The following is a 55,931-nucleotide window of genomic DNA, read 5'->3' as shown; positions in this document are numbered from 1 at the left end:
AACAGGCGTCTGACAATGTGGTGGGTAAACGTGTTGCCACCGGGAAAAACCGCCGGGTGCCCGGCGATGTCCGCCAGGCTGACCGAGCCGTTGTGGGTCAGGCTGTGCTCGGGCGCCACCACGAAATCCAGCGGGTCGTCCCACACCGGGGTGGCGCGCACCAGGTTGTGCGGCTCGGGCGCCAGGGTGATCACTGCCACTTCGGCGCGGCCATGCAGGATCTCTTCGTAGGCCACTTCCGAGTCGAGAAACTGAATATCCAGCGCAACGTTGGGGTATTGCCGGGTGAAGGTGCGCAGGATCGGCGGCAGGCGATGCAGGCCGATATGGTGGCTGGTGGCCAATGTGAGACGCCCGCTGACTTCGCCGGTGAGGTTGGTGAGGGCGCGCCGGGTGTCGTCCAATACGTTGAGAATCTGATAGGCGCGCGGCAACAAGGCACGCCCGGCTTCGGTCAAGCCGACTTCACGGCCCAGGCGATCGAACAAACGCACCTTTAATTGCTGCTCCAGGCCGGCAATGCGTTTGCTGATGGCCGGTTGGGTCAGGTGCAGGCGCTCGCCGGCGCCGGAGAAACTGCCGGTCTCGGCGATGGCGATAAAGGCATTGAGGTTGGCCAGGTCCATTGTGGTATTCCAGTTGGTAATCCAAAGCATAAAAAATATGAATTTGAGTTATTTAATGTAGCGCCATACCATCAGCCTCACAAGCCAAAGGGTTATTGAATGTCTCAAGACCCGGGGCATAGAAAGACCGCTGATGAGGACCGACTGATGGCCGGCAAAACGCTTTACGACAAGCTTTGGGATTCCCATGAAGTGAAACGGCGCGACGATGGCTCGTCGCTGATCTATATCGACCGTCACATCATCCATGAAGTGACCTCGCCCCAAGCGTTCGAAGGCCTGCGACTGGCCGGGCGCAAGCCCTGGCGCGTCGACTCGATCATCGCCACCCCGGACCACAACGTGCCGACCACCCCGGAGCGCAAGGGCGGGATCGACGCCATTGTCGATACCGTGTCGCGTTTGCAGGTGCAGACCCTCGACGACTACTGCGACGAATATGGCATCACCGAATTCAAGATGAATGACGTGCGTCAGGGCATCGTTCACGTGATCGGCCCGGAGCAGGGCGCCACCTTGCCCGGCATGACCGTGGTCTGCGGCGACTCCCACACCTCCACCCACGGTGCGTTCGGCGCCCTGGCCCATGGCATCGGCACCTCGGAGGTGGAACATGTGTTCGCCACCCAGTGCCTGGTCGCCAAGAAAATGAAGAACATGCTGGTACGCGTTGAAGGCCAATTGCCGTTTGGCGTGACCGCCAAGGACATCGTGCTCGCCGTGATCGGCAAGATCGGCACCGCCGGCGGTAACGGTCATGCCATCGAATTCGCCGGCAGCGCCATTCGCGACCTGTCCATCGAAGGCCGCATGACCATCTGCAACATGTCCATCGAAGCCGGTGCCCGCGTGGGCATGGTGGCGGCGGATGAAAAAACCGTCGACTACGTAAAAGGCCGTCCATTCGCCCCGAAAGGCGCCGACTGGGATGCCGCCGTTGAGGCCTGGAAAGACCTGGTCTCCGATGCCGATGCCGTGTTCGACAGCGTGGTTGAACTCGACGCGACCCAGATCAAGCCGCAAGTCAGCTGGGGCACCTCGCCGGAAATGGTCTTGGCCGTCGACCAGAACGTGCCGGACCCGGCCAAGGAAGCCGACCTGGTCAAGCGCGGTTCGATCGAGCGCGCCTTGAAGTACATGGGCTTGAAAGCCAACCAGGCGATCACCGACATTCAGTTGGATCGCGTGTTCATCGGTTCCTGCACCAACTCGCGGATCGAAGACCTGCGCGCCGCGGCGGTGATCGCCAAGGGCCGCAAAGTCGCCTCGACCATCAAGCAAGCCATCGTGGTGCCGGGTTCGGGCCTGGTGAAAGCCCAGGCCGAAGCGGAAGGCCTGGACAAGATCTTCCTCGAGGCCGGTTTTGAATGGCGTGAACCGGGCTGCTCCATGTGCCTGGCGATGAACCCGGACCGCTTGGAGTCCGGCGAGCATTGCGCGTCGACCTCCAACCGTAACTTCGAAGGGCGTCAGGGCGCCGGTGGGCGTACCCACCTGGTCAGCCCGGCCATGGCCGCCGCCGCCGCCGTCAACGGTCGTTTCATCGACGTTCGCGAATTGATCTGAGGAATACCCGATGAGAGCTTTTACCCAACACACAGGTCTTGTCGCGCCGTTGGACCGTGCCAACGTGGACACCGACCAGATCATCCCCAAGCAGTTCTTGAAGTCGATCAAGCGCACCGGTTTCGGCCCCAACCTGTTCGACGAGTGGCGCTACCTGGACGTGGGCTACGCCTACCAGGACAATTCCAAGCGCCCGCTGAACAAGGACTTCGTGCTCAACGCCGAACGTTACCAGGGTGCCAGCGTGCTGCTGGCGCGGGAAAACTTCGGCTGCGGCTCCAGCCGCGAACACGCGCCGTGGGCTCTGGAAGAATATGGTTTTCGCAGCATCATCGCGCCGAGCTACGCCGACATCTTCTTCAACAACAGCTTCAAGAACGGCTTGCTGCCGATCATCTTGAGCGATGCCGAAGTGGATGAACTGTTCAAGCAAGTGGAAGCCAACCCCGGCTACGAACTGACCGTCGACCTCGCCGCGCAGACCGTGACTCGTCCGGACGGCAAGGTGTATCACTTTGAAGTCGATGCTTTCCGTAAGCACTGCCTGATCAACGGCCTGGACGACATCGGCCTGACCTTGCAGGACGGCGATGCGATTGCCGCGTTTGAAACCAAGCACCGGGCCAGCCAGCCTTGGTTGTTTCGCGACGCTTGATGTGATCTAGGCAGGACCGCCGCCATCGGGAGCAAGCTCCCTCCCACATTTTGATGTGTGAACACCTTCAAATGTGGGAGGGGCTTGCCCCCGATGGCGCCAGAACAAACACCACAAGGTCCATTGAGGAAACTCCCATGACCAAAGCCGCCCACACCCAAGTCGTGCAAAAACAATTCGGCGAGCAGGCTTCGGCCTACCTGAGCAGTGCCGTACACGCCCAAGGCACTGAATTCGCGCTGCTCCAGGCCGAACTGGCCGGGCACGGCGCTGCGCGACTGCTGGATTTGGGCTGCGGTGCCGGTCATGTCAGCTTCCATGTGGCGCCGCTGGTAAAAGAAGTGGTGGCCTACGACCTGTCCCAGCAAATGCTTGACGTGGTCGCAGCCGCTGCCGTGGACCGTGGCTTGGGCAATATCCGCACGGTACACGGCGCCGCTGAGCGCTTGCCGTTTCCCGATGGCGAATTCGACTTCGTGTTCAGCCGCTATTCGGCGCACCATTGGAGCGACCTCGGCCTGGCCCTGCGCGAAGTGCGCCGGGTGCTCAAGCCGGGTGGCGTGGCGGCGTTTGTCGATGTCTTGTCACCGGGCAGCCCGCTGTTGGACACTTACCTGCAAACCGTCGAAGTGCTGCGCGACACCAGCCACGTGCGCGATTACTCCGCCGCCGAATGGATGCGCCAGCTCAGCGAAGCCGGTCTGCATGTGCGCAACAGCAGCCGCCAGCGCCTGCGCCTGGAATACACCTCGTGGGTCGAGCGCATGCGCACGCCGCTGGCCTTGCGCGCGGCGATCCTGGAGCTGCAACAGGCGATGGGTCAGGAAGTCCGCGATTACTATGAAATTCAAGCCGACGGCACCTTCAGCACCGACGTGCTGGTGGTTTGGGCCGAACGCTGAGTATTTTTCCCGACCTGCCCCTGGGCGGGTCGCACGATGAAATGAGGAACGCATGAGCAAGCAGATTCTGATTCTCCCAGGCGACGGTATTGGTCCGGAAATCATGGCCGAAGCGGTCAAAGTCCTGGAATTGGCCAACACCAAGTACAACCTGGGCTTCGAATTGAGCCACGACGTGATCGGCGGCGCGGCCATCGACAAGCACGGCGTGCCCCTGGCCGACGAGACCCTGGACCGCGCCCGTGCGGCCGACGCCGTGCTGCTCGGCGCTGTGGGTGGCCCGAAATGGGACAAGATCGAACGTGACATCCGCCCTGAGCGCGGCCTGCTGAAGATCCGCGCGCAACTGGGCCTGTTCGGCAACCTGCGCCCGGCGATCCTCTACCCGCAACTGGCCGACGCGTCGAGCCTCAAGCCAGAAGTGGTGGCGGGCCTGGATATCCTGATCGTGCGCGAGCTGACCGGCGGTATCTACTTCGGCTCGCCACGCGGTGTGCGCGAACTGCCGAATGGCGAGCGCCAGGCCTACGACACCCTGCCGTACAGCGAAAGCGAAATCCGCCGTATCGCCCGGGTCGGTTTCGACATGGCCCGCGTGCGTGGCAAGAAGATCTGCTCGGTCGATAAGGCCAACGTCCTGGCCTCCAGCCAGTTGTGGCGCGAAATCGTCGAGGAAGTCGCCAAGGACTACCCGGATGTCGAACTCAGCCACATGTACGTCGACAACGCCGCCATGCAATTGGTGCGCGCGCCGAAGCAGTTCGACGTGATCGTCACCGACAACCTGTTCGGCGACATTCTGTCCGACCAGGCGTCGATGCTCACCGGTTCCATCGGCATGCTGCCGTCGGCGTCCCTGGACACCAACAACAAGGGCATGTACGAGCCGTGCCACGGTTCGGCGCCGGACATCGCAGGCCTTGGCATTGCCAACCCGTTGGCGACTATTTTGTCGGTGTCGATGATGCTGCGTTACAGCTTCAATCTGAGCGACGCAGCGGACGCCATCGAGAAGGCCGTGAGCCTGGTGCTGGACCAGGGCTTGCGCACTGGCGACATCTGGTCGAAGGGTTGCACCAAAGTCGGTACGCAAGAAATGGGCGACGCAGTAGTCGCCGCGCTGCGGAATCTGTAATCTCTCCGGCCCGCTTGCAGTTATTGCTGCAAGTCGGCCCACTTTTTAACAAGGTGTAGTTGCGATGAAACGTGTAGGTCTGATCGGTTGGCGCGGTATGGTCGGTTCCGTGCTCATGCAGCGGATGCTGGAAGAGCAGGATTTCGATCTTATTGAGCCGGTGTTTTTCACCACTTCGAACGTGGGCGGCCAAGGGCCGTCCGTGGGCAAGGATATTGCTCCGCTCAAGGACGCCTACAGCATTGAAGAGCTGAAAACTCTCGATGTGATTCTGACCTGCCAGGGTGGCGACTACACCAGCGAAGTCTTCCCCAAGCTGCGCGAAGCCGGCTGGCAGGGTTATTGGATCGATGCTGCATCCAGCCTGCGCATGCAGGACGATGCGGTGATCGTTCTCGACCCGGTCAACCGCAAGGTCATCGACCAGCAGCTCGACGCGGGCACGAAGAACTACATCGGTGGCAACTGCACCGTCAGCCTGATGCTGATGGGTCTGGGCGGCCTCTTCGAAGCCGGCCTGGTCGAGTGGATGAGCGCCATGACCTATCAGGCGGCGTCCGGCGCCGGCGCGCAGAACATGCGCGAACTGATCAAGCAGATGGGCGCGACCCACGCGGCCGTCGCCGATCAACTGGCCGACCCGGCCAGCGCGATCCTCGACATCGACCGCCGTGTGGCCGAAGCCATGCGCAGCGACGCGTACCCGACCGAGAACTTCGGCGTACCGTTGGCCGGTAGCCTGATCCCGTGGATCGACAAGGAACTGCCGAACGGCCAGAGCCGTGAAGAGTGGAAGGCCCAGGCCGAGACCAACAAGATCCTCGGTCGCTTCAAGAGCCCGATTCCGGTGGATGGCATCTGCGTGCGCATCGGCGCCATGCGTTGCCACAGCCAGGCGCTGACCATCAAGCTGAACAAAGACGTGCCGATCGCCGATATCGAAGGGCTGATCAGCCAGCACAACCCATGGGTCAAGCTGGTGCCGAACAACCGCGACATCAGCATGCAGGAGCTGAGCCCGACCAAGGTCACCGGCACCCTGAATGTACCGGTGGGACGTCTGCGCAAGCTGAACATGGGCACCCAGTACCTGGGCGCGTTCACCGTCGGCGACCAACTGTTGTGGGGCGCGGCCGAACCGCTGCGCCGCATGCTGCGGATTCTGCTGGAGCGTTGATCGCGTAAGGCACTAGGAAAAACCCGCGACTGGCGACAGGCGCGGGTTTTTTATTGTTCTTTCGGGCGCTATCGGGGGCAAGCCCCCTCCCACATTCGACCGAATTCCAACGTTGAAAGGCTGTTCACTGTGGGAGGGGGCTTGCCCCCGATAGCGCCGTCAGCTACACCGCAAGCCCCGGGCTAATTGCCTCACCCCCAGCCACCCGGTAAAGTGCCGCTCCCCCCCGCAATGCCCGAGGCAGCCCCCATGACCCAGACCTTTGATATCGCCGTGATCGGCGCCACCGGCACCGTCGGTGAAACCCTGGTGCAGATCCTCGAAGAACTGGCTTTCCCGGTGGGCACCCTGTATCTGCTGGCGGGCAGTAACTCTGCGGGCGCGTCGGTGCCGTTCCGTGGCAAGAACGTGCGCGTGCGGGAAGTCGATGAGTTTGATTTCAGCAAGGCGCAACTGGCGTTTTTCGCGGCCGGGCCGGCGGTGACCCTGAGCTTCGCCCCGCGTGCCACGGCAGCCGGCTGTTCGGTGATTGATTTATCGGGCGCATTGCCGGCCGCGCAGGCGCCTCAGGTGGTGCCGGAAGCCAATGCCCATGTGCTGGACGGTTTGAAAAAGCCGTTCCAACTCGGCAGCCCGAGCCCGTCCGCCACCAACCTGGCGGTGGTCCTGGCGCCGCTGCGCGGTGTGCTGGATATCCAACGTGTCAGCGTTACCGCTAACCTGGCGGTGTCTGCTCAGGGCCGTGAAGCGGTCAGCGAACTGGCGCGCCAAACCGCCGAACTGCTGAATGTGCGCCCCCTGGAGCCCAAATTCTTTGATCGGCAGATGGCGTTCAACCTGCTGGCACAAGTCGGCACGCCGGACGCCCAGGGTCATACAGAGCTGGAGAAACGCCTCGTACACGAACTGCGCGCCGTGCTGGAAACTCCTTTACTAAAGATTTCCGCGACTTGCGTTCAAGCCCCGGTGTTTTTTGGCGATAGCTTGACTGTGTCTTTGCAATTGGGCTCGCCGGTCGACCTCGCCGTCGTCAACCGCGCTCTCGACGCTGCAGCGGGTATTGAGCGGGTGGAGGAGGGGGATTACCCGACTGCCGTGGGTGATGCCGTCGGCCAGGATGTAGTCTACGTCGGCCGAGTGCGTGCGGGAGTGGACGATCCGGCGGAACTAAATCTGTGGTTGACGTCAGATAACGTGCGCAAAGGCGCCGCACTGAATGCGGTGCAGCTGGCGCAGTTGTTGATAAAAGGCCTTGTGTAAAAGATACTTGGCGGCAATTTGTAGATTGATTCTAACCAGGCGCTATGCTTGGCCCCAAGCAGGAACAGTTGCGCGTCGGTGACCTATCGGCTCGCCGTGCCTTATGGCAACGGTTACCAACCTTCTCGCAGGCCGGGGAGTGTTCAAACAAAGGATGAGGCTATGGTTCAAGTTCGCAAACTGGTGTTAGCAATAGCGGCCGCCTCGGCGCTGTCCTCCGGTATGGCGCAGGCGCTGCAGCTTGGGGAGATGACCCTCAAGTCGAAGTTGAACCAGCCATTGTCGGTGGAAATCGAATTGCTCGACGTCGGCGGCCTCACGGCCTCCGAGATCACCCCGAGCCTGGCATCGTCCCAGGCGTTTGTGGATGCGGGGGTCGATCGCCAGGCGTTCCTCAATGACCTGACGTTTACTCCGGTGATCAACCCGGCCGGGCGCAGTGTGGTGCGTGTCACGTCGAGCAAGCCGCTGCCTGATTCCTACGTGCGTTTCCTGCTGCAAGTGCAATGGCCGAATGGCCGCCTGATGCGTGACTACAGCGTGTTGCTCGACCCGGCCAAGTTCGACCAATCGACGCCGACCAACACCGCGGCCACGCCTCGTTTGAGCGCACCTGCGGTGAGTGTGCCTGCCCAGCACACCACCACGGCCCATGACACGCTGTGGGAAATCGCCGAAAAGCATCGCAATGGCGCTTCGGTGCAGCAGACCATGCTGGCGATCCAGGCGCTCAACCCTCACGCTTTTGTCGATGGCAACATCAACCGTCTGAAAACCGGTCGCGTGCTGCGCCTGCCGGATACCGTACAAAGCACCGCGCTGCCACAGCCCAAAGCCATTGCCGAAGTGACCGCGCAGAACGCTGCCTGGCGCCAGGGCCGTCGCGCCGCGACCAATCAAGCGGCTGGCAAGCAGCAGTTGGACGCCACTAAGCGCACCCAGGCGGGCAATGCGCCGGCCAGCACCAATGCCAAGGACAGCTTGAGCCTGGTTTCGGCCGAAGCGGCCAAGAAGGGCGCGAAGGGTAAGGCGGGTGATAGCCAGGCCCTGGGCGACAAGCTGGCGATGGCCCAGGAGCAGCTCGACACGACGCGCCGTGACAACGAAGAACTGAAAAGCCGCGCAGCAGACCTGCAGAGCCAGTTGGACAAGCTGCAAAAGCTGATCCAGCTCAAGAACGATCAACTGGCCAGGTTGCAGGCTGAAAAAGGCGACCCGGCAGCCCAGGCGGCAGCGGTCATGCCCGCGCAGTTGGCCGGTGAGCCGCCCGCCCCTGTGGTCGCGCCCGCCGAACCGGCAGCCACTGCGGCCCCGGCGTCCGAGCCGATCAAGCCCGACGCAGTGCCTGCGAGCAGCGAAGACAAATTCAACGAGCTGCTGACCAACCCGATCGTCCTCGGCGTCATTGGCGGCGCGGCCGGTCTGGTGGTGTTGTTGCTCCTGCTGTTGTGGGCGCGTCATCGCAATGCCCGTCGCGCAGAAGAAAAGCACGTGCGCATGGCGCGCGCCCTGGCTGAAGAGCCGGAATTCACCTCGAACATCGACCTTGATCTGCCACCGGACAGCTTCGCTGGCCTGGAAGTGCCGGCACCGAACGTCACGTTGGCTGCCGCGCCTACGCCTACGCCAGCGCCTGTCGTCGCACCGGCAGCGGCACCGAGCGTGGCCTCGGTGCTTGCGCCCCTGGCTGTCGCCGTTGCGCCGGAAAACGCCAATGATGCGCTGGTGCAGGCCCAGTCCCATATCGACCGCGGTCACTTGAACCAGGCGGCCGATGTATTGGAGCAAGCCATCAAGTACGAAACAAAGCGCAGCGACTTGCGCTTGAAACTGATGGAAGTCTACGGCCTGCAAAACGACAAGGACGGTTTCATCACCCAGGAGCGTCAACTGGTGGCCAATGGTGAAAACCATGCCCAGGTCGAGCAGCTCAAGTCGCGCTTCCCGGCCATGGCCGTGTTGGCCGCGGGGGTGAGCGCCGCCGTGGCCGCCGCCGCGCTGGACGCTCAATACGTCAAGGATCTGATGGAAGATAAGCCGGCTTCCGTGCCGGAAGCTGAAGCAGAGGCGTTCGACACCGATTTCGATCTGAGCCTGGACGAGCTGGAGGCGGCTTCACCGGCGGCGGTGGACAATGCCGATCAGCAGACCTTCGAGGCGCTGTTGCAGCAACAGACCGAAGCCAAGCCAGCTTCGGAAGACCTGTCGGACTTTGATCTCGACCTGCAGTTGGAGCCGCCGTCTTCCCAGTCCGATGACGACTTCCTTTCGGGGCTCGAAGATCAGATGAAGGACGTGCCTGCGGTCGAACCGCCGACCCTGACCCCGGCCGCCCTGGACGACCTTGACTTGCCGGAAGACTTCGACCTGTCCCTGGCCGACGAGCCGGAGGCCCCGGCGGCCAAGCCCGATGCGTTCGCCTCGGAACTGGATGACGTCAACGCCGAACTCGATCGTCTGTCCCAGAGCCTGGAAAGTCCGCCGATCGAACCGTCTTTCACCGCCGAAGACGCGGCGTTGGGCGGTGATGAGCCGGAATTCGACTTCCTCTCCGGTACCGATGAAGTCGCCACCAAGCTGGACCTCGCCCAGGCCTATATCGATATGGGCGATGCGGACGGCGCGCGGGATATCCTTTCCGAAGTGCTGACCGAGGGTGATGAAGCCCAGCGCGGCGAAGCCAAGGAAATGCTTGGCCGACTGGCGTAATCGCCAGGGGTTAACCCAGACGGCGGCCTTCGGGCCGCCGTTTTGCATTGCCGGTACCAAACACATGGCGTCTGGGGCGCAGCGCCTTATAATGCCCGCCTTCGCGCAACTCATCAGGCTCTCAGTTCTTGGCAAATATAGATAACCCGGCTGCCGAAATGGCGGCTGCAGGCTTTTACCGCATCGCCCTGGGCGTGGAATACAAAGGTTCGCGCTATTGCGGCTGGCAGCGCCAGGCGTCCGGCGTGCTGACGGTGCAGGAAACCCTGGAAAAGGCCCTGTCCAAAGTTGCTGACTCGCCGGTATCGCTGATGTGCGCTGGGCGCACCGATGCAGGCGTACACGCCTGCGGCCAGGTGGTGCACTTCGATACTCAGGCCGAGCGCTCGATGAAGGCGTGGGTGATGGGCGCTAATATCAATTTGCCCCATGACGTCAGTGTCAGTTGGGCGAAGGTCATGCCGGCGCATTTTCATGCGCGCTTCAAGGCTATCGCCCGGCGTTACCGCTATGTGATCTACAACGACCAGATCCGCCCGGCTCACCTCAATCAAGAAATTACCTGGAACCACCGCCCGCTGGATGCCGAGCGCATGGCCGAGGCCGCGCAGCACCTGGTTGGCGTCCACGATTTCAGCGCGTTCCGCGCCGGCCAGTGCCAGGCCAAGTCGCCGATCAAGGAAGTCCATCACCTGCGGGTCACGCGTCACGGCAAGATGATTGTGCTGGATATCCGCGCCGGGGCGTTCCTGCACCATATGGTGCGCAACATTGCCGGCGTGCTGATGACCATCGGCACCGGCGAACGCCCGGTGGAGTGGGCCAAGGAAGTGCTGGAGAGCCGCATTCGCCGCACCGGCGGTGTCACGGCGCATCCGTTTGGCCTGTATCTGGTGGAGGTGGAGTATCGCGACGAGTTCGAGCTACCGCAGCGCTTCGTCGGGCCACACTTCCTCACCGGTTTCAGCGAACTTGGCGGCTGACGCCCGGAAAAGCTTTTGTTACCATCCGGGACTTTCTCGGTCCAACCCCTGAGGTTTCTACGACATGTCAGCCGTTCGCAGCAAGATTTGTGGGATTACCCGCATAGAAGACGCGCTGGCGGCAGTCGAAGCGGGGGCGCACGCCATCGGTTTCGTGTTTTATGCCAAGAGCCCGCGGGCGGTGAGTGTGGTGCAGGCGCGCGCGATCATCGCCGCGCTGCCGCCGTTCGTGACCACCGTGGGCTTGTTCGTCAACGCCAGCCGTTGCGAACTCAACGAAACCCTGGATGCTGTGCAGTTGGACATGTTGCAGTTTCACGGCGATGAAACCCCTGACGAGTGCGAAAGCTACCAGCGCCCGTATATCAAGGCGTTGAGGGTCAAGGCCGGGGATGATATCGCGGGCGCCTGCGCTGCCTACACCGGCGCGCGCGGGATTCTGCTGGACACCTACGTCGAAGGCGTACCCGGCGGCACCGGCGAAGCCTTCGATTGGTCGCTGATCCCCGAGGGGTTGAGCAAACCGATCATCCTGGCCGGCGGGCTCACCCCCGCCAATGTCGCGGCGGCGATCGAGCAGGTTCGGCCGTATGCCGTGGATGTCAGCGGGGGCGTAGAGCAGGGCAAGGGCATCAAGGATCACAGCAAGATTCGCGCTTTCTTGCAGGCTGTGCGCAACAGCAACGGCGCGATGTGACGGCTGGCAGTCTGCCGCCGTCCATAACTATCACTGTGTAAAACAGCCCGGTGCCGCCTGCGGGAGGCCCGGAAATGAAGTGGCAACCCTGCACGGGCAGGTTGTCTGGAAGGCTGAGGATGCATGCGGGAAATGGCCGGTCGAACGTCTGACCCCGTCCAGCATGTGTCATCGCCACATATGAATTTAGCTCAAGGGCATACGCGGGGCTGTGTTCAAGCCACCGGTACTGGAGAAAGAAAGCATGAGCAACTGGTTAGTAGACAAACTGATCCCTTCGATCATGCGTTCCGAGGTGAAGAAAAGCTCGGTTCCTGAAGGTCTGTGGCACAAGTGCCCATCCTGCGACGCGGTGCTGTACCGCCCGGAGCTGGAAAAGACCCTGGACGTTTGCCCCAAGTGCAACCACCACATGCGTATCGGCGCTCGCGCCCGCATCGACATTTTCCTCGACGCCGATGGCCGTAACGAGCTGGGCGCTGACCTGGAGCCGGTTGACCGCCTCAAGTTCCGCGACGGCAAGAAGTACAAGGATCGCCTGACCGCTGCGCAGAAGCAGACCGGTGAGAAGGACGCGCTGATTTCGGTCAGCGGCAAGCTGCTGGGGATGCCGGTTGTGGTGTCGGCGTTTGAGTTCTCCTTCATGGGCGGTTCCATGGGTGCCATCGTCGGTGAGCGTTTTGTGCGCGCCGCCAACTACGCCCTGGAAAACCGTTGCCCGATGATCTGCTTCTCCGCCTCCGGTGGTGCGCGCATGCAGGAAGCGCTGATCTCCCTGATGCAAATGGCCAAGACCTCCGCGGTGCTGGCGCGTCTGCGGGAAGAGGGCATCCCGTTCATCTCCGTGCTGACCGACCCGGTGTACGGTGGCGTGTCTGCCAGCCTGGCGATGCTGGGCGACGTGATCGTCGGCGAGCCCAAAGCCCTGATCGGCTTTGCCGGCCCGCGTGTGATTGAGCAGACCGTTCGTGAAAAACTGCCGGAAGGCTTCCAGCGCAGCGAATTTTTGCTGGAGCACGGCGCGATCGACATGATCATTGCCCGCGCCGAGCTGCGTCCACGCCTGGGTAGCTTGCTCGCGCAAATGATGGGCCTGCCGACGCCGGTCTACGTCGCGCCGAAGGTTGAACCGATCGTCGTGCCGCCGGTGCCTGCAAACCTATGACCCAACGAGCCCTGGGCGAATGGCTCGCCTACCTTGAGCAGTTGCATCCGTCCGCTATCGACATGGGTCTGGAGCGCTCGCAACAGGTAGCGGCACGCCTCGGGTTGGGCCGTCCGGCGCCGCGAGTGATCACGGTGACCGGCACCAACGGCAAAGGCTCGACCTGTGCCTTTGTCGCAGCGCTGCTGCAGGCCCAAGGGCTGAAGGTCGGCGTGTACAGCTCGCCGCACCTGCTGCGCTACAACGAGCGGGTGCAACTCAATGGCGTCGAAGCCACTGACGAGCAGCTCTGCGAAGCCTTCGCCGCGCTCGATGCCGGACGCGGTGAGATTTCCCTGACGTACTTCGAGATGGGCACCCTGGCGGCGTTCTGGCTGTTCGAGCGTGCGCGCCTGGATGTGGTCGTGCTTGAAGTGGGCCTGGGCGGGCGTCTGGACACGGTCAACGTGGTGGATGCCGACCTGGCGCTGATCACCAGCATTGGCGTCGACCATGTCGACTACCTGGGTGATACCCGTGAGTCCGTGGCCTATGAAAAAGCCGGGATCTTCCGCCAGGGCAGGCCTGCGCTGTGCGGTGACCTGGACCCGCCGCAGACGTTGCTGGACAAGGTGCGGGAGCTGGATTGCCCGTTCTTTCTGCGTGGGCGCGAGTTCAATCTTGAAGTGGGCGCTGAGCATTGGCAGTGGCGCGGGCGTGATGCGCGCGGCCAGCTCGTGGAGCTGCATGACCTGCCGCTGCTGAACCTGCCGATGGAAAACGCCGCGCTCGCCCTGCAAGCCTATCTGCTGCTGGACCTGCCGTGGAATCCTGCGCAGATTGCTCGTACATTGCTGGCTACGCGGATCGTCGGGCGTCTGGACCGCCGTGCTTTCGACTGGCAGGGCAAGCGCCTCAACCTGCTGCTGGATGTGGGGCACAACCCCCACGCCGCCGAATACCTGGCGCAACGCCTGTCGCGTACAGCGCCGGTGGGTCGTCGCCTGGCGGTGTTCGGTTTGCTGGCCGACAAGGATCTGGAGGGGGTCGTCGTGCCGTTGCTGGCGAATGTCCAGGCCTGGGCGGTTGCGCCCCTGGACACGCCGCGCAGCCGGCCTGCCGCTGAGCTTGAGGTTGCCTTGCAGAACCTTGGTGCGCACGTGACGTCATATGCAAGCGTCACTGCGGCCCTTGAAGCGCAGTGTGCGGTTGCCATGCCCGAGGACGAGATTCTGTTGTTCGGGTCATTTTATTGTGTTGCCGAGGCGCTCGAATGGTTGGCCCGGCGCTCCACGGAGGAAGCTGCACATGGCATTACTGGATAGCGCATACAAGCAGCGAATGGTCGGCGCCCTGGTGCTGGTGGCCTTGGCGGTGATTTTCTTGCCGATGCTGTTCTCCCGTCAGGATGAGCAGCGCCAGGTGGTTGTCGAGGCGCCGGCATCGCCCCAGGCGCCGGCAGTGCCTCAGGTACAGGTTGAACCGGTGGTGGTGCCTGAGCCGCAGGCATTGCCTGAAGAAGAGCCGGTGCCGACCGATGAGGACCTGGCCGCGCAGCCGGCTCCGTCGATGCCGGTGCAGCCGAGTGTGCCTGTGGTCAAGCCAGCGCCTGTCGTCGCCAAACCTGCCGCACCAGCGCCTGCCCCCAAACCGGTCGCCCCGCAACCTGCCGCGCCGGGCAAGCCGGACGTGGGCCAGAGCCGTATCGACCCGAATGGCCTGCCGATCAGTTGGTCGATCCAACTGGCCAGCCTGGCCAATCGCGAAAGCGCCGAGGCCTTGCAGAAAAAACTGCGCAGCCAGGGCTACAACGCTTACATCCGCAGCGCAGATGGCAAGAATCGCGTGTTTATCGGACCGCTGATCGAGCGTGCCGAAGCGGACCGCCTGCGCGATTTGTTGGGGCGCCAGCAGAATCTCAATGGCTTTGTGGTGCGTTTCCAGCCTGAGCGCGGCTGAGTTCACGCCGCTTTCAGCTTGGAATGCAGTCAAATGTGGGAGGGGGCTTGCCCCCGATGGCGGTCGATCAGTATCGGTTGTGCTGACTGACCCACCGCCATCGGGAGCCAGCCCCCTCCCACTTTGGTTTTGTGCGGGCCTTGAAATGCGCTTAACTCGTCACAAACTATTGATTTGCAAAGCACCCGCAATCACAGCTTACCGATAGCTCGGCGCTCTGCTAAAATGCGCCGCCTTATCCGTCCGTAGGCTGCACTGTGCCATTTACCTGGGTTGATTGGGCGATCGTCGCAATCGTTGCCATCTCCGCTTTGATCAGTCTAAGCCGCGGCTTCGTAAAAGAAGCACTGTCGTTGCTGACCTGGATCATCGCAGGAGTCGTCGCCTGGATGTTCGGCGGTTCGCTGTCGGTCTACCTGAGCGGATACATCGAGACACCTTCGGCTCGCGTCATCGCGGGCTGCGCCATCATGTTCATCGCCACGCTGCTGGTGGGAGCAATGGTCAATTATCTTATTGGCGAGTTGATACGTGTCACCGGCCTCTCCGGGACCGATCGATTTCTCGGCATGGCCTTCGGTGCTGCGCGTGGCGCGTTGCTGGTGGTCGTGGCGGTCGGGCTGTTGAGCCTGGGGCCGGTACAGCAGGATTCGTGGTGGCAGGAGTCGGTACTCGTGCCAAAATTTCTATTGGTTGCAGATTGGTCCAAGAACCTCATATTGGGGTGGAGCAGTCAGTGGCTGGCCAGCGGGATCAGCATGCCCGCTGATCTTCCGTTCAAGGAGCACCTCTTACCGGCCAAAACGCCTCAGTAAGCAGTGTTCAGTCAAGATTCATTAAGTAGGGGTTGCGTCGCATGTGTGGCATCGTCGGTATCGTCGGTAAGTCGAACGTCAATCAGGCGCTGTATGACGCGCTAACCGTCCTCCAGCACCGCGGCCAGGACGCTGCCGGTATTGTGACCAGCCACGACGGCCGGTTATTCCTGCGCAAGGATAATGGCCTGGTGCGTGACGTGTTCCATCAACGTCACATGCAGCGCCTCGTCGGGCACATGGGCATTGGCCATGTGCGTTACCCGACGGCCGGTAGCTCGACCTCGGCCGAAGCTCAACCGTTTTACGTCAACTCGCCTTACGGCATCACCCTGGCGCACAACGGTAACCTGACTAACGTTGAACAACTGGCCAAGGAGATTTACGAATCTGACCTGCGTCACGTCAACACCAATTCCGACTCGGAAGTGCTGCTCAACGTGTTCGCTCACGAGCTGGCCCAGCGCGGCAAGCTGCAGCCGACCGAAGAAGACGTGTTTGCCGCCGTGACCGACGTGCATAACCGTTGCGTCGGTGGTTACGCGGTAGTGGCCATGGTCACCGGGTATGGCATCGTCGGTTTCCGCGACCCGCACGGCATCCGTCCGATCGTGTTCGGCCAGCGTCACACCGACGAAGGCGTCGAGTACATGATCGCCTCCGAAAGCGTGTCCCTGGACGTGCTGGGCTTCACTTTGATCCGCGACCTGGCGCCGGGCGAAGCGGTGTACATCACCGAAGATGGCAAGCTGCACACCCGCCAGTGCGCTGTGGCACCGAAACTCACCCCGTGCATCTTCGAACACGTCTACCTGGCGCGTCCGGATTCGATCATCGACGGTGTTTCGGTGTACAAGGCGCGTCTGCGGATGGGCGAGAAGCTGGCCGACAAGATCATGCGCGAGCGCCCTCAACACGATATCGACGTGGTGATCCCGATCCCGGACACCAGCCGTACCGCCGCACTGGAGCTGGCCAACCATCTGGGCGTCAAGTTCCGCGAAGGCTTCGTCAAGAACCGCTACATCGGTCGCACGTTCATCATGCCTGGCCAGGCGGCGCGCAAGAAGTCGGTACGCCAGAAGCTCAACGCCATCGAGCTGGAATTTCGTGGCAAGAATGTGATGCTGGTGGATGACTCCATCGTGCGTGGCACCACCTGCAAGCAGATCATCCAGATGGCTCGCGAAGCCGGCGCGAAGAACGTGTACTTCTGCTCCGCAGCGCCCGCCGTGCGTTACCCGAACGTGTACGGCATCGACATGCCGAGCGCCCACGAACTGATCGCCCACAACCGCACGACCCAGGACGTGGCCGACCTGATCGGCGCCGATTGGCTGATCTACCAGGACCTTTCCGACCTGATCGAAGCGGTCGGCGGTGGCAAGATCAAGATCGAGCAGTTCGACTGCGCCGTGTTCGACGGCAAGTACGTGACCGGTGATGTCGATGAGGCTTACCTGAACAAGATCGAGCAGGCGCGTAACGACTCGTCGAAGATCAAGACCCAGGCGGTCAGCGCGATCATCGATCTGTACAACAACTGAGTAAACACCGGCCCTGAGGGGCCGGTTTTGTATCTTAAATAAAGAATTGAGTAAGGAGTCGCAGCATGAGTCAGGAATGGGATGCCGGTCGGTTGGACAGCGACCTCGATGGCGTAGCTTTCGATACCCTGGCTGTGCGCGCCGGCCAGCACCGAACGCCGGAAGGTGAGCACGGTGACCCGATGTTCTTCACCTCCAGCTACGTGTTCCGCACTGCTGCCGACGCCGCTGCGCGTTTTGCCGGTGAGGTGCCGGGCAACGTCTATTCCCGTTACACCAACCCGACCGTGCGCGCGTTCGAAGAGCGTATCGCCGCACTGGAAGGCGCTGAGCAGGCGGTCGCCACGGCGACCGGCATGGCGGCGATCCTGGCAGTGGTGATGAGCCTGTGCAGCGCTGGCGACCATGTGCTGGTGTCGCGCAGCGTGTTCGGTTCAACCATCAGTCTGTTCGAAAAGTATTTCAAGCGCTTCGGTATCGAAGTCGATTACGTGCCTTTGGCGGATCTTTCCGGCTGGGATGCGGCAATCAAAGCCAATACCAAGCTGCTGTTCGTCGAGTCGCCGTCCAACCCGCTGGCCGAGTTGGTGGATATCGCCGCGCTCTCGCAAGTGGCGCATGCCAAAGGCGCCATGCTGGTGGTCGACAACTGCTTCTGCACCCCGGCGCTGCAACAGCCGTTGAAGCTGGGCGCGGACGTTGTCGTGCATTCGGCGACCAAGTTCATCGACGGCCAGGGCCGTTGCATGGGCGGGGTGGTGGCAGGTCGCAGCGAGCAGATGAAAGAAGTGGTGGGGTTCTTGCGTACTGCCGGCCCGACCCTGAGCCCGTTCAATGCGTGGATCTTCCTCAAGGGCCTGGAAACCCTCAGCCTGCGGATGAAGGCCCATTGTGCGAACGCCCAGGCCCTGGCCGAGTGGCTGGAACAGCAGGACGGTATCGAGAAGGTTCATTACGCAGGCCTCAAGAGCCATCCGCAGCACGAGTTGGCCCAGCGCCAGCAGCGTGGCTTCGGCGCCGTGGTGAGTTTTGAAGTGAAAGGCGGCAAAGAGGGCGCCTGGCGCTTTATCGATGCGACGCGCCTGATCTCCATCACGGCCAACCTGGGTGACAGCAAGACCACCATTACCCACCCGAGCACCACGTCCCACGGTCGCCTGGCGCCACAGGAGCGTGAAGCGGCGGGCATTCGTGACAGCCTGATCCGCGTCGCGGTAGGGCTCGAAGACGTGGCTGACTTGCAGGCTGACCTGGCTCGCGGGCTGGCAGCCTTGTGATCGAGTGGGCCATTGACGCTGCTGCGGCCGGTAACGGGCGCGTCGCGCTGGTGACGGGCGCCGCCCGGGGCATTGGCCTGGGGATCGCTGCATGGCTGATCAGCGAAGGCTGGCAGGTGGTGTTGGCCGACCTGGACCGCGAGCGCGGCTCCAAGGTGTCCAAGGTGCTCGGTGAGAACGCCTGGTTTATCACCATGGACGTGGCCGACGAGAAGCAAGTCGCCCAAGGCGTCGCCGAAGTGCTTGGGCAGTTCGGACGCCTGGATGCGTTGGTGTGCAATGCCGCGGTGGCCGACCCGCGCAATATCACCTTGGAAAGCCTCGATCTGGCCTCCTGGAATCGCGTGCTGGCGGTGAACCTCAGCGGCCCGATGTTGCTGGCCAAGCACTGTGCGCCGTACCTGCGTGCCCATGGCGGTGCGATCGTCAACCTGGCGTCGACCCGGGCTCGGCAGTCGGAACCGGACACCGAAGCCTACGCTGCGAGCAAGGGCGGCGTGCTGGCCCTGACGCATGCCTTGGCGATGAGTCTTGGCCCGGAAGTGCGGGTCAACGCCGTCAGCCCTGGCTGGATCGATGCGCGTGATCCGGCAGCCCGTCGCGCAGCGCCGTTGACCGACGCCGATCACGCCCAGCATCCGGCGGGCAGGGTTGGCACAGTAGAGGACGTGGCGGCGCTGGTGGCATGGTTGCTGTCGCGCCAGGCCGGGTTCGTCACGGGGCAAGAGTTTGTCGTGGACGGTGGCATGAGCAAGAAGATGATTTACAGCGAGTAGGGTGGGTAGCCGTCTTGAAGCAATTTTGTCTTTTTCAGAAAAACTTCAAGCAGGCTATTGACTTAGGTCCGCTATCTGCGTAAATTTCGCGGCCTCAACGAAGCAAAGGGTGATTAGCTCAGCTGGGAGAGCATCTGCCTTACAAGCAGAGGGTCGGCGGTTCGATCCCGTCATCACCCACCACTTCTTGAGAGTTTTGCCTTCGGGCAAGACGCAACGTTAAAGGTTGCACCGACGCGCAGCGGTAGTTCAGTCGGTTAGAATACCGGCCTGTCACGCCGGGGGTCGCGGGTTCGAGTCCCGTCCGCTGCGCCATATTTTCCAGGTTCGACGTGTCGAGCTTGAGATTGAACAGCCAAGGCTGATCGATCAGATGTTTAAAGACGGTTGAGGGTTTACGCTCAGCCGGTCAAGCGATACGCAGCGGTAGTTCAGTCGGTTAGAATACCGGCCTGTCACGCCGGGGGTCGCGGGTTCGAGTCCCGTCCGCTGCGCCATATCTGCTTCAAGGCCCACTGAACGCCTTGCAGCACAAAGAAAGCCTTTGGCTATCTTTGATCCGATAGCAAAGACCCTGGTCGAAAGACCGGGGTTTTTTGTGTCTGCGATTTGGCTCTGGTCAGCCGGTTTTTTGCAGGTCTCCTCGGAGCTGGCTTGCCTGCGATGGCATCGACTCGGCCTCGTCATGAGTCCGCCGCGTCGGCATCCCAGGCAGGCGGTCCAATCAGAACCCCAGCTTATCCCGCAGCCCGTAATACCAGGCGCCCATTGCGGCAAACGGCGTGCGCAATAGCTGTCCGCCCGGGAACGGGTAGTGCGGCAGGTCGGCAAACGCATCAAAACGCTCTGCCTGGCCTCGAAGGGCCTCCGCCAGTACTTTGCCCGCCAGGTGCGTGTACGTCACGCCGTGGCCGCTGCAGCCTTGGGAGTAATAGATGTTGTCGCCCAGGCGACCGACTTGCGGCAAGCGCGACAGGGTCAGTAGGAAATTGCCTGTCCAGGCGTAATCGATCTTTACGTCCTTGAGTTGCGGGAAAGCCTTGAGCATTTTTGGGCGGATGATCGCTTCGATATTCGCCGGGTCCCGCGCGCCATACACCACGCCGCCGCCGAAGATCAGGCGTTTGTCGCTGGTAAGGCGGTAGTAGTCGAGTAGGTAGTTGCAGTCTTCGACGCAGTAGTCTTGCGGCAATAGGGTCTTGGCCAGCTCATCCCCCAGCGGCGCGGTGGTGATCACTTGTGTGCCGCACGGCATCGACTTGGCCGCCAGCTCTGGCACGAGGTTCCCCAGGTAGGCATTGCCGGCGACGATGATGAACTTCGCCCGGACCTTGCCCTCGGCGGTGTGGACCACCGGGTTGGCGCCGCGCTCGATGCGCACTGCCGCCGACTGCTCATAAATCGTACCGCCGAGGGACTCCACGGCTGCCGCTTCGCCCAGTGCCAGGTTAAGCGGGTGAATATGCCCGCCGCTCATGTCCAGCAGGCCGCCGATGTAATTGTCACAGGCCACCACCTCGCGGATGCGCCGTTCATCCAGCAACTCCAGCTGCGTATGGCCGTAACGCTCCCACAGGCGCTTCTGCGACTCCAAGTGGTCCATGTGCTTGCTGTTCAGTGCGGCAAATACCCCGCCGTCCTTCAGGTCGCACTGGATCTGGTACTTGGCCACCCGCTCGCGAATGATCTTGCCGCCCTCAAACGCCATTTGCCCCAGCAGTTGCGCCTGCTTCGGCCCGACACTGCGCTCGATCACATCGATATCGCGGCTGTAGCTGTTGACGATCTGCCCACCATTGCGGCCTGACGCGCCAAACCCCACCTTTGCCGCCTCCAGGACCGTCACGCGAAAACCGTTCTCCAGCAGAAACAGCGCACTGGAGAGGCCGGTGTAGCCGGCACCAATCACGCAAACATCCGTTTCGACTTCACCTTGCAGTACTGGTCGAGGCGCAACCGCATTCGCGGACGCGGCGTAATACGACTGGGGGTAGGGCGTGTTCGCCATCCTGGAACCTCTGTTTTATATTTTTTACGAGTGCCCGGATCCTACCTGAGTTGAAAATTGCCTGCCAGCCGCCCAAAAAATACGGATGTACTGACCGAAAATAAAAAATTCGCATATTCATAGGGTTAGCTGCAAAAAAGATGTTGACAGCCCTCCGGAATTCCGTAGAATGCCGCCTCACAGCAGGCACGTAGCTCAGTTGGTTAGAGCACCACCTTGACATGGTGGGGGTCGTTGGTTCGAGTCCAATCGCGCCTACCAAACAAAATCCGCTCTGCTGGGCGGTCTAGAAGGGCTCACCGAAAGGTGAGCCCTTTTTTGTTGCCTGGAATTTTTGGCACAGCTTCGCCCCACCCCGTTCACGGCGGACGGTGAGGCGGGCGATCAGAAGAAAAGCTGAGCCACCGCTAGCAGGCAGATGATTTGGACGAGCATTTGGCAGAGAATCTCGCCATTGAACGTTTCCATATGCATTTGTCCGGCGTACATAGGGGTTTGCCTCCCTGTCGGTAACATTGCCGTGGGCAGCGGTGCACGAACCGCGCAGCTGCTTTGTTGAGTGTAGTGGCTGAATAAGAATCTTCACGCTGAGCCGACACAAGGCAATCACTCACAAAATTTATTGGTTTGCAGCACCAATTTTTCTTGTTGGACACCTCCCGCCCCCAGGCAGCAAAGTTGCCGCCATCGACGCTCGACCTTCCAGGTCAACAATAAAAAACCGAGCCGACTGCACGCCACTGTCCTGCTGTGAACCCTTTGTTCACATCCTGCTGTCATTGGCGCCGCAGCGCGCATTAAAGGACCTCACCGCCATGCAAACTGTTGTGAACTTATGGCCGCTGATCGGCGTGCTTGTGATCGTGGTTGGCTTTGTCTTGCGCTTCAATCCGCTCTTGGTGGTCACCGCCGCCGCCATCGCCACCGGGTTGGCTGCCCATTTCCCGCTAGAAAAAATCCTCGCGACCATGGGCGATGGTTTCCTTCAGACTCGCGCCCTGCAATTGATCCTGTTATTGCCCCTGGCGGTGATCGGCTTGCTGGAACGCCATGGCTTGCGCCTGCATGCGCAGAACTGGATCGCGCGTTTTGAGCGGGCCACGGTCGGGCGCTTGCTGATTATCTACCTGTTTGTGCGCGAGTCGACGGCGGCCATGGGGCTGACCAGTCTCGGCGGGCATCCGCAGATGGTGCGACCGCTGCTGGCACCAATGGCTGAAGGTGCGGCGGAAAAACGCTACGGCAAACTGCCGGACAAGGTGCGTCACAAGGTGTTGGCGATGTGTGCCGCCACCGATAACGTTGGGCTGTTTTTTGGCGAAGACATCTTTGTCGCGTTTGGTGCGATTGCGTTGATGCACACCTTCCTGCTGGGTTTGGGGATTGATGTGGAGCCACTGCACATCGCGGTGTGGGGCATTCCCACGGCGATCTGCGCCTTCATTATTCACGCGGTCCGCCTGCATCGGTTCGATCGACGATTGACCCGTGAGATGACTGCCGTCGCCACGCCAGTGGAGGCCGCGCAATGATCATTTCCATTCAATACTTGTACTGGCTGGCCGGTGTGTTGCTGCTGATCACTGCGGGCATGATCCTGCTCGATCGCAGCCACCCCAAGCGCTGGTCCAGCGCGTTGTTCTGGTTGTTGTTCGCCATTCCGTTCCTGGTGGGGGAGCGCTTGCCGTCGGTGGCGATCGGCGCGGGCGTGGTGGTCATGGCGTTGATCGCCGGTTTGGGTGGCGTGGGGCGTGGCACCCATGCCCAATTGCACGACAAGGCGTCCCGAGCGAGTGCCGGTCGCCTGGGCCACAAGTTGTTTATCCCGGCGCTGGCGATTCCCCTGGCTACGGTGATTGGCTCGGTCTTGCTCAAGCACACCGAGATCGGCGGCGTACCGTTGTTGGACCCGAAAAACACCACGTTCGTCTCCCTGGGGATCGGCTGCCTGATTGCCCTGGGCCTGGCCTGCTGGCTGACTCGCGATACGCCGGTGCAAGCCTTGCGCGAATCCCGTCGCCTCACCGAGGCCCTGGGTTGGGCCATGGTGTTGCCGCAGATGCTGGCAATGCTCGGGCTGCTGTTCAACGAGGCTGGAGTCGGCACTGCGGTTGCCCACGTCACCACCACTTACATCAACCTGGATTTCAAGTTGGTGGCGGTGATGGTTTACGTGCTGGGCATGGCGCTGTTTACGGTAATCATGGGTAACGGTTTCGCCGCGTTTCCGGTGATGACCGGCGGCGTCGGCGTGCCGGTGCTGGTCGGCATCTACGGTGGCAACCCGGCGGTGATGGCGGCGATCGGCATGTTTTCCGGCTATTGCGGTACGCTGATGACCCCGATGGCGGCCAACTACAATATCGTGCCGGCAGCGTTGCTGGAACTGCCGGACAAAAACGCGGTGATCAAGGCGCAGGTGCCGACCGCGTTGATGATGCTGGTGGTCAATATTGTCCTGCTTTATCTGTTGATGTGAGGTCAGGATGCACACCTTACTGCTGGCGGGTTCGAGCCCTTCGCTAAAGATCGCGTGAGCCCGTCGTGGGACGCTATGCGGGCGTGCGCTGTCCCGTCAGCTCTGCTGGCGTTTACAAGCGCCGAGGTGATCCGTAGATTGCATCGGGTCTATTTTTGTCGCCGCCTACAAGGAAGCCACGCCGTGCCCATCCCTGGTCCTGCTGTATTTGCCCAGCGTTACCGCGCCTTCCTGTTCGATATGGACGGCACCTTGCTCAACTCCATTGCGGCTGCAGAACGGGTGTGGAGTATCTGGGCTGAACGTCATGGCCTGGATGTGGCGGCGTTCCTGACCACCATTCATGGCGCCCGCGCGATCGATACGATCAAGCGTCAGGCGCTGCCTGGAGTCGACCCTGAGGCTGAGGCGCAATGGATCACCGAGGCTGAGCTGAATGATGTCGAGGGTGTCGTGGCGATTCCCGGCGCCGTTGCGTTCTTGAGCGGTGTGCCCGGTGATCAATGGGGGTTGGTGACGTCCGCTCCCAGGGAGTTGGCGCTACGGCGCCTGCAGGCGGCTGGCATCAGTCCGCCGGCGGTGTGGGTGACGGCCGAGGATGTCGACAACGGCAAGCCCGACCCCGCCTGCTATGTGCTCGCCGCGCAGCGTCTGGGTGTCGCGGCCCAGGACTGCCTGGTATTTGAAGATGCAACGGTGGGGATTCGAGCGGGGGAGGCGGCGGGCGCGGATGTGATGGTCGTGACTTCGACGCACCAGACCCTCATGGTGACGGCGCATGCTTCGATCGACGGGTATGAACAGTTTCAGGTGCAGCGCGACGCTGAAGGCTTGCTGCGCGTCGAGCGCCGAATGGATTGAGAGGAAAGGCTGCGCCCTCTACCTGCCCTGGCCTTCTTCGCAAGTGCTGGGTGCGCCGGGCATCTGCAACGGATAACTTTTCACACCCCGGCGCGATAGCACCATTTCCCTGAGTATCTCGTTGGCAAGTCGGGCAATCGCTGCTTCGCCGCGATAGTGCGCGCGCACGATGCCGGTGATCGTGAAGTGGTCGGTGTTCGGGCCGCTGAGAATGGCTGAAAGGGTGCCGTCAGTATGCAATGTGCAGGCGACCTTATAACTGGGTAAGCGTGATGCCAGTGCAGATTCGATTTGGGATTTGCTCAGGGTGTCCATCGGCTTCAGCGCCTTTCAACTGACCGGGCAAGGGCAAGCATAGGTGCTGGGGCGGGGCTGTAAATACCGGTGATCTGATAGCGAGGCATTGGCGATCAGCGTGCAGTTCTCCGATGTCCCCCCAGAGCCGCGCGCTGGCACATTTTGCGCTGGACGGTTTTCTGGATTGGCTTGAGGCAGAATACAAACAGGTAGCCGCCGAGCAACAGCGTCAAGTCCAGCCACGACGGTACATCGGTGACGTAGATGCCTTTGATTTCGAATCTCAAACCGCATTCCAGCCCCGCAAAGACGAACCCGATGAGCAGGGCGATCATCCAGGACCGGGCGGCAAAGGGTCGCTTCGTGGTAGGCCTCATCGATGTGCTCCTGAGTGCACTCGTATGGCGGAAGAGGGTTTCACGAGATTCGGCCGCGAATCATGCAACAAGTTCCGGGCGTGATGACAGTTTCATCTTTCAGCGACGATGAAGGGGCGGGACACGCTGAGCGCGAAAAGAACGCGAGCAGGTCAAAAGGGTTTTCGCCAGCCGTTACAGTGAACGAAAAGGCTGGCTACTGAAGGCGCTTCAAGGCGTCTGGTTTTTATCTGGCGCCGTTAGGCCAGCCTGGATGCGCTGGTAAATCTCCTCGCGATGCACGGCAACATCCTTAGGTGCATTGATGCCGATTCTTACTTGCTGGCCGCTGACGCCCAGAATGGTGATCGTAATGTCATCACCGATGTTTATGCTTTCACCAACTTTACGGGTGAGTATCAGCATGGACTTCTCCTTGATTACCTTTAAGGACACATGATTCAGACAGGGCAGGTGTCGGATGTGTGTAGCTTACTGCTAAGCGCTTCCCTGTGACTGCCTCTTTTAGGACGCATAGAGGCGACATTAATTCCCATGGCGTCATCATACAGGTCTGCGATACATGATTCGCATTGTTTAAGCCAACGTTTATGACCGCCAGAATAGACAGTGGATGATAAAGTTGCCTCTTTATCCTTAAAGGAGCAGGGCAGTGCGTAAAGTAGCGATGGCAATGGCGGTGTTGGCATTGGCCGGTTGCGGTGAAGGCAAGCGTGTCGAAGAGCCCAAGGCGAAGCCGGCCGTGACTGAAAGCCAGCCGCAAATCGGTGCGATTGCCGCCCAGGAATGGGACGTGCGCGTAGGCCCGCCGGACCACAAGCTGCAGGCGATCACCGACCTGACCGCCTGGTTGCTGGAGCATGGTTTCAATTTTTATATCGTGAAGGAAGACGGCAAGGACGTGGTGCTGTTGGGGCCATTTCCTACCCAGGCCGAGGCTGAAGCCAAGCAGGCCCTGCTTACGGAAAAGCTGGCCCGCGCCAAGAAAAACGATACCGAGTCGCAGGTCATCGAACACAAGGTCGCGCAGTAACTGGCAGATTGAGCGGGGAAATGCCGATTTTTCCCGCTCGTTTTCAGCCGCAGGCTTTCAGATTCACCGGGCCGACGAACTCATTCCCACGCCCCATCACACAGGCCACCGTCTGATTGCGCTGGCGCTCCCAGGCCTGCACCGGATAGGTCTTGTTCCAGGCTTCGTACAGTTGACGATCCTGTTTCGACAGGCGCAAGCCGTATTGTTTGCTCATGTAAAAATACGTCCGTGCGATCATCCCGCGAATGGACGGGCGCGGCATGACCTTCTTGGCCTTGAAGTCGACCTGGGTCAGGCATGAGCCGTACTGTCCACTTTGCACCGGCAGCCAGCCAAAACTGAAGTTGTTCCGGTCGCCATTGACCTCGCCGATGCTCGGCACGAGGTTGTGCAGGTCGGCTTCGGCGCGTTTGAACACGTCGTCATGCCGCGTACAGTTCTTACGCCCACCCTTCTGCCAGCACTGGCGCTGATGCCCGATCTGCCAGGCCGGCACGATATGTTCCCACTCGATGCGCGCGGCGCGGTTAGCGTTTTTGCGTGGGATGTAGCCGCAGGCTTTCAGGTCCACGCGGTTGCCCGTGTATTTGCAGCCGCAATAGAACTCGGTGGATTGCGGTGCGTAGAGCTTCCAGGCGATTTTCTTGGCTTCGCTGAACGTTCGGGGCGCTTGGGCATGGGTGGTGACGGCAAAAAACAGGCAAAAAAACACAGCAGTAAAACGGACACTCATTGAATCAATCTTCCTTCGGCACAACCCAGAAAATCTGCACGCCACCGTCGTCCCGGTGAGCGAGTGTGACGTTGTCGTTCTCCGCAATCTCTTCCAGCAAGCGTTGCCATTCGTCCTCCGGCTCATCCGGCAGACGGAAGATCAAGGCCGCCTTGGCTTTCTGGGCGTTGGTCGAATTGATGATTTTTTGCACACGAAGGGCCAGGCGTTCATAGGCGTCAGGCGGGGTTGGCACTGCGGAAGAGGATTTTGCCACGGCGGATTCCTTAATAAGCTGTACGTGCATACAGTATTTGACTGTGGGCGATTTCGCAACTGCTTAAAACTCAGCGCACTCGTCTGACAGCGATTCAGGCGAATTGATGTAGGGCGGGGAGGTGGGTAGCGAGGGGTCTACGGGGAAGCAGGGGCGAGCGAATCCGCCCCTGCACAGGTGTCACCAGGAATCAGTATTCCCAGAACATCCGTTGCAGCTCTTTGCTGTCCTGAGTCTTGGTCAGGGCAACCATCGCCAGGATCCGCGCTTTCTGCGGATTCAGGTCATGGGCAGCCACCCAGTCATACTTGTCGTCAGGCTGTTCGGCGTTGCGCAGCACGAAACCTCCGGCATTCACGTGGGAGGAGCGAATGATTTGCACGCCTTGCTTACGCAGTTCCTGCAGAGCCGGGACGACCTTGGAGGACACCGAACCGTTGCCAGTGCCTGCATAGATGATTGCTTTGGCGCCGGCCTGGGCCAGGGCCTTGGCGGCAGTGTCGCTCACGTTGCCGTAACCGTAGGCGATTTCGACGTCAGGCAGGCTCTTGATGGTCTTGATGTCGAATTCAGAATCCATGGTGTGGCGCTTGGCCGGCAGGCGGAACCAGTAGGATTTGCCTTCAACCACCATGCCCAACGGGCCCCATGGGCTCTTGAATGCTTCGGTCTTGATGTTGATCATCTTGCTGACATCGCGACCTGATTGGATCTCGTCGTTCATGGTCACCAGCACACCCTTGCCGCGGGCATCCTTGCTGCCAGCGACGGCGACGGCGTTGTACAGGTTGAGCATGCCGTCTGCCGACATGGCGGTGCCTGGGCGCATGGACCCGACTACAACGATGGGCTTGTCGGTTTTTTCCACGAGGTTCAGGAAGTAAGCGGTTTCTTCCAGGGTGTCGGTGCCGTGGGTGATCACGATGCCGTCGACGTCCTTGCTGTCAGCCAGTTCGGCGACGCGGCGACCCAGTTGCAGCAGGTTTTCGTTGTTGATGCTTTCGGACGCAATTTGCATCACTTGCTCGCCACGCACATTGGCGACCTGGCTAAGCTCCGGAACACCGGCGATCAATTGCTCGATGCCGACTTTGGCTGCCTGGTAGGTGGCGCTGTTAGCGGCGCTGGCGCCGGCACCGGCAATGGTGCCGCCGGTGGCGAGGATCACCACGTTGGAGAGTTTGGTTTTGGTTTCGACGTCTTTTGCCTGAGCGGCAACAGGGAACAGCAGCAGAAGGGCTAGGGCGCCCGGAACAATGGTCTTCAATGCAGATTTCATTATTTTTCTCTCTGGTTTTTGATGAGTGCGGTAGCAAGTTCATCTAGAGCGCTCGAGCGGTTCTGAACGCATCGAGGTGCTGGGAGGGAGCAGGATTTGTACCAGCCTGAAACTGCCGGTCGTTATTATTTAACCTACTGATTTTATTGGTATTTAATTCGCGTTTAGAGTGGTTTTTCTAAACGATTGTCCGGCTTTCCGAACAAAAGGCGGGTGTTGCGTTCGGTTGTCCGAAAATAATGACGAGATAGTCGCGTGCGGCGTATGTCATCGACGTCACGGCCTGTCGTTTTAGAAAACGATCCGGCGGCGGCGATGTTTAATAACCCAGCGTGACATAAGGGCTAGAGGGCTTGGAGGGCGTGCGGTTTTCTTCCGTTGACAAATCCCGACAAGTTTCTCATAGTTTGACTAACGCAAACGTTTGCGAGATGTTTCACGGGGGCACCCTGAACCTCTTGAAAGTTCGTATCAGCCGCCCGGGTGGGAGGGCTGCCGAAGTGTTCTTCGGTGCAAGCGTTGCTCCCAATAATCATAAGATCGGAGTGAACCCATGAAGCTGCCATTCGCTGGACGTCTTCTTGCTGTCGCTGTGCTTGCCGCCGCATCTGCTGCGCTGCCTTTCTCTTCTGCATTCGCTGATGACGCCGCCGCCAAACCCAAGGTCGGCCTGGTGATGAAGTCCCTCGCCAATGAATTCTTCGTCACCATGCTAGAGGGCGCGAAGGACTACCAGAAGTCCCACGCCGCGGATTTCGACATGATCAGCAACGGTATCAAGAACGAAACCGATACCAGCGCGCAGATCGATATCGTCAACCAGATGATCCTCGCCAAAGTGAACGCCATCGTCATTGCGCCGGCTGACTCCAAGGCATTGGTCACCGTGCTGAAAAAAGCCTCCGATGCCGGCATCAAGGTCGTCAATATCGACAACCGCCTGGACCCGGGCGTGCTGAAAAGCAAAAACCTCGATATTCCCTTCGTCGGCCCGGACAACCGCAAGGGCTCCAAGCTGGTGGGTGATTACCTGGCCAAGCAACTGGCTGCAGGTGACAAGGTCGGCATCATCGAAGGCGTACCGACCACCACCAACGCGCAGCAGCGCACTGCAGGCTACAAGGATGCGATGGACGCGGCTGGCATGAAGATCGTCTCCACCCAATCCGGCAACTGGGAAATCGACCAAGGCCAGAAAGTCGCCTCTGCGATGCTGAGCGAATATCCGGACCTCAAGGCACTGTTGGCCGGTAACGACAACATGGCCTTGGGCGCTGTCTCCGCAGTGCGCGCGGCAGGCAAGGCCGGTAAGGTGCTGGTCGTGGGCTACGACAACATCGAAGCGATCAAGCCGATGCTGCAGGACGGCCGAGTCCTGGCGACAGCCGACCAGGCTGCCGCACAGCAGGCCGTGTTTGGTATCCAGAACGCGCTCAAGCTGGTCAAGGGTGAGAAGGTAGAGGCTCAAGACGGCGCGATCGAAACCCCGGTCGAACTCGTCCTCAAGAAGTAATCCTGGGTGCACCCAACAGCGTCCGCTCACCCTGAGCGGGCGCCTGGAGATTTTCCTATGTCATCTTCCGCCCCGAACGCTGTCCTCTCGGTCAGCGGTATCGGTAAGACCTATGCCCAGCCAGTTCTATCCGACATCACCCTGACGCTCAATCGCGGGGAAGTGCTGGCGCTGACCGGTGAAAACGGCGCAGGCAAAAGTACCTTGTCGAAGATCATCGGCGGGCTGGTCACACCGACCACCGGGCACATGCAGTTCAACGGTCAGGACTACCACCCCGGCAGCCGCACCCAGGCTGAAGAGCTGGGTGTGCGCATGGTCATGCAGGAACTTAACCTGCTGCCGACGCTGACCGTGGCCGAAAACCTGTTCCTGGACAACCTGCCCAGCCACTGTGGCTGGATCAGTCGCAAGCAACTGCGCAGCGCGGCGATCGAAGCGATGGCCCAGGTTGGCCTGGATGCGATCGATCCGGACACGCTGGTCGGCAGCCTGGGCATCGGCCATCAGCAAATGGTCGAGATCGCCCGTAACCTGATCGGCGACTGCCATGTGCTGATTCTCGACGAGCCCACGGCGATGTTGACCGCCCGTGAAGTCGAGATGCTGTTTGAGCAAATCACCCGCCTGCAGGCCAGGGGCGTGGCGATCATTTATATTTCGCATCGGCTCGAAGAGTTGGCCCGTGTCGCCCAACGCATTGCGGTACTGCGTGACGGCAAACTGGTCTGCGTCGAGCCGATGGCCAATTACAACAGCGAGCAACTGGTGACCTTGATGGTCGGTCGCGAGCTGGGCGAACACATTGACCTGGGGCCACGTACCATCGGCGGCCCGGCCTTGACGGTAAAAGGACTGACCCGCGCCGACAAAGTCCGCGACGTCTCCTTTGAAGTGCGTGCCGGCGAGATCTACGGCATCTCCGGCCTGATCGGCGCCGGCCGCACGGAATTGCTGCGCCTGATCTTCGGTGCCGACCTGGCCGACAGCGGCACCGTTGCCCTGGGGTCGCCGGCCCAAGTGGTCAGCATTCGCTCGCCGGTCGACGCGGTGGGTCACGGCATCGCCCTGATCACCGAAGACCGCAAGGGCGAAGGCCTGCTGCTGACGCAATCCATCAGCGCGAATATCGCCTTGGGCAACATGCCGGAAATTTCCGGCGGCGGTGTGGTAAATAGTCGCGACGAAACCGCTCTGGCCAAGCGTCAGATCGATGCCATGCGCATCCGTAGTTCCAGCCCGGCGCAATTGGTGTCCGAACTGTCCGGCGGCAACCAGCAGAAAGTCGTGATTGGTCGCTGGCTGGAGCGCGACTGCTCGGTGATGCTGTTCGATGAGCCGACCCGCGGCATCGACGTGGGTGCCAAGTTCGACATTTATGCGTTGCTCGGTGAATTGACCCGTCAGGGCAAAGCGCTGGTGGTGGTGTCCAGCGACCTGCGTGAGCTGATGTTGATCTGTGACCGCATCGGCGTGCTGTCTGCCGGGCGGTTGATCGAGACCTTCGAGCGCGACAGCTGGACCCAGGATGAATTGCTCGCCGCCGCCTTTGCCGGCTATCAGAAACGTGACGCGCTGCTCAACGACGCAGCGCTTAGGGATGCCCAATGAAAACAACAACTTCGCCCGGTAAAGCGGGTGGTAACTTTTACGGCATGGGCACCTACCTGGGGCTGGCGGGTGCGTTGCTGGCGATGATTGCGCTGTTCTCGGTGCTCAGCGATCACTTCCTGTCCTACGACACTTTCAGCACCCTGGCCAACCAGATCCCGGACCTGATGGTGCTGGCGGTGGGCATGACCTTCATCCTGATCATCGGCGGTATCGACCTGTCGGTGGGCTCGGTGCTGGCCCTGGCGGCGTCGGCGGTCAGCGTGGCGATTCTCAGCTGGGGCTGGAGCGTGTTGCCGGCCGCCGTGCTCGGCATGGGTTGCGCCGCGTTGGCCGGCACCATCACCGGCTCGATCACCGTGGCCTGGCGAATCCCGTCGTTTATTGTGTCTCTCGGCGTGCTGGAAATGGCGCGCGGCGTGGCGTACCAGATGACCGGTTCGCGCACGGCCTATATCGGTGACTCCTTTGCCTGGCTGTCCAACCCGATTGCCTTCGGGATTTCGCCTTCGTTCATCATCGCTTTGCTGGTGATCGTCGCCGCCCAACTGGTGTTGACCCGTACTGTATTCGGTCGTTACTTGATCGGTATCGGTACGAATGAAGAGGCTGTGCGTCTGGCCGGGATCAATCCCAAGCCTTACAAGATCCTGGTGTTTAGTCTGATGGGCCTGCTGGCCGGTGTCGCGGCGCTGTTCCAGATCTCGCGCCTGGAAGCGGCGGACCCGAACGCCGGGTCCGGTCTGGAGCTGCAAGTGATCGCGGCAGTGGTGATCGGCGGCACGAGCCTGATGGGCGGACGCGGCTCGGTGATCAGCACGTTCTTCGGTGTGTTGATTATTTCGGTGCTGGCGGCTGGCCTTGCGCAGATTGGTGCCACGGAACCCACCAAGCGCATCATCACCGGTGCCGTGATCGTGATTGCCGTGGTCCTCGATACCTACCGCAGCCAACGCGCAAGTCGGCGAGGCTGAACCATGGCGACGATTAAGGATGTGGCAGCGCTTGCAGGTATTTCCTACACCACCGTGTCTCATGTAGTGAACAAGACGCGCCCAGTCAGCGAGCCGGTACGCCTCAAGGTGGAAGCCGCGATCAAGCAACTGGACTATGTGCCCAGCGCCGTGGCGCGTTCGCTCAAGGCCAAGACCACCGCCACCATCGGCCTGTTGGTGCCGAACAGCCTCAACCCGTATTTCGCCGAGCTGGCCCGGGGTATCGAGGACTATTGCGAGCGCAACGGCTATTGCGTGATCCTCTGCAACTCCGACGACAACGCGGAAAAACAACGCAGTTACTTGCGGGTGTTGCTGGAGAAGCGCGTCGACGGTTTGATCGTGACCTCGGTGGGCGGCGACGACAGCGGCCTTGCCGCAGGCTTGAGCGCGGTGCGCACGCCTATGGTGATCGTCGACCGGGCGCTGGACGGTATTGATGTCGACCAGGTGCGCATTGATCATGAGCAGGGCGCTTACTTGGCGACCCGACATCTGCTTGAGCTGGGCCATCGGGACATCGCCTGCATCGGCGGTCCCGGCCATACCCGCGTGGCGCAAATGCGTCTGGCTGGGTATCACCGCGCTTTGCGCGAGGCGGGCGTCGATGTGGCAGCCAATCGCACCCAGGAAAGTGACTTCACCAGCATCGGCGGTTATGCCGCGGCGGTGAAGTTGCTGTCGGAAAACCCGCCGAGCGCGATTTTCGCCAGCAACGACATGATCGGTTTCGGCGTATTGCGTGCAGCGGCCGAGCGCAACATCCGCGTGCCGAGTGAATTGTCGGTGATCGGCTTCGATGACATTCAAATGGGCCGTTACGTGTACCCCGCGCTGACCACGGTCGGGCAGTCGATCGTGCAATTGGGCGAGACGGCGGCCGAGTTGTTACTGCGACGGATTGCGACCCCCCAACTGCCGATCGATCAACGCATCGTGACGCCAAGTATTGTCTTGCGTGAGTCGACGGCGCCACTCGCTGGTGTGTTCGCCCAATACCGCTGAACCGAATTGATGAGTACTGATGTATGCCCGCAAAAGTAGTGGTAGTAGGCAGCTTGAATATGGACCTGGTGACCCGTGCCAGTCGGCTGCCCCGCGCCGGTGAAACCCTGATAGGCCAGTCGTTCTCCACCGTCCCCGGTGGCAAGGGCGCCAACCAGGCCGTCGCGTCGGCGCGGCTGGGGGCCGAGGTTGCGATGATCGGTTGCGTCGGCACTGACGCCTACGGCGGCCAATTGCGCGATGCGTTGCTGGTGGAAGGCATCGATTGCCAGGCTGTGAGCTGCGTCGACGGTTCCAGCGGTGTGGCGTTGATTGTGGTGGATGACAGTAGCCAGAATGCGATCGTGATCGTTGCCGGCAGTAACGGCGAGCTGATGCCCGCTTCGTTGCAGGCGGCCGATGCGGTGTTGCAGGCCGCCGACGTAATCGTCTGTCAGCTTGAAGTGCCGCTGGAGACCGTCGGTTATGCGCTCAAGCGCGGGCGTGAACTGGGTAAGACGGTGATCCTCAATCCGGCCCCGGCCAGCGGTCCTTTACCGGCGCAGTGGTACGCCTCGATCGATTATCTGATCCCCAATGAAAGCGAAGCCACCGCCCTGAGTGGCGTGACGGTGGACTCCCTGGACAGCGCCAAGCTCGCCGCGATGCAGTTGATCAAGGCTGGCGCCGGTAAAGTCATCATCACCCTCGGTGCTCAGGGCGCACTGTTCAGCGACGGTAAGCGTTTTGAGCATCTGGCGGCGCCAAAGGTCAAGGCGGTGGATACCACGGCTGCCGGTGACACGTTTGTCGGCGGCTTTGCCGCAGCGCTGGCCGATGGCAAAAGCGAAGCCGAGGCTATTCGTTTTGGCCAGGTGGCGGCCGCGCTGTCAGTCACCCGCGCGGGTGCGCAACCCTCCATTCCTACGCTGCACGACGTTCAAGGTTTTGTGTCCTCATGAAAAAGACACCGCTGCTCAATATTGCCCTGTCACGCCTGATCGCCTCCCTTGGTCATGGCGACATCCTGGTTATCGGTGATGCGGGCCTGCCCGTGCCGCCGGGTGTCGAGTTGATCGACCTGGCACTGACCCAGGGCATTCCCGACTTCATCAGCACCTTGCGCGTTGTGCTCAGTGAAATGCAGGTGGAAAACCATGTGCTGGCAGAAGAAATCCTGCTCAAGCAACCGCCGGCACTCAGTGCGCTCAACGCCCTGACCGACCAGGCGGCGCTCGGCGAGCGGCGTCTGGTCAGCCATGAAGCCTTCAAACAATTGAGTCGCGGTGCGCGTGCCATTGTCCGCACGGGCGAGTGCCAGCCTTATTGCAATATCGCGCTGGTGTCCGGCGTAACGTTCTAGAGTTCCCCAACGACAAGGAGTGTTTTATGCAACGGCGTCTTCCAACCCTGAAAAATCTGTTCCGGAGTGTTCTGCTTTTGTCCGCACTCACCGCAGCGAGCGCCCAAGCGGCGGAAAAAATCGACCTGATCATCGACACCGACCCAGGTGCCGACGATGTAGTGGCCTTGCTGTTTGCGATGGCTTCCCCTGAGGAGTTGAACATTCGGGCGCTGACCACCGTCGCCGGCAATGTGCGCCTGGACAAGACTTCGCGTAACGCGCGCCTGGCCCGTGAGTGGGCAGGGCGTGAGGAGATCCCCGTGTACGCGGGCGCGCCGAAGCCGCTGCTGCGCACGCCGATCTACGCCGAAAATATCCACGGCAAGGAGGGCATCTCCGGTGTCGCCGTACACGAGCCGAAAAAAGGCCTGGCCGAAGGCAATGCCGTTGATTACCTGATCAAGACCCTGAACACCGCCAAGCCCCACAGCATCACCATCGCCATGCTTGGCCCGCAGACCAACCTAGCGCTGGCGCTGACCCAGGCGCCTGAAATCACCCAAGGTATCAAGGAAGTGGTGGTGATGGGCGGTGCGCACTTCAATGGCGGCAATATCACACCGGTGGCCGAGTTCAACCTGTTCGCCGACCCGGTCGCAGCCGAAATTGTGCTCAAGAGCGGCGTCAAGCTGACCTATCTGCCGTTGGACGTGACCCACAAGGTGCTGACCAGTGAGGCGCGCCTGAAGAAAATCGCCGACATCAAGAACAATGCGAGCAAAGTCGTCGGCGATATTCTCAATGAATACGTAAAGGGCGATATGGAGCACTACGGCATTCCTGGCGGCCCGGTGCACGACGCTACGGTCATCGCGTACCTGCTCAAACCGTCGTTGTTCAGTGGGCGTCAGGCCAATATGGTGGTGGACAGCCGCGAAGGACCGACCTTTGGCCAGACCATCGTCGATTGGTATGACGGCCTGAAGCAGGAAAAGAATGTGTTCTGGGTTGAGAATGGCGACGCCCAGGGCTTTTTCGATCTGCTGACCGAGCGCCTGGCGCGCCTGAAGTAAGGTGATTGCCGGTCGGCGCTCGCCGGCCGGTTCTTATTCGCGCCCGGGGTTGTGTGCGCCCATGTGATTGGCCGGGTATTTCTCGAAAACCTGGCCAATGAACGCTTGTGCGGCCTGGGTGCCCAACTCCTTGACCAGCAGGTCGATACCGATGATCGCCAATTCTTCCGGGCTTCCGGGGCTGTAGGAGCTCTGCCCTTGGGGCCACTTGGCTTTGATGTCGGCTTGGAGCGTTACGGTGGTCATGGGGGACTCGCGAGCAGGAAGTACGGGGTAATGCGCTAAAACGCGGTGCTTACTCCGGCAGTTAAGCATTTTGTACGGCATTTGGCACTGCTACTTATGCATGAGGTACTTCGGAATGGGGCCGGCCGTGTGCGACACTGTCAGCCTGTTTTAATTGCCGGGGAACGCCGCGTGCAGATCGACTTGAACAACCCCGAGAACCTGACACTGAGCGCCGTGCGCCAACTGCTCGCCAGTGCCAGCGACGATGAACACACCCAATTGCGAGTCACCAGGGCCGGTATTGCCTACATCTCCTCCGGCCAGGCCGTCGGGGGAGTCGATATCGATGGGTTGCTGTTTCGCCTGGAAACCTGGGCCAAGGGCTCCGGTTACGTCGGAAATGTGGCCGCCAGCGATGAGGTCTGGGTCACGCAGATTTTCAATGCGTTGAAACAGAATTGGCCAAAACCGCCGTTTGACTACATCGATATCTACTGAATTCGTTCATATCTGGTGACGATTGACCGGGCGAATGCTTGTCCTGAGTCAGGCAGACTTGCCAGCGGGCGATTTACGTCTTGAAACCAATCCGCCTGACTGCTGTCGCACGATCTCTGTCCATTTTTTATCATAGGAGGCTTCATGCCTTGGAAGCTCGCATCATTCGGTACTTTGTTGGCGGCACTCGCGTTGGCGGGTTGCAGCACCCCGGGTACCTCTGAGCCAGCCAAAGACGCCGCCGTGACCGATGCCGGTCATAGCCGCTGTGAGGCGAAGGCCGCCGAGTTCACGATCGGCCAGAAAGCCTCGCCCCAGTTGCTGGAGCAGGCGCGTACCCGTGCCGGTGCGCAGAACGCCCGAATTCTCAAGCCTAACGATATGATCACCCTGGAATACCGTTCCGACCGCCTGAACCTGAACACCGACGACAATCTGGTGATCACCCGGGTCAATTGCGGCTGATAGCCACAGGCTTTTGCAGCGCCCATAAAAAACCCCGTCACATGGACGGGGTTTTTTTAGCTCAGCGGAGAATTACTCGCCGCGAACCTGTGCAGCTTGCATACCCTTTTGGCCTTTCTCAGCCACGAAGGAAACGGTTTGGCCTTCTTTCAGGCTTTTGAAACCGTCGCTTTCGATAGCTTTGAAGTGTACGAACAGGTCGTCACCGCCACCTTGAGGAGTGATGAAGCCGAAGCCTTTTTCATCGTTGAACCATTTAACGGTGCCGGTTTGGCGATTAGACATGGTGTATCTCCAAGAAACATATATTTTCAGTAGTGCTGTGCTGCTCAGGCCAACTGGGCACACTGGGCTATCATAGTCGAAATGTTCGGCTTGGGAGCCCCCCCAAGGCACTGTTTGCTAATCAATAGCCTTGGGTTTAGTCCTTCGGTGGGCTGAAAGCCCCGATCTACGGGGCTTCTGCACGAAATATCAACTGGTAAAAAAAGCCGTAAAAGCTGCGTAATTTGTGCGAAATGGCAGTTTTAAGAGGGTTTTTACTGAAAAACTGCCATCCGAATCGCGGTGATTCTTAGTTTTTCTTCACGACTTTGCAGGACGAAATCGCCGCAACCGCTTTGTTTTTTAGCGCCTGGCTCGCGTTCTGGTTCGTCATGAGTTCCTTGATTTCCGCGGTGCTCAATTCGGCATTGATCTTGTCGGCGCCGCATTCGCAGTGTGCTTTGGCGGTTTTGATGTCCACGTTCTGGCTGGCGGCTGAGCTGCAGTCTTTAACGAACGCGTCCCTGGCGCCCGCAGGCCAGTTCGAAGGGGCTGCTGCGTGTGCGCCAAGGGAGATAAGGGTAAGGGATGCTGCAAGCGCAAAAGTTGAGGAAAAACGCATCATTAAATGCTCCAAAGTCGTGAGGACGAACGGCGATTCTCGATGGATTTGAGGGGCGGCGTACAGCTCAAGTTCACTTTTTCCCCTATAAAGGCGGGAATTTGTTATTACCTGCGGCGCTGCGGACGCGATGACCGTTCATCTGTGCTAGCATCTTGCGCTTGGCTATTTCCGGGCGCGCCAAATGCCGCCTTGCCATGTTCCTTTTTTTTCCACTCCAGTCACTCTGGTTCGATCATCGGTTGGCCGAAAGGCTCCTGCCGCTGTAAGGCAGGCGTTCATCACTGAACGGCCTGGTATTGGATCTTGTACTGGCTCATCCCAACCCACGTGACCTTTGGTAGGGGTCACCACTAGGAGAGGAGGCGCCATGCCAACTATTACTCTTCCCGACGGCAGTCAACGTTCATTCGATCATTCGGTTTCCGTAGCCGAGGTCGCCGCATCCATTGGTGCCGGCTTGGCCAAAGCTACCGTGGCCGGCAAGGTCGACGGCAAGCTGGTCGACGCCAGCGACCTGATCACCACTGATGCCAGCCTGCAAATCATCACGCCCAAGGATCAAGAGGGGCTGGAGATCATTCGCCACTCTTGCGCGCACCTGATTGGCCACGCGGTCAAGCAGCTGTACCCGACGGCGAAAATGGTGATCGGTCCGGTCATTGACGAAGGCTTCTATTACGACATCGCCTACGAGCGTCCTTTTACTCCGGACGACTTGGCTGCGATCGAACAGCGCATGCACGCGCTGATCGAAAAAGATTACGACGTGATCAAGAAAGTCACGCCGCGCGCCGAAGTGATCGACGTGTTCACCGCCCGTGGCGAAGACTACAAGCTGCGCCTGGTGGAAGACATGCCGGACGAGCAGGCCATGGGCCTGTACTACCACGAAGAATACGTCGACATGTGCCGTGGCCCGCACGTGCCGAACACGCGCTTCCTCAAGTCGTTCAAGTTGACCAAGCTGTCCGGCGCCTACTGGCGCGGCGACGCGAAGAACGAGCAGTTGCAGCGCATCTACGGCACGGCCTGGGCTGACAAGAAGCAGTTGGCCGCCTACGTCCAGCGCATCGAAGAAGCCGAGAAGCGCGACCATCGCAAGATCGGTAAGCGCCTGAACCTGTTCCACCTTCAGGAAGAAGCGCCGGGCATGGTGTTCTGGCACCCGAACGGCTGGACCCTGTACCAAGTGCTTGAGCAGTACATGCGCAAGGTTCAGCGCGAAAACGGCTACCTGGAGATCAAGACTCCCCAGGTCGTTGACCGCAGCCTGTGGGAGAAATCCGGGCACTGGGCCAACTACGCCGACAACATGTTCACTACCCAGTCGGAAAACCGCGACTACGCCATCAAGCCGATGAACTGCCCATGCCACGTGCAGGTGTTCAACCAGGGCTTGAAGAGCTACCGCGAGTTGCCGATGCGCCTGGCCGAGTTCGGTGCCTGCCACCGTAACGAGCCGTCGGGTGCGCTGCACGGCATCATGCGCGTGCGCGGCTTCACTCAGGACGACGCCCACATCTTCTGCACCGAAGAGCAGATGCAGGCCGAATCCGCTGCGTTCATCAAGCTGACCATGGACGTTTATCGCGACTTCGGCTTTACCGAAGTCGAAATGAAGCTGTCCACTCGTCCGGAAAAACGCGTCGGTTCCGATGAACTGTGGGATCGCGCCGAAGCGGCACTGGCCGCTGCGCTAGACAGCGCGGGCCTTGCGTATGATCTGCAGCCGGGTGAGGGCGCCTTCTACGGCCCGAAAATCGAGTTCTCGTTGAAAGATTGTCTTGGTCGTGTCTGGCAATGTGGTACTTTGCAGCTCGATTTTAACCTGCCGATCCGTCTGGGAGCCGAATACGTCTCCGAAGACAACAGCCGTAAACACCCGGTTATGTTGCACCGGGCGATCCTCGGCTCGTTCGAACGGTTCGTCGGTATCCTGATCGAGCACTACGAGGGCGCATTCCCCGCGTGGTTGGCTCCGACCCAGGCAGTGATCATGAATATCACTGATAAACAGGCCGATTTTGCTGCTGAAGTTGAAAAAACTCTCAACGAAAGCGGATTTCGTGCCAAGTCCGACTTGAGAAATGAAAAGATCGGCTTTAAAATCCGCGAGCATACTTTGCTCAAGGTTCCCTATCTTTTGGTTATCGGAGATCGGGAAGTCGAGATGCAGACTGTCGCTGTGCGTACTCGTGAAGGTGCTGACCTGGGCTCGATGCCCGTCGCCCAGTTCGCTGAGTTCCTCGCGCAAGCGGTTTCCCGGCGTGGTCGCCCAGATTCGGAGTAATTATTATTAAGCGTGAAATGAGACAAGATAAACGAGCTGCACCGAAAGCCCCGATCAACGAGAATATCTCGGCACGCGAGGTTCGGTTAATTGGGGCTGAGGGTGAGCAGCTTGGGATTGTGTCAATTGAAGACGCGCTTCTTAAGGCTGAAGAAGCCAAGCTCGATTTGGTGGAGATTTCCGCCGATGCTGTACCGCCTGTCTGCAAGCTGATGGACTACGGCAAATCGATCTTCGAGAAGAAGAAGCAGATTGCCGCTGCCAAGAAAAACCAGAAGCAGATCCAGGTTAAAGAAATCAAGTTTCGTCCAGGGACGGAGGAAGGGGATTACCAGGTAAAACTGCGCAACCTGGTACGTTTCCTGAGTGATGGGGACAGGGCCAAGGTATCCTTGCGATTCCGCGGCCGTGAGATGGCCCACCAGGAGCTGGGGATGGAACTCCTCAAGCGGGTTGAAGCTGACCTGCTCGAGTACGGTTCGGTCGAACAGCATCCTAAGATGGAAGGACGCCAACTGATCATGGTCATCGCCCCGAAAAAGAAGAAGTAATCAATAGGGCACGGCAGGCCTTCTGATTATGTTTATCAACTGAATGCGGAGTATCCGAACATGCCAAAGATGAAGACTAAAAGTGGTGCTGCTAAGCGGTTTCTGAAAACTGCTAACGGTATCAAGCACAAGCACGCTTTCAAGAGCCACATCCTGACCAAAATGTCGACCAAGCGTAAGCGTCAACTGCGCGGTAGCAGCTTGCTGCATCCGTCTGACGTGGCAAAAGTCGAGCGCATGCTGCGCCTTCGTTAATTTTTGGATCAAGAATAGAGGAAGTAACTCATGGCTCGTGTTAAGCGTGGCGTCATGGCCCGTAAGCGTCACAAAAAAATTCTGAAACTTGCTAAAGGCTACTACGGCGCGCGTTCACGCGTATTCCGTGTTGCCAAACAAGCGGTAATCAAGGCAGGCCAATACGCCTACCGTGACCGCCGTCAGAAAAAACGTCAGTTCCGCGCTCTGTGGATCGCTCGTATCAACGCTGGTGCTCGTGTTAACGGTCTGTCCTACAGCCGTTTCATCGCTAGCCTGAAAAAAGCGTCCATTGAGATCGACCGTAAGGTTCTGGCTGATCTGGCAGTGAACGAAAAAGCGGCGTTTGCTGCGATTGTCGAGAAAGCTAAAGCCACCTTGGCTTAAGTACCCCCGACAGTCACCCTGGGCTACTCCTGTGGCCCAAGGTGTTAAACGTCATAAATAGGGGAAGAGCCTTCAAGCTCTTCCCCTATTTTGTATCTGGAGTCTGTACATGGAAAACCTGGACGCGCTCGTCGCTCAAGCTCTTGAGGCTGTGCAAAGCGCTGAAGATATCAATGCCCTGGAGCAAATCCGGGTTCACTACCTTGGCAAAAAGGGTGAATTGACTCAGGTGATGAAGACCCTGGGGAATTTGCCGGCTGAAGAGCGTCCGCAAGTCGGTGCGCTGATCAACGTCGCCAAGGAGCGTGTCACAGAGGTTCTCAATGCGCGAAAGGCGTCGCTCGAGGAGGCCGAACTTGCGGCCAAGCTCGCCGCCGAGTCCATTGACGTGACCTTGCCTGGCCGTGGTCAGGCCTCGGGCGGTCTGCATCCGATCACCCGGACTCTGGAGCGTATCGAGCAGTTCTTCACCCATATCGGCTACGGCATCGCCGAAGGCCCTGAGGTCGAAGACGACTATCACAACTTCGAGGCGCTCAACATCCCAGGCCATCACCCGGCCCGGTCGATGCACGACACCTTCTATTTCAACGCAAACATGCTGTTGCGCACCCATACCTCGCCGGTACAGGTCCGCACCATGGAAGCGAACAAGCCGCCGATCCGCATTGTCTGCCCAGGCCGTGTGTACCGCAGCGACTCCGATATTACCCACTCGCCGATGTTCCATCAGGTCGAAGGCCTGCTGGTCGATCGCGATATCAATTTCGCCGACCTCAAAGGCACCATCGAAGAGTTCCTGCGGGTGTTCTTCGAGAAAGAGCTGGCAGTGCGTTTCCGTCCATCGTTCTTCCCGTTCACCGAGCCTTCCGCCGAAGTCGACATGGAATGCGTGATGTGCAGCGGTAAAGGCTGCCGCGTCTGCAAGCAGACCGGCTGGCTGGAAGTAATGGGCTGCGGCATGGTTCACCCCAACGTGCTGCGCATGTCCGGGATCGACCCGGAAGAGTTCTCGGGCTTTGCCTTCGGCATGGGCGTTGAGCGTCTGGCCATGCTGCGTTACGGCGTGAACGACTTGCGTCTGTTCTTCGACAACGACTTGCGGTTCCTCGCGCAATTTCGCTAGTCGTAACGAATCTTTAGGAGAGCAGGATGAAATTCAGTGAACAATGGCTGCGTGGCTGGGTAAGCCCGCAGGTAAGCCGCGACGAGCTGGTTGCTCGTCTGTCGATGGCCGGTCTTGAGGTCGATAGCGTTACTCCGGCCGCCGGCGTATTCAGCGGTGTGGTTGTGGGCGAGGTGCTGAGCACCGAGCAGCACCCCGATGCCGACAAATTGCGTGTGTGTCAGGTCAGCAATGGCGCGGAGACGTTCCAGGTCGTGTGCGGTGCGCCCAATGTGCGCCCGGGCTTGAAGATCCCGTTCGCCATGATCGGTGCCGAACTGCCGGGCGACTTCAAAATCAAGAAAGCCAAGCTGCGTGGCGTTGAGTCCAACGGCATGCTGTGCTCCCAGGTTGAGCTGCAGGTGGGCGAGGGCAATGATGGCCTGATGGAACTGCCGGCCGACGCGCCCGTGGGCCAGGACATCCGTGTCTACCTGGAACTGGAAGACGCCAGCATCGAGGTCGACCTGACCCCGAACCGCGGCGACTGCCTGTCCCTGGCGGGCCTGGCTCGTGAAGTCGGCGCGCTGTACAACGCTCCCGTCACCCGGCCGGTGGTTGCCGCAGTCGCTGCGGTGCATGATGAAGTGCGCCCGATCGAAGTGCTGGTACCCAACGCTTGCCCGCGTTACCTGGGGCGTGTGATCCGTAACGTCGACCTGTCCAAGCCAACGCCGCTGTGGATGGTTGAGCGCCTGCGTCGCGCCGACGTGCGCAGCATCGACGCTGCCGTTGATATCACCAACTATGTGATGATTGAACTCGGCCAGCCGTTGCACGCTTTCGATCTCGCCGAAATCAATGGCGGCATCCGTGTGCGTATGGCGGAAGAAGGCGAGAAGCTGGTTCTGCTCGACGGTCAGGAAGTCAGCCTGCGTGCCGACACCTTGGTGATTGCTGACCATTCCCGCGCCCTGGCAATTGCCGGTGTGATGGGTGGCGAACACAGCGGTGTGTCCGCAACCACGCGTGACATCTTCCTTGAGAGCGCATTCTTCGACCAGATCGCCATCGCTGGCAAGGCTCGCTCCTACGGCCTGCACACCGATGCGTCGCACCGCTACGAGCGTGGCGTTGACTGGAAACTGGCGCGTGAAGCCATGGAGCGCGCCACTGGCCTGCTGCTGGAAATCACCGGTGGCGAGGCGGGCCCGATCACTGAAACCGTCAGCGAACAATACCTGCCGTCGATTGCACCGATCACCCTGCGCGCTAAAAGCGTTGAGCAGATGCTCGGCCTGGTGATCGAGCCGGCTGAAATCGAGCGTCTGCTTTCGGCCCTCGGCCTGGGTATTGCTGCGGGTGACGCCGGGCAGTGGCGCGTTGAAGTGCCAAGCCATCGCTTCGATATCAGCCTCGAAGTCGACCTGATCGAAGAGCTGGCCCGTCTCTACGGCTACAACCGTCTGCCGGTTCGCTACCCGCAAGCGCGCCTGGCGCCGCAACCCAAGGCTGAAGCGCGCGCGCACCTGCCTGAACTGCGTCGTCTGCTGGTTGCCCGTGGCTATCAGGAAGCGGTGACCTACAGCTTCATCGATCCGAAGCAGTTCGAACTGTTCAACCCAGGCGTCGAGCCGCTGTTGTTGGCCAACCCGATCTCCAACGATATGGCCGCCATGCGTTCGTCGTTGTGGCCAGGCTTGGTGAAAGCGCTTTCCCACAACCTGAACCGCCAGCAAGACCGCGTGCGCATGTTCGAAAGCGGCCTGCGTTTCGTCGGCCAACTGGATGGCTTGAAGCAAGAGCCGATGCTCGCCGGTGTTGTTTGCGGCAGCCGCTTGCCGGAAGGTTGGGCCCAAGGCCGCGATGCGGTGGACTTCTTCGACGTTAAAGCTGACGTGGAAGCCGTATTGGGTTTTGCCGGAGCACTGAACGACTTCACGTTCGTGCCGGGCAGCCACCCGGCGCTGCACCCGGGCCAGACGGCGCGTATCGAGCGCGAAGGTCGCTTGGTGGGTTTCGTCGGCGCGCTTCACCCGGAACTGTCGAAAACCCTCGGTCTCGACCGTCCGGTCTTCGTTTTCGAACTGGTTCTGGCCGAAGTCGCTTCGGGCAAGATGCCGAAATTCAGCGAGCTGTCGCGCTTCCCGGAAGTACGTCGCGACCTGGCGTTGATTGCTGATCGCGAAGTGTCCGCCACGGCTGTTCTGGATGTAATCCGTGAAAATGCAGGCGAATGGCTGACGGACCTCAGGCTATTTGACGTCTATCAGGGTAAAGGCATTGATCCGCATAGAAAAAGCCTTGCAGTTGGCTTGACCTGGCAGCATCCATCGCGCACTCTTAATGACGATGAGGTGAATGCCACGACACAAAATATCCTCACATCGCTTGAACAAAGGTTAAACGCCACGTTAAGGAAGTGACGTATGGGGGCTTTGACGAAAGCTGAGATGGCGGAACGTCTGTACGAAGAGTTGGGTCTGAACAAGCGCGAGGCCAAGGAATTGGTCGAGCTGTTTTTTGAAGAAATCAGACACGCTCTGGAAGACAACGAACAGGTTAAATTGTCCGGTTTCGGTAATTTTGACCTGCGGGACAAACGCCAGCGGCCTGGCCGCAATCCAAAAACGGGAGAAGAAATCCCGATCACGGCTCGCCGTGTGGTCACCTTTCGTCCAGGGCAGAAGTTGAAGGCCCGAGTTGAGGCTTATGCTGGAACCAAGTCATAACGACGAGTTACCCGTCATCCCAGGCAAACGCTACTTCACCATCGGTGAAGTCAGCGAGCTCTGTGCGGTAAAGCCGCACGTGCTGCGCTATTGGGAGCAGGAGTTTCCTCAACTCAACCCCGTCAAACGCACCGGGAACCGTCGGTATTATCAGCGCCAGGATGTGCTGATGATCCGACAGATCCGTGCATTGCTATACGACCAGGGGTTCACCATCAGCGGCGCGCGCCAGCGCATGTCCGGTGATGAAGCCAAAGACGACACCACCCAATACAAGCAGTTGATCCGCCAAATGATCTCCGAACTCGAAGATGTGCTGGTGGTTCTGAAGAAATAATTCAGGCTTTTAAAATACTTCCACATTTCAAAAGCTTGCGGTATATTCCTGATCGCTTCATTGCGAAGCGAACCCAGTAACACGCCTAGTCGGGGCGTAGCGCAGTCCGGTAGCGCACTAGCATGGGGTGCTAGGGGTCGAGTGTTCGAATCACTCCGTCCCGACCATATTTTTCAATGACTTAGCCCAATCTGAAAAGGTTGGGCTTTTTCATGCCTGAAAAATACTCCCACATTTACTCCCACGAATATCTTGGATCTTAATAGCTTTACCATTTGAGAGGCTTGGTTGTGTTCGAGTCTCGTCCGCTGCGCCATATTTGCTTCCACTAAGGCCCACTGAACGCCTGGAAGCTACGGAAATAGCGGCCTTGAGCCGCTTTTTTCGTTTTCTGAATTCCACTGGAATCCATCTCCAGCCACGGTTTTTAAGTACACATTTAAGTACACCGCTGGCACAGCCTTTTACGATTCCTTGCGCATCAATTTTCGTATTGGTGCGTCTACCGCTGGGTTGTATTCCCCTCCTTGATCCAAAAGGAGGTGTCTGATGGCTCTGACAGATACAGCGATCAAGCAAGCCAAGCCCGCCAGCAAGCCTTATACGTTAACTGATGGGGATGGCTTATCTCTGCAAGTGCCTACGACGGGTTCGAAACGCTGGCATTTCCGTTTCTATTGGCATGACAAGCAATTGCGTATTTCCCTTGGTATCTATCCCGACGTCAGTCTCAAGGAGGCTCGCCAGCGGAGAGAGGCTGCACGTGCGCTGGTGGCTAACAATATCGATCCCCGCTCACATCGTCGCGCCGAGCGCCAAAAAGCCGCTCACGCCGCCAACAACACGTTTGAAGCGGTTGTTGGTCGCTGGCATGAGTTCCGAAGTAAAAAGCTGACGAAAAGTAAGAAGGGCAGTGCAGGGCAAGCGAGCAAATACCTGAAGAAGGACATGCTGCCGTGTTTGGGCGATCTTCCGATCTCAGATATTTCTCGTGGTGACGTGCTGGAGCTCATTAGGCGAATTGAGCGCAGAGGGGCGCTTGTCTCTGCTCGAAAGGTGCGCACTTGGCTCAACCAGATCTTTCGGTTTGCCATGGCGGAAGGGCTCGTTGATGTGAACCCAGCAGCAGATCTTGATATCGTAGCCGAGACGCCGCGGCCAGTTCGCCATAATCCCTTCCTCCAGGTAAATGAACTTCCAGGACTGCTCAGGACCGTCACCCAATATGGGGGTGCAGAAACGGCTTGGTATTCGTCTATTGCTGCTGACAGGGGTTCGTACAGGAGAGCTGCGGGCGGCTACGCCAGGCCAATTCGACTTCGACAGGGGGGTCTGGCTGGTGCCGCCGGAGGGTGTGAAGCAACTCCGGAGTCGTGTTCGAACACAGGGGAATGAGATCCCACCTTATGTGATTCCACTGTCTGTCCAAGCAATTGCAATTGTGCAGCGGCTAATGCAGTTAAGGGCGCGCGCTGCGCGGTACCTGCTGGTTCACCGATACGAACCGCAGGAAATGATCAGTGAAAATACCCTTAACACCGCAATCAGCCGGATGGGTTACAAAGGAAGGCTCACCGGTCATGGCATCAGGGCAACCATCTCGACGGCGCTCAACGAGGTTGGTTTTGTAGAAGAGTGGATTGAGGCGCAGCTTTCACACGCTGATACCAACCAAATTCGGGCTGCATACAATCATGCAGAATACGTCGAACCGAGACGCAGGATGATGCAATATTGGGCGGATTTGCTAGATGCGCTAGAGATTGGCATTACGCCGCCTGCGCCTGAAACCTATATGGCGAAAATTGGGCAACCTTCAACAGATTTTCTGAGCCCGCAGCGCGAGTTTGCTAGTTAATCGCATGCAGTCCTAGGAGGCGAGTGTTCAAATAACTCCGTCCCGACCATATCTTTCAATGGTTGGCCTAAACTGAAAAAAGTTTGGGTTTTCATGCATGCAAAAAAATATTCCCAAATCTATTCCCACGAATCTCATAGATCTAAATAGCTTTGCTATTCAAGCGCGTGGCCGTGTCCTGCCCGCGAAGGGCTCACGCAATAAAAGGAGCGAGATTCGTGCTAGGTATCGGCTGGGCACAACGCAAATCGATGCGTCGATACGCAAATGGCATTGTGCGTGTGAGTGAAGCGCGTTCATTGTAAGAGATAATATAAGAAACGCGTACATGCAATCTCTTGATAGCCGGTATCGTCTGTCCGATTATCAATGACGCCTGCCAACGTTTAGGCAGTGAGGATATTCGAGGACGTATTTTGGAGCCACATCAATATCTCGCAGAAAAGATTTTGGACGGGTCTCAACTCCAGGATGAGCTGCCTCAGGAGTGGCCAGAACACCTTGACGCGGAGGCGACGGTCCAACCAGTGAACCGTTTATTTCCTAGGGGAGAGTTTGTGCTCGACTTTACCGCGATGCCGGCAGCTTCCTTCGAGCAATTCTGCTGGTGGTTGCTGAGCAAGGAGCAAACACTTCGGGGCTGCCAACGAGTTGGTCGAAATGGCTCCAAGCAAGACGGAATCGATCTCTTTGCCTATGACGAGCGATTTGCTAATAAACTGAATATCTACGAATGCAAAGCTTGGAAGAAATTCGACGCCACTCGCCTCACTGAGGCAATCGACAGTTTTCTTCAGCGCGGCTGGAGCGGCGCGGCATCGTCATTCACACTTATCTTGGCGCAGCCTGACCTTGGTAATTTGGCGGGTAGATGGCATGTCGAAAGGCAACGTTTGAGGGCGGCTGGAATCGAGGGGGAGTTATGGACGGCTCTCCATTTGACCCAAAAAATCCAGGCCCACCCGGATCTGTTGTCGAAGTTTTTCCCTGGTGCCCAGGCGGAGGCGTTCGGCAATCTGTGGATGGAGCGTACTGGGTTTGTTGATCTTGTTTCCAAGGCTGTGTTCGATCCTCGGAAGCGGGTGGCGCGAAAGGCGAGGGAAGTAATCGAGCAATCTGGCGGGCTGACTGACAACATATTGCGTGATGATGACATCTCGGTAGGCCAGGCAGAGACGCATGACCGAAGCATGTTAGGCCCGTCTTCGCGTGTCATTGATACCTACAGGACAATCAGTCACAACGGCCGGCACTGGTTCTACAAAGGGCCATGGTTCTCGGTAAGTCTGTTTTTGCCTGATTACACCTCTGCCAGCGCGTCCGCTGCCTTTGACTTCCACCAGGATAATCTCAGGGGCGTTACTCTTACCGTGAGTCACGAATGGCTCTTGAAGAGTTTTCTATTTTCATCCGAGGCGCCGCTTTCGAGCGAAGGCCGTTCATTCATTGTAGGAAAGATGCCTGGCGAGACACATCAGTACCTGATTAATCTACCCAATTGCAGGTTGACCCTCGAAGAAAAGGTTGTTCAGGAGCTGGCAGGCGTGGCCGACCTTATGACCAAAGTCATGCGCGATGCCCTGATGGCTTTGGAGGGCACGTGGTCGGCGGTAGATTTCCCATTTCTAGATTGGGGAGGATCGCACAAGGTCGCCATGGCCTCACTTCGTAAGGATGTCTGGAGAGAGATCGGACGATTCACCGAGGAGCACGATTATGCGAGTGGATCGTCGCCATGGCACATCTTCGATGGCCATTCAGAATTTCTCAAACCTTTTCATCAAAAGCCTGTGGGAATTTATGAAGACGGGTATCACGCCTTGATCTACGCGTCGAAAGCAGGAGACTTCTTTTCCGAGGACAGCGTAACTTTGTTGTGGGCCCCGGACACCTTAACGTATCGCTCTCCTTCGCCCAGCGGATGGTGGTCTTGTGAATATGCTTTTCACTGGTTGAATGACACGTTGCTTCCCGAGGTTAAGCGACGGGTTTTCTTGCGAGAATATGGCTCTTGGTGGCTGCGATTTTGGCATGCCAAAGATGCCAAGCGTTTCTTGCACTACCTGGACGAGATATTTGTTGTTCGAGATCTCCGACAGCCAGCTCTTTTGCACGATGGTGGTTGGACCACAGGTATCGTGCAAAGCGTAGAAGCCTTGCGGGCTTTTTTCACATCGGTATCTGTTGACTCAGTGAGGCCGTACATTCGCCGGCAGGAAGTGGAAAACCTTCACAGGGCCGTGGCGCTCATCGCGGGGCACAACCGTGGCTTTCCTGGGTACGTGGCCTCTTCCTTGAGCTTGGACAAGCGTCCATCTAGTCATGCGGAACTCATTGAAATGATCCATCAGCGTATTGAATCGGGCGCGGTAGTTTCCAGCTGCCATGTAGTCGATTACGTGTTTCGGGCAATGCTTGAGTTACTCGGTGATGCTGATGATTTTCTTTGTCTTTCGGATCGCGAAGCAGTCCAACTTTGGATGCTTCCGTTTGCGCGCGTCCGGGACGATGGCTTGCTGGTGCGCCGTCACACGAAGCGCGCATGACTTTACCGAAAGAACATGGTCGGTCTTCGGTGCATATTTTTGATGATGTCCTTATCTGATTGATTCACTGTGGGGCAATTTAGTTATCGCAGAGTCCTCAACTGAGGATGCCATCGGCAAACGCTCAAGTGCGTGGCGCATCCACGCATAGGGCTTCTAGCCATTGGCTTTCGCAGTCTCTACCAGACTATAAAGTTGAGAACTTGCCGTCGCGCCTCTGGGCGTGTCGCTAAACAGCCAGTTCTTTCTTCCGATCATGAAGGGGCGGATCGCGCGCTCAGCGGCGTTGTCGTCGAGCGGTAAGTAGCCTTCCTCGAGTTTGCTCCAGTTGCTAGCGAGGTAACTGATGACTTTGCCCAGGGCGTTCTGAGCAGTGATTTGTGGTTGCGTTTTTTCAATCCAGCTTTTCAACTTTGTAAGTATCGGCAGGCTGTGTTCTTGACGACCGGTTTTACGGTCAGCGTCGCTGCTGGCCTTCGAGTCGCGCTCGATGCCATACAGCTTGTTGATCAGGTTAAGCGCGATGTCGGCACGTCCCGCCTTGCCTTTGGATTACACTTTTGTGCGTCGACAACTTGCGTCGAGCATGCGCCCAGCAGCCTAAACGCTCTATGCCATCCTGTGCGCCCGACACGTTGTAACCGGCGTAATCATCGGCCAACACGTAGCCGCTATCCCGCCGCCCACCCGCATGTGTCTACGCCCACATAGCCAATTTTTTGTGGTACGGATCGTCTGCTCTGTGTGGTGGGACGAGGCCGAAGTAAGCGCCTTCGCTGTTTCGCGTGCTGTCTCTCTCAATGAAAGATTGCGACATTTCAAGAGCGGTTGAGCTATCTCAAGCCAACATTGCAGATCGGGATGCGTATTGAGAAATGGATCTAATTACTTCCCCTTTTCTTGTGGTTTTATGTACAGTGATGGCATTGTGCGCGCAGTAGGTGCGTTTTTCCTTCTTTCTCGCTTAGCACTACATATTGTGCTATATGTTTTTTCTATTGGTATATATTGTGTTTACGGTCTGGTGATGGCATATTTTTCGAAAGCTAACTGATCTTCGCCGCTAGGAACATGAGCTGAAAATTTTTGTTTGGTTTCTATGACCTTGGCAGGTAGTAGGGGTGGTATGTGTCGGTACCTCTTGATGCGATGTATGACCAACAGCTACGTGCCGCGCTTGAGGCATGGCAGCACTCCTCGACCAACCGCGTGGTTCTGGCGACGGAAACCGATGGCTGGAGATTTGCTTTTTTTCGGTTCGAAGCAACCACTGCTGATCCGTTAGAAGCCATTACGGGGGATTTTGGAGTCTTATCCAGAGACTTGGTATTGCAATGGGCAAGCGACAAGAAAATCGTCCCCAAGCTTGAATACGCGATGGTGGACGACGTCCCGCATGTATCTGTTAACACTGAGTTGTTCGCCGCCAAATTGCTCGCTCTCGTGCCCGCTAAGGCAACCAAGAAAGCCATCCAAACATTTCTGAAACAGCGCGATTCTCTGCTCGAAGACATGAAGCGCCCCAACCTGCCGGGTGAAGTCATCAATTGGGTTTACGCAAGGTCGGCCGGGATCTGTGAATTCGAGGGCTGCCCTGCGGAGTTGTTCAGGGACAACCTGGGCAACTATGGGTACTACGGTTACCTCGCCCACATCGTTGCAGCCAAGCCAAAAGGCCCGCGCGGTGATGATCACTTGTCAGCGGAACTGGCGCAGTCACCTTCGAACATCATGCTGTGTTGCGATATCCATCACCGGCTGATCGACAAAGTTGATCCAGATAGCTTTAGCCGGGAACGACTTGAAGCAATGGTCGCCACCAGGGTCAACTGGCGTACCAACCAAGCTGCGACATTGTCTTACCCGATCGTGCATGCCTTGGCATTCATTGGTGACATCGCCGGTCGCACAACAACATTCTCACAGCACGATGCCCGAAAGGCTTTATTGGCGGCCCACCTCACGCCTGTGAACGAGCGAGTGGCCGAATATCTTCTGCGTGATGCCCAAGGTGGGAACGATGTAAATGATCCAGGATATTGGGCTAACTTCTTACGAGTTTTCCGGGCACAAATCCTTCACATCCATACCGCGATCAGGGGCGATGGTGCGTTCGGCGCTCAAGCTCAGGAACTCGCAATCTTCCCGCTGGGCAACATGCCAGCAATGCTGCTGGGCGGGTGGCTGGTCGGTGAAGCGAGACGAGTAGAGCTGTTTAGCTTCAGGCGTAACCCCGGAACTTGGGTGCGTCCTGACGATTCCGAACCGCCTGTGAAATTCGAGTGGACTAAGGCCTCTGATGTGAAAGTTGGCTCGCATGTCTTGATCACGCTGGAGATTACCTCAGAAATAACCGATGTAGCGCTAACGGCGGAAATGCTGAGCATGCCCCGCATTCGGATTTCTCCCAGCACTTACGGTGTTGATGTTGTGGCACCGAAAGAGGCAATGGAGAGATTCAGAAATACTTGCCAAGAGGCATGGGCGTATGCCGTTGATGTGCTCCATGCCTCAGAAATCTCAATTTGTACCATCGCCCCGGCTGCAGCAATTTTTGCTCTCGGAATGAAACTCCAGTCGCGTTTGCACCCGCCAATTCACATGTATCAGATGGCTCCTAAAGCCTTGCCTTTCCACGCCTTCACCTTGGGCAGGCACGCGATTAGCGTGCCGCCGCATGCACCCGGCAGCGTGCTGCAGTTGGATGCCTGCTGATTGCGCGCAACATCTGTTCAACATCTCCTTCATGAGGAATCCCCACATGGACATCGAAGAACGCAGCTTGCTTGTCGCGGTAGAGGCTCTGGAGCTTCCGCCTAGTGCTTATGAGAAAGCGGTACAGCGATACAAATCGCTGGGCGAGTGGTTCAGCCGGCCTGAGTCCTCGGTCGCCGAGAACGACCCTCATATTTTTGTTCAAGGGTCGTTCGCTCTGGGGACGGCCATTCGCCCGTTGCTTGCGGGAGAGAGTTACGACTTGGATCTCTCGTGCAAATTGAGGGAAGGGGTTTACCCGCAGACTCACAGCCAGTCGGATCTAAAGGAGCTGGTGGGGATTGAGTTGGAGGGATACCGCGAGGCCAAGCGAATTCAGGAGGCTCTGGAAGAGAAGAATCGGTGCTGGCGCCTCTACTACCAGGATGGCGTCAGTTTCCACATGGATGTTGTCCCAGGGGTTCCCGTCGAGGAGGGTAGGCGCCAAGAGCTGGCTATCACCATGGAGAGCTTTGGCGTCAAGCAGGTACTGGCTCGGGACGTTTCTAATCTTGCCATCTACATTACTGACAGGCGGCGCCCAGATTATGAGGACGTCAACGCTGGCTGGATGGTTAGCAATCCGGACGGCTATTGCAAATGGTTCGAGTCCAAATCAGAACCAGTGTATGAGAAAGGGCTGGTCACGCTGGAAGCGCAAGTTGATGAGGTCCCATTTTATCAACGAAAGACGAATCTTCAGCGGGCAATACAGTTGCTCAAGCGCCATCGTGATGTGATGTACCGCGACAATCCCGACTCGAAACCAATCTCGATCATCATCACCACGCTGGCGGCGCAAGCCTATCAACCAGGCGGCTCGTTAAAGGATGCTGTGGCGTCATGCCTCGCAGGCCTGAGTGCTTTCGTAGCCAGTAATTCAGACACTGTGCCGAACCCGGTGAACCCTAAGGAAAACTTCGCCGATCGCTGGAAGATGCCTGAGGGGGAGAAAGATCGATTGAAAGAGCACTTCCATTTCTGGGTTGGACGAGCTCTTGAAGATTTCAGGCAAATTAGGGATCTGGATGGGCAGCGTCTGGTGGAGCATATTGAGGACTGCTTCGAAACCCCGACTTCAAGCGCTGCTTTGGGTATTGCTTCGGCACCCGCTCAGGTCGCCGCCCCAGCCATTGTAGTTTCCCAGCCGCCTCGCCCTTGGGGGAGCAACGGTTGATTAAGCATGGTTCGATGATCGAATCATTCTTGGCCGATTACCCGCGTATGAGGTTTCGGCCGACGGTGGACGGAACGATTTCACTTGTTGGCCGATTTCCATTTTCTGCGTCAGCTGCGGGGCTTCCCAATATAACTGACGAGTATCGAATACGGATCGACATCGTTGATCGGTTGGACAAGGCGCTTCCTGTCATCTACGAGACTGGAGGAAGAATTTCATCTTCCAGAGACAATCACGTAAATCCGGATAGCTCATTGTGCTTAGGATCACCGCTTAGCCAACGGCTGCAGCTGCGTGCCACACCGACGCTTACTCGGTTTGTCGAGCTGTGTTTGGTGCCATTTCTGTATGCGCAGTCGTTAAGGGAGAGGGACATTGCTAATTTTCCTTTTGGGGAGCTTGCACATGGTTCCCAGGGGCTGATCGACGACTACAGGATGATATTTGGAGTGAAGGATACTGGCGTCCTCATGGGATTGCTTGATCTGCTTTCAAGGAAGCGCAGAAGGGCTAACAAGCTACCGTGTCCATGTGGGTGTGGCCGTCGATTCGCTTGTTGTAGGCTACACGCAACTGCACATCGAGCGAGGGGATCTCTGTCTCGATGGGATATCAAGCGAGCCTATAAAGAACTTCAGGAACAAATTTAAACCTGATTCAATTTTGAAATATTGGCTCGACTAGGTGCCGTTTTCAGCGCCAACAGTTACTGTCAAAAGCCATGCTCTCAGGGCGGAGCTATGCGTAGATGATTCGCCTTCAACGGTTGAATCCATAGCCAAAAGCGAACGCTCTGCATAAGCAGCATCGCGTACTAAATGCGACCTAACATTTAACTCACCTGAGCCCGGCAATTACGTGTAAGCGTCTGCCAAACACACCTTCAGAATCCCCAGATTAAGGGCGATGGTGTCCACCTAAAAATACGTGGACACCGTCACCCTTAATTCAAGGAACAACATGCGCCAGCGCACCTCTTATCCCAAACCCTTCAAGGCCCAAGTTGTCCAGGAGTGCCTGAACCCTGACGTATCAATTGTCAGCATAGCCCTGCGACACGGCATCAACACCAATCTGGTTCGAGAGTGGATTTCCCTCTATCGCGACCAACAAGCTTCTACCCTACCTGCATTTATACCGTTGAAGCTTGAGGCCGCAGCGATACCGGTTCGACAGGCTGTAGCCCGCATCGATATTTCCTCCGGGCATCAAACACTCACTGTGAACTGGCCAATCTCCGACCCGGACGGCTGCGCACGTTTTATCCGCAGCCTCTCGCAATGATACGCATCGATGCTATCTGGCTCGCCACCGAGCCCATGGACATGCGCGCTGGCACCGAAACTGCGCTGGCCCGCGTGGTGGCGGTGTTCGGTGCGGCGAAGCCGCACTGCGCTTATCTGTTCGCTAACCGCCGAGCCAACCGGATGAAGGTGCTGGTGCACGATGGCGTGGGCATCTGGCTTGCTGCACGCCGGTTAAACCAAGGCAAGTAATGAGATGGTCACCCCACACCCTGCGAGGGCTACGCTTTCGCAGGGTGCTTTTAATTCGGAGACCATCACCATGAGCGATTTGGCACTGGTCGGTATCGACCTCGGCAAACACTCCTTCCATCTGCACGGCCAGGACAAAACCGGTCGAGAGCTGTTTCGCAAGAAGCTTTCCCGACAGCAGATGATGCGGTTCTTCCCCAACCTTTCTGCTTGCACCGTGGTGATGGAAGCCTGCGCTGGTGCGCATTTCGTAGCGCGCGAGCTGACAGCTATGGGCCATCAAGC

56 protein-coding genes, 5 tRNA genes and 1 pseudogene (2 of these 62 running past the window's edge) are annotated in these 55,931 nt (G+C 58.8%); 50 read left to right on the top strand and 12 right to left on the bottom strand.

Translation table 11 applies throughout. The features are described 5' to 3' along the window. Positions 1 to 626 carry the 5' portion of a LysR family transcriptional regulator gene (locus tag U5A08_RS20175; RefSeq protein ID WP_247402290.1) on the bottom strand. Its footprint begins 265 nt before the window's first position, so only the first 626 of its 891 coding nucleotides appear in the window; the start codon lies at positions 624 to 626; its stop codon lies beyond the left edge, outside the window. A 147-nt stretch (positions 627 to 773) separates the two neighbouring features. Here U5A08_RS20175 and leuC point away from each other — a divergent pair, with 147 nt between their 5' ends. From leuC to U5A08_RS20080, 19 genes are all read left to right on the top strand, one after another. Then, complete coding sequence (gene leuC, locus U5A08_RS20170) at positions 774 to 2,192, top strand: 3-isopropylmalate dehydratase large subunit (protein ID WP_321848287.1); 1,419 nt, start codon at positions 774 to 776, stop codon at positions 2,190 to 2,192. Positions 2,193 to 2,202: 10 nt separating this feature from the next. After that, positions 2,203 to 2,847, top strand: a complete 645-nt coding sequence (gene leuD, locus U5A08_RS20165; protein WP_253397528.1) for a 3-isopropylmalate dehydratase small subunit — start codon at positions 2,203 to 2,205, stop codon at positions 2,845 to 2,847. 137 nt (positions 2,848 to 2,984) lie between these two features. Beyond that, a complete protein-coding gene (locus tag U5A08_RS20160) occupies positions 2,985 to 3,749 on the top strand; it encodes a class I SAM-dependent methyltransferase (RefSeq protein ID WP_321848284.1) in 765 nt (254 codons plus the stop codon). A gap of 52 nt (positions 3,750 to 3,801) precedes the next feature. Continuing rightward, on the top strand, positions 3,802 to 4,884 hold the full coding sequence (gene leuB / locus U5A08_RS20155; RefSeq protein ID WP_321848282.1) for a 3-isopropylmalate dehydrogenase: 1,083 nt from the start codon (positions 3,802 to 3,804) through the stop codon (positions 4,882 to 4,884). A gap of 64 nt (positions 4,885 to 4,948) precedes the next feature. Further along, on the top strand, positions 4,949 to 6,061 hold the full coding sequence (gene asd / locus U5A08_RS20150) for an aspartate-semialdehyde dehydrogenase (protein WP_048718908.1): 1,113 nt from the start codon (positions 4,949 to 4,951) through the stop codon (positions 6,059 to 6,061). Between the two features lie 249 nt (positions 6,062 to 6,310). Then, on the top strand, positions 6,311 to 7,321 hold the full coding sequence (locus U5A08_RS20145) for an aspartate-semialdehyde dehydrogenase (RefSeq protein WP_247406537.1): 1,011 nt from the start codon (positions 6,311 to 6,313) through the stop codon (positions 7,319 to 7,321). A 162-nt stretch (positions 7,322 to 7,483) separates the two neighbouring features. Beyond that, the gene (locus U5A08_RS20140) at positions 7,484 to 10,030 is read left to right on the top strand and encodes a FimV/HubP family polar landmark protein (protein WP_321848280.1); all 2,547 of its coding nucleotides are present in this window, start codon (positions 7,484 to 7,486) and stop codon (positions 10,028 to 10,030) included. Between the two features lie 158 nt (positions 10,031 to 10,188). Beyond that, positions 10,189 to 11,013, top strand: a complete 825-nt coding sequence (gene truA, locus U5A08_RS20135; RefSeq protein ID WP_247407644.1) for a tRNA pseudouridine(38-40) synthase TruA — start codon at positions 10,189 to 10,191, stop codon at positions 11,011 to 11,013. A 64-nt stretch (positions 11,014 to 11,077) separates the two neighbouring features. Next, positions 11,078 to 11,710, top strand: coding sequence for a phosphoribosylanthranilate isomerase (locus U5A08_RS20130; protein ID WP_247407642.1), 633 nt, complete (start codon positions 11,078 to 11,080; stop codon positions 11,708 to 11,710). Between the two features lie 244 nt (positions 11,711 to 11,954). Further along, entirely contained in the window at positions 11,955 to 12,875 is a 921-nt protein-coding gene (accD, locus tag U5A08_RS20125) for an acetyl-CoA carboxylase, carboxyltransferase subunit beta (RefSeq protein WP_253397524.1), read from the top strand. Continuing rightward, on the top strand, positions 12,872 to 14,179 hold the full coding sequence (gene folC, locus U5A08_RS20120; RefSeq protein ID WP_321848277.1) for a bifunctional tetrahydrofolate synthase/dihydrofolate synthase: 1,308 nt from the start codon (positions 12,872 to 12,874) through the stop codon (positions 14,177 to 14,179). Before accD ends, folC begins: the two co-directional genes overlap by 4 nt. Further along, positions 14,163 to 14,813, top strand: a complete 651-nt coding sequence (locus U5A08_RS20115) for an SPOR domain-containing protein (RefSeq protein ID WP_253397521.1) — start codon at positions 14,163 to 14,165, stop codon at positions 14,811 to 14,813. Before folC ends, U5A08_RS20115 begins: the two co-directional genes overlap by 17 nt. 257 nt (positions 14,814 to 15,070) lie before the next feature. Further along, the gene (locus U5A08_RS20110) at positions 15,071 to 15,628 is read left to right on the top strand and encodes a CvpA family protein (RefSeq protein WP_247403593.1); all 558 of its coding nucleotides are present in this window, start codon (positions 15,071 to 15,073) and stop codon (positions 15,626 to 15,628) included. Between the two features lie 41 nt (positions 15,629 to 15,669). Further along, positions 15,670 to 17,175 carry an amidophosphoribosyltransferase gene (gene purF / locus U5A08_RS20105; RefSeq protein ID WP_247403595.1) on the top strand — a complete coding sequence of 502 codons (1,506 nt, stop codon included), beginning with the start codon at positions 15,670 to 15,672 and terminating at the stop codon, positions 17,173 to 17,175. Between the two features lie 65 nt (positions 17,176 to 17,240). Beyond that, the gene (locus tag U5A08_RS20100) at positions 17,241 to 18,452 is read left to right on the top strand and encodes an O-succinylhomoserine sulfhydrylase (RefSeq protein ID WP_253397519.1); all 1,212 of its coding nucleotides are present in this window, start codon (positions 17,241 to 17,243) and stop codon (positions 18,450 to 18,452) included. Positions 18,453 to 18,463: 11 nt separating this feature from the next. Further along, positions 18,464 to 19,228: an SDR family oxidoreductase gene (locus tag U5A08_RS20095; protein WP_253400417.1), complete on the top strand. Its 765-nt coding sequence runs from the start codon at positions 18,464 to 18,466 to the stop codon at positions 19,226 to 19,228. Positions 19,229 to 19,335: 107 nt separating this feature from the next. After that, a tRNA-Val gene (locus U5A08_RS20090) sits at positions 19,336 to 19,411 on the top strand. Positions 19,412 to 19,466: 55 nt separating this feature from the next. After that, positions 19,467 to 19,543 (top strand) — tRNA-Asp (locus tag U5A08_RS20085). A 105-nt stretch (positions 19,544 to 19,648) separates the two neighbouring features. Continuing rightward, positions 19,649 to 19,725 (top strand) — tRNA-Asp (locus U5A08_RS20080). A 227-nt stretch (positions 19,726 to 19,952) separates the two neighbouring features. Here the strand turns inward: U5A08_RS20080 and U5A08_RS20075 are convergent. Next, a complete protein-coding gene (locus U5A08_RS20075) occupies positions 19,953 to 21,236 on the bottom strand; it encodes an NAD(P)/FAD-dependent oxidoreductase (RefSeq protein ID WP_253397517.1) in 1,284 nt (427 codons plus the stop codon). A 184-nt stretch (positions 21,237 to 21,420) separates the two neighbouring features. On the opposite strand from U5A08_RS20075, the gene U5A08_RS20070 reads away from it, so the two are divergent. The 4 genes from U5A08_RS20070 (at position 21,421) to U5A08_RS20055 (ending at position 24,576) form a co-directional block, all read left to right on the top strand. After that, a tRNA-Val gene (locus U5A08_RS20070) sits at positions 21,421 to 21,497 on the top strand. Positions 21,498 to 22,051: 554 nt separating this feature from the next. After that, a complete protein-coding gene (locus U5A08_RS20065) occupies positions 22,052 to 22,768 on the top strand; it encodes a DUF969 domain-containing protein (protein ID WP_247395817.1) in 717 nt (238 codons plus the stop codon). After that, the gene (locus tag U5A08_RS20060) at positions 22,765 to 23,715 is read left to right on the top strand and encodes a DUF979 domain-containing protein (RefSeq protein WP_253397515.1); all 951 of its coding nucleotides are present in this window, start codon (positions 22,765 to 22,767) and stop codon (positions 23,713 to 23,715) included. Before U5A08_RS20065 ends, U5A08_RS20060 begins: the two co-directional genes overlap by 4 nt. A gap of 183 nt (positions 23,716 to 23,898) precedes the next feature. Next, positions 23,899 to 24,576 carry an HAD-IA family hydrolase gene (locus tag U5A08_RS20055; RefSeq protein WP_321848276.1) on the top strand — a complete coding sequence of 226 codons (678 nt, stop codon included), beginning with the start codon at positions 23,899 to 23,901 and terminating at the stop codon, positions 24,574 to 24,576. An 18-nt stretch (positions 24,577 to 24,594) separates the two neighbouring features. On the opposite strand, the gene U5A08_RS20050 is transcribed toward U5A08_RS20055, so the two are convergent. The 3 genes from U5A08_RS20050 to csrA all read right to left on the bottom strand — a co-directional run bounded on the left by U5A08_RS20050 (position 24,595) and on the right by csrA (position 25,655). After that, positions 24,595 to 24,891: a hypothetical protein gene (locus U5A08_RS20050; RefSeq protein WP_253397511.1), complete on the bottom strand. Its 297-nt coding sequence runs from the start codon at positions 24,889 to 24,891 to the stop codon at positions 24,595 to 24,597. A gap of 95 nt (positions 24,892 to 24,986) precedes the next feature. Then, positions 24,987 to 25,250 (bottom strand): hypothetical protein, encoded by a 264-nt coding sequence (locus U5A08_RS20045; protein WP_253397509.1) that lies wholly within the window; start codon positions 25,248 to 25,250, stop codon positions 24,987 to 24,989. Positions 25,251 to 25,460: 210 nt separating this feature from the next. Further along, positions 25,461 to 25,655, bottom strand: a complete 195-nt coding sequence (csrA, locus tag U5A08_RS20040) for a carbon storage regulator CsrA (protein WP_003192511.1) — start codon at positions 25,653 to 25,655, stop codon at positions 25,461 to 25,463. Positions 25,656 to 25,902: 247 nt separating this feature from the next. Between csrA and U5A08_RS20035 the strand changes: the two genes are divergently transcribed. Continuing rightward, positions 25,903 to 26,283: an SPOR domain-containing protein gene (locus U5A08_RS20035; protein ID WP_247395808.1), complete on the top strand. Its 381-nt coding sequence runs from the start codon at positions 25,903 to 25,905 to the stop codon at positions 26,281 to 26,283. 43 nt (positions 26,284 to 26,326) lie between these two features. On the opposite strand, the gene U5A08_RS20030 is transcribed toward U5A08_RS20035, so the two are convergent. The 3 genes from U5A08_RS20030 to U5A08_RS20020 all read right to left on the bottom strand — a co-directional run bounded on the left by U5A08_RS20030 (position 26,327) and on the right by U5A08_RS20020 (position 28,554). Then, the gene (locus tag U5A08_RS20030) at positions 26,327 to 27,019 is read right to left on the bottom strand and encodes an endonuclease (RefSeq protein ID WP_321848273.1); all 693 of its coding nucleotides are present in this window, start codon (positions 27,017 to 27,019) and stop codon (positions 26,327 to 26,329) included. Positions 27,020 to 27,023: 4 nt separating this feature from the next. Then, on the bottom strand, positions 27,024 to 27,275 hold the full coding sequence (locus U5A08_RS20025; protein ID WP_247395806.1) for a DUF1654 domain-containing protein: 252 nt from the start codon (positions 27,273 to 27,275) through the stop codon (positions 27,024 to 27,026). A gap of 190 nt (positions 27,276 to 27,465) precedes the next feature. Further along, positions 27,466 to 28,554 carry an asparaginase gene (locus U5A08_RS20020; protein ID WP_253397503.1) on the bottom strand — a complete coding sequence of 363 codons (1,089 nt, stop codon included), beginning with the start codon at positions 28,552 to 28,554 and terminating at the stop codon, positions 27,466 to 27,468. Between the two features lie 553 nt (positions 28,555 to 29,107). Between U5A08_RS20020 and U5A08_RS20015 the strand changes: the two genes are divergently transcribed. From U5A08_RS20015 to U5A08_RS19985, 7 genes are read left to right on the top strand one after another with little or no spacing between them, the layout of a single operon-like run. Then, positions 29,108 to 30,067 (top strand): sugar ABC transporter substrate-binding protein, encoded by a 960-nt coding sequence (locus tag U5A08_RS20015; protein ID WP_253397501.1) that lies wholly within the window; start codon positions 29,108 to 29,110, stop codon positions 30,065 to 30,067. A gap of 57 nt (positions 30,068 to 30,124) precedes the next feature. Further along, positions 30,125 to 31,678: a sugar ABC transporter ATP-binding protein gene (locus tag U5A08_RS20010; protein ID WP_321848271.1), complete on the top strand. Its 1,554-nt coding sequence runs from the start codon at positions 30,125 to 30,127 to the stop codon at positions 31,676 to 31,678. Further along, entirely contained in the window at positions 31,675 to 32,652 is a 978-nt protein-coding gene (locus tag U5A08_RS20005) for an ABC transporter permease (protein ID WP_247395802.1), read from the top strand. The genes U5A08_RS20010 and U5A08_RS20005 overlap by 4 nt, the downstream gene beginning before the upstream one ends. A gap of 3 nt (positions 32,653 to 32,655) precedes the next feature. Then, positions 32,656 to 33,678: a LacI family DNA-binding transcriptional regulator gene (locus U5A08_RS20000; RefSeq protein ID WP_253397497.1), complete on the top strand. Its 1,023-nt coding sequence runs from the start codon at positions 32,656 to 32,658 to the stop codon at positions 33,676 to 33,678. A gap of 23 nt (positions 33,679 to 33,701) precedes the next feature. Then, positions 33,702 to 34,619: a ribokinase gene (rbsK, locus tag U5A08_RS19995; RefSeq protein WP_321848265.1), complete on the top strand. Its 918-nt coding sequence runs from the start codon at positions 33,702 to 33,704 to the stop codon at positions 34,617 to 34,619. Next, positions 34,616 to 35,020, top strand: a complete 405-nt coding sequence (gene rbsD / locus U5A08_RS19990) for a D-ribose pyranase (RefSeq protein WP_247395797.1) — start codon at positions 34,616 to 34,618, stop codon at positions 35,018 to 35,020. The genes rbsK and rbsD overlap by 4 nt, the downstream gene beginning before the upstream one ends. Positions 35,021 to 35,046: 26 nt before the next feature. Next, positions 35,047 to 36,075, top strand: coding sequence for a nucleoside hydrolase (locus U5A08_RS19985; protein WP_321848264.1), 1,029 nt, complete (start codon positions 35,047 to 35,049; stop codon positions 36,073 to 36,075). Positions 36,076 to 36,108: 33 nt separating this feature from the next. Here the strand turns inward: U5A08_RS19985 and U5A08_RS19980 are convergent, their stop codons facing one another. After that, complete coding sequence (locus tag U5A08_RS19980; RefSeq protein WP_247395793.1) at positions 36,109 to 36,321, bottom strand: hypothetical protein; 213 nt, start codon at positions 36,319 to 36,321, stop codon at positions 36,109 to 36,111. 171 nt (positions 36,322 to 36,492) lie between these two features. On the opposite strand from U5A08_RS19980, the gene U5A08_RS19975 reads away from it, so the two are divergent. Next, positions 36,493 to 36,801 (top strand): hypothetical protein, encoded by a 309-nt coding sequence (locus U5A08_RS19975; protein WP_247395790.1) that lies wholly within the window; start codon positions 36,493 to 36,495, stop codon positions 36,799 to 36,801. Positions 36,802 to 36,945: 144 nt separating this feature from the next. Continuing rightward, positions 36,946 to 37,266, top strand: a complete 321-nt coding sequence (locus U5A08_RS19970; protein ID WP_017847669.1) for an I78 family peptidase inhibitor — start codon at positions 36,946 to 36,948, stop codon at positions 37,264 to 37,266. Between the two features lie 72 nt (positions 37,267 to 37,338). Here the strand turns inward: U5A08_RS19970 and U5A08_RS19965 are convergent, their stop codons facing one another. Continuing rightward, positions 37,339 to 37,551: a cold-shock protein gene (locus U5A08_RS19965; RefSeq protein WP_003234260.1), complete on the bottom strand. Its 213-nt coding sequence runs from the start codon at positions 37,549 to 37,551 to the stop codon at positions 37,339 to 37,341. A gap of 289 nt (positions 37,552 to 37,840) precedes the next feature. Beyond that, positions 37,841 to 38,155 (bottom strand): hypothetical protein, encoded by a 315-nt coding sequence (locus tag U5A08_RS19960; RefSeq protein WP_253397494.1) that lies wholly within the window; start codon positions 38,153 to 38,155, stop codon positions 37,841 to 37,843. A 367-nt stretch (positions 38,156 to 38,522) separates the two neighbouring features. Here U5A08_RS19960 and thrS point away from each other — a divergent pair, with 367 nt between their 5' ends. The 12 genes from thrS to U5A08_RS19900 all read left to right on the top strand — a co-directional run bounded on the left by thrS (position 38,523) and on the right by U5A08_RS19900 (position 50,216). Continuing rightward, a complete protein-coding gene (gene thrS, locus U5A08_RS19955) occupies positions 38,523 to 40,445 on the top strand; it encodes a threonine--tRNA ligase (protein ID WP_247395787.1) in 1,923 nt (640 codons plus the stop codon). Then, the gene (gene infC / locus U5A08_RS19950; protein WP_169851780.1) at positions 40,445 to 40,996 is read left to right on the top strand and encodes a translation initiation factor IF-3; all 552 of its coding nucleotides are present in this window, start codon (positions 40,445 to 40,447) and stop codon (positions 40,994 to 40,996) included. The genes thrS and infC overlap by 1 nt, the downstream gene beginning before the upstream one ends. 60 nt (positions 40,997 to 41,056) lie before the next feature. Continuing rightward, positions 41,057 to 41,251: a 50S ribosomal protein L35 gene (rpmI, locus tag U5A08_RS19945; RefSeq protein WP_002553160.1), complete on the top strand. Its 195-nt coding sequence runs from the start codon at positions 41,057 to 41,059 to the stop codon at positions 41,249 to 41,251. A gap of 30 nt (positions 41,252 to 41,281) precedes the next feature. After that, positions 41,282 to 41,638 carry a 50S ribosomal protein L20 gene (gene rplT / locus U5A08_RS19940; protein WP_321848259.1) on the top strand — a complete coding sequence of 119 codons (357 nt, stop codon included), beginning with the start codon at positions 41,282 to 41,284 and terminating at the stop codon, positions 41,636 to 41,638. Positions 41,639 to 41,747: 109 nt separating this feature from the next. Further along, complete coding sequence (gene pheS, locus U5A08_RS19935; protein ID WP_247395785.1) at positions 41,748 to 42,764, top strand: phenylalanine--tRNA ligase subunit alpha; 1,017 nt, start codon at positions 41,748 to 41,750, stop codon at positions 42,762 to 42,764. A 26-nt stretch (positions 42,765 to 42,790) separates the two neighbouring features. After that, complete coding sequence (gene pheT, locus U5A08_RS19930) at positions 42,791 to 45,169, top strand: phenylalanine--tRNA ligase subunit beta (RefSeq protein ID WP_321848256.1); 2,379 nt, start codon at positions 42,791 to 42,793, stop codon at positions 45,167 to 45,169. Between the two features lie 3 nt (positions 45,170 to 45,172). Continuing rightward, entirely contained in the window at positions 45,173 to 45,475 is a 303-nt protein-coding gene (ihfA, locus tag U5A08_RS19925) for an integration host factor subunit alpha (RefSeq protein ID WP_002553164.1), read from the top strand. Beyond that, positions 45,456 to 45,812 (top strand): MerR family transcriptional regulator, encoded by a 357-nt coding sequence (locus U5A08_RS19920; RefSeq protein WP_003174972.1) that lies wholly within the window; start codon positions 45,456 to 45,458, stop codon positions 45,810 to 45,812. Before ihfA ends, U5A08_RS19920 begins: the two co-directional genes overlap by 20 nt. A 90-nt stretch (positions 45,813 to 45,902) precedes the next feature. Continuing rightward, positions 45,903 to 45,979, top strand: a tRNA-Pro gene (locus U5A08_RS19915). A gap of 382 nt (positions 45,980 to 46,361) precedes the next feature. Beyond that, on the top strand, positions 46,362 to 47,207 hold the full coding sequence (locus tag U5A08_RS19910; RefSeq protein ID WP_321848254.1) for a tyrosine-type recombinase/integrase: 846 nt from the start codon (positions 46,362 to 46,364) through the stop codon (positions 47,205 to 47,207). Further along, positions 47,101 to 47,670 (top strand): tyrosine-type recombinase/integrase, encoded by a 570-nt coding sequence (locus U5A08_RS19905; protein ID WP_321852258.1) that lies wholly within the window; start codon positions 47,101 to 47,103, stop codon positions 47,668 to 47,670. Before U5A08_RS19910 ends, U5A08_RS19905 begins: the two co-directional genes overlap by 107 nt. A 557-nt stretch (positions 47,671 to 48,227) precedes the next feature. After that, positions 48,228 to 50,216, top strand: a complete 1,989-nt coding sequence (locus U5A08_RS19900) for a hypothetical protein (protein WP_261754000.1) — start codon at positions 48,228 to 48,230, stop codon at positions 50,214 to 50,216. Positions 50,217 to 50,267: 51 nt separating this feature from the next. On the opposite strand, the pseudogene tnpC reads toward U5A08_RS19900, so the two are convergent. Further along, positions 50,268 to 50,886, bottom strand: a pseudogene (gene tnpC / locus U5A08_RS19895) (IS66 family transposase); the annotation flags it as partial. Positions 50,887 to 51,344: 458 nt separating this feature from the next. Between tnpC and U5A08_RS19890 the strand changes: the two are divergent. The 5 genes from U5A08_RS19890 to U5A08_RS19870 form a co-directional block, all read left to right on the top strand. After that, positions 51,345 to 52,931 (top strand): SAVED domain-containing protein, encoded by a 1,587-nt coding sequence (locus U5A08_RS19890; RefSeq protein WP_321848253.1) that lies wholly within the window; start codon positions 51,345 to 51,347, stop codon positions 52,929 to 52,931. A 46-nt stretch (positions 52,932 to 52,977) separates the two neighbouring features. After that, complete coding sequence (locus U5A08_RS19885) at positions 52,978 to 54,147, top strand: nucleotidyltransferase domain-containing protein (protein ID WP_236216022.1); 1,170 nt, start codon at positions 52,978 to 52,980, stop codon at positions 54,145 to 54,147. A 963-nt stretch (positions 54,148 to 55,110) separates the two neighbouring features. Further along, complete coding sequence (gene tnpA, locus U5A08_RS19880; RefSeq protein WP_321848249.1) at positions 55,111 to 55,434, top strand: IS66-like element accessory protein TnpA; 324 nt, start codon at positions 55,111 to 55,113, stop codon at positions 55,432 to 55,434. After that, on the top strand, positions 55,431 to 55,646 hold the full coding sequence (tnpB, locus tag U5A08_RS19875) for an IS66 family insertion sequence element accessory protein TnpB (protein WP_265532447.1): 216 nt from the start codon (positions 55,431 to 55,433) through the stop codon (positions 55,644 to 55,646). The genes tnpA and tnpB overlap by 4 nt, the downstream gene beginning before the upstream one ends. A 70-nt stretch (positions 55,647 to 55,716) precedes the next feature. After that, on the top strand, positions 55,717 to 55,931 hold the beginning of the coding sequence (locus tag U5A08_RS19870) for an IS110 family RNA-guided transposase (RefSeq protein ID WP_321848246.1). The gene runs 811 nt beyond the window's last position; only the first 215 of its 1,026 coding nucleotides appear in the window; the start codon lies at positions 55,717 to 55,719; its stop codon lies off the right edge, out of view.

It is taken from the genome of Pseudomonas paraveronii, assembly GCF_963681955.1.
Classification (GTDB): domain Bacteria; phylum Pseudomonadota; class Gammaproteobacteria; order Pseudomonadales; family Pseudomonadaceae; genus Aquipseudomonas; species Aquipseudomonas paraveronii.
Note: the sequence above shows the minus strand (reverse complement) of the source record. Positions and strands in the feature narration are given on the sequence as shown.

Bases quoted from the DNA above. Each gene is read 5' to 3' on its own strand.
- U5A08_RS19980 (WP_247395793.1), bottom strand. From the start codon at position 36,321: ATGACCACCGTAACGCTCCAAGCCGACATCAAAGCCAAGTGGCCCCAA.
- pheS (WP_247395785.1), top strand. From the start codon at position 41,748: ATGGAAAACCTGGACGCGCTCGTCGCTCAAGCTCTTGAGGCTGTGCAA.
- U5A08_RS20045 (WP_253397509.1), bottom strand. From the start codon at position 25,250: ATGAGGCCTACCACGAAGCGACCCTTTGCCGCCCGGTCCTGGATGATC.
- leuC (WP_321848287.1), top strand. From the start codon at position 774: ATGGCCGGCAAAACGCTTTACGACAAGCTTTGGGATTCCCATGAAGTG.
- U5A08_RS20000 (WP_253397497.1), top strand. From the start codon at position 32,656: ATGGCGACGATTAAGGATGTGGCAGCGCTTGCAGGTATTTCCTACACC.
- rbsD (WP_247395797.1), top strand. From the start codon at position 34,616: ATGAAAAAGACACCGCTGCTCAATATTGCCCTGTCACGCCTGATCGCC.
- U5A08_RS20075 (WP_253397517.1), bottom strand. From the start codon at position 21,236: ATGGCGAACACGCCCTACCCCCAGTCGTATTACGCCGCGTCCGCGAAT.
- U5A08_RS19920 (WP_003174972.1), top strand. From the start codon at position 45,456: ATGCTGGAACCAAGTCATAACGACGAGTTACCCGTCATCCCAGGCAAA.
- accD (WP_253397524.1), top strand. From the start codon at position 11,955: ATGAGCAACTGGTTAGTAGACAAACTGATCCCTTCGATCATGCGTTCC.
- U5A08_RS20010 (WP_321848271.1), top strand. From the start codon at position 30,125: ATGTCATCTTCCGCCCCGAACGCTGTCCTCTCGGTCAGCGGTATCGGT.
- U5A08_RS20005 (WP_247395802.1), top strand. From the start codon at position 31,675: ATGAAAACAACAACTTCGCCCGGTAAAGCGGGTGGTAACTTTTACGGC.
- ihfA (WP_002553164.1), top strand. From the start codon at position 45,173: ATGGGGGCTTTGACGAAAGCTGAGATGGCGGAACGTCTGTACGAAGAG.
- csrA (WP_003192511.1), bottom strand. From the start codon at position 25,655: ATGCTGATACTCACCCGTAAAGTTGGTGAAAGCATAAACATCGGTGAT.
- rpmI (WP_002553160.1), top strand. From the start codon at position 41,057: ATGCCAAAGATGAAGACTAAAAGTGGTGCTGCTAAGCGGTTTCTGAAA.
- U5A08_RS19985 (WP_321848264.1), top strand. From the start codon at position 35,047: ATGCAACGGCGTCTTCCAACCCTGAAAAATCTGTTCCGGAGTGTTCTG.
- U5A08_RS19910 (WP_321848254.1), top strand. From the start codon at position 46,362: ATGGCTCTGACAGATACAGCGATCAAGCAAGCCAAGCCCGCCAGCAAG.
- U5A08_RS20015 (WP_253397501.1), top strand. From the start codon at position 29,108: ATGAAGCTGCCATTCGCTGGACGTCTTCTTGCTGTCGCTGTGCTTGCC.
- tnpA (WP_321848249.1), top strand. From the start codon at position 55,111: ATGCGCCAGCGCACCTCTTATCCCAAACCCTTCAAGGCCCAAGTTGTC.
- U5A08_RS20145 (WP_247406537.1), top strand. From the start codon at position 6,311: ATGACCCAGACCTTTGATATCGCCGTGATCGGCGCCACCGGCACCGTC.
- U5A08_RS20050 (WP_253397511.1), bottom strand. From the start codon at position 24,891: ATGGACACCCTGAGCAAATCCCAAATCGAATCTGCACTGGCATCACGC.
- U5A08_RS20130 (WP_247407642.1), top strand. From the start codon at position 11,078: ATGTCAGCCGTTCGCAGCAAGATTTGTGGGATTACCCGCATAGAAGAC.
- pheT (WP_321848256.1), top strand. From the start codon at position 42,791: ATGAAATTCAGTGAACAATGGCTGCGTGGCTGGGTAAGCCCGCAGGTA.
- U5A08_RS20060 (WP_253397515.1), top strand. From the start codon at position 22,765: ATGATCATTTCCATTCAATACTTGTACTGGCTGGCCGGTGTGTTGCTG.
- asd (WP_048718908.1), top strand. From the start codon at position 4,949: ATGAAACGTGTAGGTCTGATCGGTTGGCGCGGTATGGTCGGTTCCGTG.
- U5A08_RS20030 (WP_321848273.1), bottom strand. From the start codon at position 27,019: ATGAGTGTCCGTTTTACTGCTGTGTTTTTTTGCCTGTTTTTTGCCGTC.
- truA (WP_247407644.1), top strand. From the start codon at position 10,189: ATGGCGGCTGCAGGCTTTTACCGCATCGCCCTGGGCGTGGAATACAAA.
- rplT (WP_321848259.1), top strand. From the start codon at position 41,282: ATGGCTCGTGTTAAGCGTGGCGTCATGGCCCGTAAGCGTCACAAAAAA.
- leuD (WP_253397528.1), top strand. From the start codon at position 2,203: ATGAGAGCTTTTACCCAACACACAGGTCTTGTCGCGCCGTTGGACCGT.
- U5A08_RS19970 (WP_017847669.1), top strand. From the start codon at position 36,946: ATGCCTTGGAAGCTCGCATCATTCGGTACTTTGTTGGCGGCACTCGCG.
- thrS (WP_247395787.1), top strand. From the start codon at position 38,523: ATGCCAACTATTACTCTTCCCGACGGCAGTCAACGTTCATTCGATCAT.
- rbsK (WP_321848265.1), top strand. From the start codon at position 33,702: ATGCCCGCAAAAGTAGTGGTAGTAGGCAGCTTGAATATGGACCTGGTG.
- U5A08_RS20100 (WP_253397519.1), top strand. From the start codon at position 17,241: ATGAGTCAGGAATGGGATGCCGGTCGGTTGGACAGCGACCTCGATGGC.
- U5A08_RS20140 (WP_321848280.1), top strand. From the start codon at position 7,484: ATGGTTCAAGTTCGCAAACTGGTGTTAGCAATAGCGGCCGCCTCGGCG.
- folC (WP_321848277.1), top strand. From the start codon at position 12,872: ATGACCCAACGAGCCCTGGGCGAATGGCTCGCCTACCTTGAGCAGTTG.
- U5A08_RS19965 (WP_003234260.1), bottom strand. From the start codon at position 37,551: ATGTCTAATCGCCAAACCGGCACCGTTAAATGGTTCAACGATGAAAAA.
- U5A08_RS20115 (WP_253397521.1), top strand. From the start codon at position 14,163: ATGGCATTACTGGATAGCGCATACAAGCAGCGAATGGTCGGCGCCCTG.
- U5A08_RS20160 (WP_321848284.1), top strand. From the start codon at position 2,985: ATGACCAAAGCCGCCCACACCCAAGTCGTGCAAAAACAATTCGGCGAG.
- U5A08_RS19885 (WP_236216022.1), top strand. From the start codon at position 52,978: ATGGACATCGAAGAACGCAGCTTGCTTGTCGCGGTAGAGGCTCTGGAG.
- tnpB (WP_265532447.1), top strand. From the start codon at position 55,431: ATGATACGCATCGATGCTATCTGGCTCGCCACCGAGCCCATGGACATG.
- purF (WP_247403595.1), top strand. From the start codon at position 15,670: ATGTGTGGCATCGTCGGTATCGTCGGTAAGTCGAACGTCAATCAGGCG.
- U5A08_RS20020 (WP_253397503.1), bottom strand. From the start codon at position 28,554: ATGAAATCTGCATTGAAGACCATTGTTCCGGGCGCCCTAGCCCTTCTG.
- leuB (WP_321848282.1), top strand. From the start codon at position 3,802: ATGAGCAAGCAGATTCTGATTCTCCCAGGCGACGGTATTGGTCCGGAA.
- U5A08_RS20065 (WP_247395817.1), top strand. From the start codon at position 22,052: ATGCAAACTGTTGTGAACTTATGGCCGCTGATCGGCGTGCTTGTGATC.
- U5A08_RS19960 (WP_253397494.1), bottom strand. From the start codon at position 38,155: ATGATGCGTTTTTCCTCAACTTTTGCGCTTGCAGCATCCCTTACCCTT.